Origin of the sequence: Olivibacter sp. XZL3 (genome assembly GCF_004368405.1) — a bacterium.
Lineage (GTDB): Bacteria > Bacteroidota > Bacteroidia > Sphingobacteriales > Sphingobacteriaceae > Olivibacter.
On sequence record NZ_SBJH01000008.1, the window covers coordinates 1 to 57,671 of the forward strand.

46 protein-coding genes (1 of these 46 running past the window's edge) are annotated in these 57,671 nt (G+C 44.1%); 22 read left to right on the forward strand and 24 right to left on the reverse strand.

Annotated features, from left to right (window positions below; all coding sequences use genetic code 11):
- Positions 1-186 precede the first annotated feature (186 nt).
- The 4 genes from EPX21_RS02420 (at position 187) to EPX21_RS02435 (ending at position 3,040) form a co-directional block, all read left to right on the forward strand.
- Positions 187-492, forward strand: coding sequence for a hypothetical protein (locus EPX21_RS02420; protein ID WP_134088094.1), 306 nt, complete (start codon positions 187-189; stop codon positions 490-492).
- Positions 493-634: 142 nt separating this feature from the next.
- Entirely contained in the window at positions 635-1,399 is a 765-nt protein-coding gene (locus EPX21_RS02425) for a rhomboid family intramembrane serine protease (protein WP_134088095.1), read from the forward strand.
- A gap of 284 nt (positions 1,400-1,683) precedes the next feature.
- Entirely contained in the window at positions 1,684-2,346 is a 663-nt protein-coding gene (locus EPX21_RS02430) for a phosphoribosyltransferase (protein WP_134088096.1), read from the forward strand.
- Positions 2,347-2,398: 52 nt separating this feature from the next.
- The gene (locus EPX21_RS02435) at positions 2,399-3,040 is read left to right on the forward strand and encodes a dienelactone hydrolase family protein (protein WP_206105985.1); all 642 of its coding nucleotides are present in this window, start codon (positions 2,399-2,401) and stop codon (positions 3,038-3,040) included.
- A 48-nt stretch (positions 3,041-3,088) separates the two neighbouring features.
- On the opposite strand, the gene EPX21_RS02440 is transcribed toward EPX21_RS02435, so the two are convergent.
- The 8 genes from EPX21_RS02440 to EPX21_RS02475 all read right to left on the reverse strand — a co-directional run bounded on the left by EPX21_RS02440 (position 3,089) and on the right by EPX21_RS02475 (position 11,869).
- On the reverse strand, positions 3,089-4,843 hold the full coding sequence (locus tag EPX21_RS02440; RefSeq protein WP_134088098.1) for a mechanosensitive ion channel family protein: 1,755 nt from the start codon (positions 4,841-4,843) through the stop codon (positions 3,089-3,091).
- Between the two features lie 47 nt (positions 4,844-4,890).
- The gene (locus tag EPX21_RS02445; protein WP_134088099.1) at positions 4,891-5,337 is read right to left on the reverse strand and encodes a hypothetical protein; all 447 of its coding nucleotides are present in this window, start codon (positions 5,335-5,337) and stop codon (positions 4,891-4,893) included.
- A gap of 198 nt (positions 5,338-5,535) precedes the next feature.
- Positions 5,536-6,015: a nucleoside deaminase gene (locus EPX21_RS02450; RefSeq protein WP_134088100.1), complete on the reverse strand. Its 480-nt coding sequence runs from the start codon at positions 6,013-6,015 to the stop codon at positions 5,536-5,538.
- 45 nt (positions 6,016-6,060) lie between these two features.
- A complete protein-coding gene (locus tag EPX21_RS02455; RefSeq protein WP_134088101.1) occupies positions 6,061-8,196 on the reverse strand; it encodes an amylo-alpha-1,6-glucosidase in 2,136 nt (711 codons plus the stop codon).
- Positions 8,197-8,206: 10 nt separating this feature from the next.
- Positions 8,207-9,295 carry a glycosyltransferase family 4 protein gene (locus tag EPX21_RS02460; protein WP_134088102.1) on the reverse strand — a complete coding sequence of 363 codons (1,089 nt, stop codon included), beginning with the start codon at positions 9,293-9,295 and terminating at the stop codon, positions 8,207-8,209.
- A 100-nt stretch (positions 9,296-9,395) separates the two neighbouring features.
- Entirely contained in the window at positions 9,396-9,845 is a 450-nt protein-coding gene (locus EPX21_RS02465; RefSeq protein ID WP_134088103.1) for an Hsp20/alpha crystallin family protein, read from the reverse strand.
- A 221-nt stretch (positions 9,846-10,066) separates the two neighbouring features.
- Positions 10,067-10,258: a hypothetical protein gene (locus EPX21_RS02470; protein WP_134088104.1), complete on the reverse strand. Its 192-nt coding sequence runs from the start codon at positions 10,256-10,258 to the stop codon at positions 10,067-10,069.
- Between the two features lie 408 nt (positions 10,259-10,666).
- Complete coding sequence (locus tag EPX21_RS02475) at positions 10,667-11,869, reverse strand: lipase family protein (RefSeq protein ID WP_166670666.1); 1,203 nt, start codon at positions 11,867-11,869, stop codon at positions 10,667-10,669.
- 158 nt (positions 11,870-12,027) lie between these two features.
- Between EPX21_RS02475 and bla the strand changes: the two genes are divergently transcribed.
- From bla to EPX21_RS02505, 6 genes are all read left to right on the forward strand, one after another.
- Complete coding sequence (gene bla / locus EPX21_RS02480) at positions 12,028-12,759, forward strand: subclass B1 metallo-beta-lactamase (RefSeq protein ID WP_134088106.1); 732 nt, start codon at positions 12,028-12,030, stop codon at positions 12,757-12,759.
- 428 nt (positions 12,760-13,187) lie between these two features.
- Positions 13,188-13,427, forward strand: a complete 240-nt coding sequence (locus EPX21_RS02485) for a hypothetical protein (RefSeq protein WP_134088107.1) — start codon at positions 13,188-13,190, stop codon at positions 13,425-13,427.
- Positions 13,428-13,450: 23 nt separating this feature from the next.
- Positions 13,451-13,675, forward strand: coding sequence for a dodecin family protein (locus EPX21_RS02490; protein ID WP_134088108.1), 225 nt, complete (start codon positions 13,451-13,453; stop codon positions 13,673-13,675).
- 588 nt (positions 13,676-14,263) lie between these two features.
- Positions 14,264-15,853 carry a BCCT family transporter gene (locus EPX21_RS02495; protein WP_134088109.1) on the forward strand — a complete coding sequence of 530 codons (1,590 nt, stop codon included), beginning with the start codon at positions 14,264-14,266 and terminating at the stop codon, positions 15,851-15,853.
- A 6-nt stretch (positions 15,854-15,859) separates the two neighbouring features.
- Positions 15,860-16,762, forward strand: coding sequence for a universal stress protein (locus EPX21_RS02500; protein WP_134088110.1), 903 nt, complete (start codon positions 15,860-15,862; stop codon positions 16,760-16,762).
- A 107-nt stretch (positions 16,763-16,869) separates the two neighbouring features.
- Positions 16,870-17,121 carry a hypothetical protein gene (locus tag EPX21_RS02505; protein ID WP_134088111.1) on the forward strand — a complete coding sequence of 84 codons (252 nt, stop codon included), beginning with the start codon at positions 16,870-16,872 and terminating at the stop codon, positions 17,119-17,121.
- An 18-nt stretch (positions 17,122-17,139) separates the two neighbouring features.
- Here the strand turns inward: EPX21_RS02505 and EPX21_RS02510 are convergent, their stop codons facing one another.
- Together EPX21_RS02510 and EPX21_RS02515 are read right to left on the reverse strand one after the other, a co-directional pair.
- Positions 17,140-18,408 (reverse strand): DUF819 domain-containing protein, encoded by a 1,269-nt coding sequence (locus tag EPX21_RS02510; protein WP_134088112.1) that lies wholly within the window; start codon positions 18,406-18,408, stop codon positions 17,140-17,142.
- Between the two features lie 23 nt (positions 18,409-18,431).
- Positions 18,432-19,451, reverse strand: coding sequence for a dipeptide epimerase (locus EPX21_RS02515; protein ID WP_240768489.1), 1,020 nt, complete (start codon positions 19,449-19,451; stop codon positions 18,432-18,434).
- A 420-nt stretch (positions 19,452-19,871) separates the two neighbouring features.
- Here EPX21_RS02515 and htpG point away from each other — a divergent pair, with 420 nt between their 5' ends.
- Entirely contained in the window at positions 19,872-21,758 is a 1,887-nt protein-coding gene (gene htpG, locus EPX21_RS02520; RefSeq protein ID WP_134088114.1) for a molecular chaperone HtpG, read from the forward strand.
- Between the two features lie 76 nt (positions 21,759-21,834).
- Here htpG and EPX21_RS02525 read toward each other — a convergent pair whose 3' ends face one another.
- Positions 21,835-22,695 (reverse strand): RNA polymerase sigma factor RpoD/SigA, encoded by an 861-nt coding sequence (locus EPX21_RS02525; protein WP_013666518.1) that lies wholly within the window; start codon positions 22,693-22,695, stop codon positions 21,835-21,837.
- 501 nt (positions 22,696-23,196) lie between these two features.
- Here EPX21_RS02525 and EPX21_RS02530 point away from each other — a divergent pair.
- On the forward strand, positions 23,197-24,387 hold the full coding sequence (locus EPX21_RS02530; protein WP_134088115.1) for an acyltransferase family protein: 1,191 nt from the start codon (positions 23,197-23,199) through the stop codon (positions 24,385-24,387).
- 112 nt (positions 24,388-24,499) lie between these two features.
- Here the strand turns inward: EPX21_RS02530 and EPX21_RS02535 are convergent, their stop codons facing one another.
- The 9 genes from EPX21_RS02535 to EPX21_RS02575 all read right to left on the reverse strand — a co-directional run bounded on the left by EPX21_RS02535 (position 24,500) and on the right by EPX21_RS02575 (position 42,372).
- Positions 24,500-25,975 carry a sodium:solute symporter gene (locus EPX21_RS02535; protein WP_134088116.1) on the reverse strand — a complete coding sequence of 492 codons (1,476 nt, stop codon included), beginning with the start codon at positions 25,973-25,975 and terminating at the stop codon, positions 24,500-24,502.
- Between the two features lie 59 nt (positions 25,976-26,034).
- Entirely contained in the window at positions 26,035-26,844 is an 810-nt protein-coding gene (murQ, locus tag EPX21_RS02540) for an N-acetylmuramic acid 6-phosphate etherase (protein WP_134088117.1), read from the reverse strand.
- 282 nt (positions 26,845-27,126) lie between these two features.
- Positions 27,127-28,929 carry a glycoside hydrolase family 9 protein gene (locus tag EPX21_RS02545; protein ID WP_134088118.1) on the reverse strand — a complete coding sequence of 601 codons (1,803 nt, stop codon included), beginning with the start codon at positions 28,927-28,929 and terminating at the stop codon, positions 27,127-27,129.
- Entirely contained in the window at positions 28,929-30,770 is a 1,842-nt protein-coding gene (locus tag EPX21_RS02550) for a PQQ-binding-like beta-propeller repeat protein (RefSeq protein ID WP_134088119.1), read from the reverse strand. The genes EPX21_RS02545 and EPX21_RS02550 overlap by 1 nt, the downstream gene beginning before the upstream one ends.
- A gap of 68 nt (positions 30,771-30,838) precedes the next feature.
- Complete coding sequence (locus tag EPX21_RS02555; protein WP_134088120.1) at positions 30,839-32,083, reverse strand: exo-beta-N-acetylmuramidase NamZ domain-containing protein; 1,245 nt, start codon at positions 32,081-32,083, stop codon at positions 30,839-30,841.
- A 101-nt stretch (positions 32,084-32,184) separates the two neighbouring features.
- Positions 32,185-33,891 carry a RagB/SusD family nutrient uptake outer membrane protein gene (locus tag EPX21_RS02560; protein ID WP_134088121.1) on the reverse strand — a complete coding sequence of 569 codons (1,707 nt, stop codon included), beginning with the start codon at positions 33,889-33,891 and terminating at the stop codon, positions 32,185-32,187.
- An 11-nt stretch (positions 33,892-33,902) separates the two neighbouring features.
- The gene (locus tag EPX21_RS02565; RefSeq protein WP_134088122.1) at positions 33,903-37,175 is read right to left on the reverse strand and encodes a TonB-dependent receptor; all 3,273 of its coding nucleotides are present in this window, start codon (positions 37,173-37,175) and stop codon (positions 33,903-33,905) included.
- Between the two features lie 477 nt (positions 37,176-37,652).
- On the reverse strand, positions 37,653-39,275 hold the full coding sequence (locus tag EPX21_RS02570) for a SusD/RagB family nutrient-binding outer membrane lipoprotein (RefSeq protein ID WP_134088123.1): 1,623 nt from the start codon (positions 39,273-39,275) through the stop codon (positions 37,653-37,655).
- A 16-nt stretch (positions 39,276-39,291) separates the two neighbouring features.
- On the reverse strand, positions 39,292-42,372 hold the full coding sequence (locus EPX21_RS02575; RefSeq protein ID WP_134088124.1) for a SusC/RagA family TonB-linked outer membrane protein: 3,081 nt from the start codon (positions 42,370-42,372) through the stop codon (positions 39,292-39,294).
- Between the two features lie 399 nt (positions 42,373-42,771).
- On the opposite strand from EPX21_RS02575, the gene EPX21_RS02580 reads away from it, so the two are divergent.
- The 3 genes from EPX21_RS02580 to EPX21_RS02590 all read left to right on the forward strand — a co-directional run bounded on the left by EPX21_RS02580 (position 42,772) and on the right by EPX21_RS02590 (position 45,749).
- Positions 42,772-43,515, forward strand: a complete 744-nt coding sequence (locus EPX21_RS02580) for a DeoR/GlpR family DNA-binding transcription regulator (protein ID WP_134088125.1) — start codon at positions 42,772-42,774, stop codon at positions 43,513-43,515.
- A 169-nt stretch (positions 43,516-43,684) separates the two neighbouring features.
- A complete protein-coding gene (locus EPX21_RS02585) occupies positions 43,685-43,960 on the forward strand; it encodes a hypothetical protein (protein ID WP_134088126.1) in 276 nt (91 codons plus the stop codon).
- Between the two features lie 148 nt (positions 43,961-44,108).
- A complete protein-coding gene (locus EPX21_RS02590; protein WP_134088127.1) occupies positions 44,109-45,749 on the forward strand; it encodes a S41 family peptidase in 1,641 nt (546 codons plus the stop codon).
- Between the two features lie 210 nt (positions 45,750-45,959).
- Here EPX21_RS02590 and EPX21_RS02595 read toward each other — a convergent pair whose 3' ends face one another.
- Both EPX21_RS02595 and smc read right to left on the reverse strand, forming a co-directional pair.
- A complete protein-coding gene (locus EPX21_RS02595) occupies positions 45,960-46,910 on the reverse strand; it encodes a M28 family peptidase (RefSeq protein WP_134088128.1) in 951 nt (316 codons plus the stop codon).
- 98 nt (positions 46,911-47,008) lie between these two features.
- The gene (smc, locus tag EPX21_RS02600; RefSeq protein WP_134088129.1) at positions 47,009-50,551 is read right to left on the reverse strand and encodes a chromosome segregation protein SMC; all 3,543 of its coding nucleotides are present in this window, start codon (positions 50,549-50,551) and stop codon (positions 47,009-47,011) included.
- A gap of 167 nt (positions 50,552-50,718) precedes the next feature.
- Here smc and EPX21_RS02605 point away from each other — a divergent pair, with 167 nt between their 5' ends.
- Positions 50,719-51,135 (forward strand): hypothetical protein, encoded by a 417-nt coding sequence (locus tag EPX21_RS02605; RefSeq protein ID WP_134088130.1) that lies wholly within the window; start codon positions 50,719-50,721, stop codon positions 51,133-51,135.
- Between the two features lie 56 nt (positions 51,136-51,191).
- Here EPX21_RS02605 and EPX21_RS02610 read toward each other — a convergent pair whose 3' ends face one another.
- Together EPX21_RS02610 and EPX21_RS02615 are read right to left on the reverse strand one after the other, a co-directional pair.
- Positions 51,192-51,974 (reverse strand): amidohydrolase, encoded by a 783-nt coding sequence (locus tag EPX21_RS02610; protein WP_134088131.1) that lies wholly within the window; start codon positions 51,972-51,974, stop codon positions 51,192-51,194.
- Positions 51,975-52,210: 236 nt separating this feature from the next.
- Positions 52,211-53,380, reverse strand: a complete 1,170-nt coding sequence (locus EPX21_RS02615; RefSeq protein WP_370450917.1) for a methionine aminotransferase — start codon at positions 53,378-53,380, stop codon at positions 52,211-52,213.
- 220 nt (positions 53,381-53,600) lie between these two features.
- On the opposite strand from EPX21_RS02615, the gene EPX21_RS02620 reads away from it, so the two are divergent.
- The 6 genes in view from EPX21_RS02620 to EPX21_RS02645 are tightly spaced (at most 49 nt apart) and all read left to right on the forward strand, a layout consistent with a single transcriptional unit that may run on beyond the window.
- A complete protein-coding gene (locus EPX21_RS02620) occupies positions 53,601-54,575 on the forward strand; it encodes an ABC transporter substrate-binding protein (protein WP_134088132.1) in 975 nt (324 codons plus the stop codon).
- A 12-nt stretch (positions 54,576-54,587) separates the two neighbouring features.
- Positions 54,588-55,457, forward strand: coding sequence for an ABC transporter permease (locus EPX21_RS02625; RefSeq protein WP_134088133.1), 870 nt, complete (start codon positions 54,588-54,590; stop codon positions 55,455-55,457).
- Positions 55,458-55,459: 2 nt separating this feature from the next.
- Positions 55,460-56,215, forward strand: coding sequence for an ABC transporter ATP-binding protein (locus EPX21_RS02630; protein ID WP_134088134.1), 756 nt, complete (start codon positions 55,460-55,462; stop codon positions 56,213-56,215).
- A 22-nt stretch (positions 56,216-56,237) separates the two neighbouring features.
- Positions 56,238-56,888, forward strand: a complete 651-nt coding sequence (locus EPX21_RS02635; RefSeq protein ID WP_134088135.1) for an ABC transporter ATP-binding protein — start codon at positions 56,238-56,240, stop codon at positions 56,886-56,888.
- Between the two features lie 45 nt (positions 56,889-56,933).
- Positions 56,934-57,413 carry a hypothetical protein gene (locus tag EPX21_RS02640; RefSeq protein WP_134088136.1) on the forward strand — a complete coding sequence of 160 codons (480 nt, stop codon included), beginning with the start codon at positions 56,934-56,936 and terminating at the stop codon, positions 57,411-57,413.
- 49 nt (positions 57,414-57,462) lie between these two features.
- Positions 57,463-57,671 carry the start of an HAD family hydrolase gene (locus EPX21_RS02645; protein ID WP_134088137.1) on the forward strand. It continues 412 nt past the right edge of the window, so only the first 209 of its 621 coding nucleotides appear in the window; its start codon is at positions 57,463-57,465; its stop codon lies beyond the right edge, outside the window.

Sequence of the window (57,671 nt, forward strand, 5' to 3'; positions counted from 1 at the left end):
CAAGAGAAATTAACAAAAATGTAAACGGCTCCGAAAAAATAGTGGCCTAGAAACTTGTAATTTATTAGAGTATATGAAAAGTATCACTCCTTATTTGTTGAAATTTGCGACAGTCGCACTTATTTTGACCCTCGTATTCAGGTTTTTCCTAAGCTATACGCTAGCAGCCGAACTTTTTACCCTTGTATGGGTCGTTGCCATGAGCTATGGCCTAGCCAGTTTGCTTCGGGTTGGTTTTTTGGGAGAAAAGATGCCAATTTCCTTCCATTGTACGATATCGGCTTCAGATTCCATTTAGCGACTTATGTCATATACCATGGGATTTCCTTGTTATGGTTTGCACTCGCTCTAAACGCAAAGCAGGAGACTATCGATTCCCTTTATAGATCCTTATTATTATGGGGCTTCTTTCTGGCCATTCATTTCATCTTTTATCTCCGCACCCGAAAAGACACGATCAAAAATCTAAGTAAAGATGATCTTTTTGAGTAATGAAAGGTCAATGGATACGGCAATTGGGAATGAGGTATAAGCGGAAAAGGCAAACAATTATAAAAAAAGCGGGTTCTTTCTTTAATTTGTGGGCATGCTTTAAAACTTATTTACGGGCTACTTATTTTAAAGAATCGAGAAAATGCTTCTTCCAATTGGGGATGATAATCGGGATCGGAAGACGATTCCTTTTGTGAACTACTTGCTCATTGCTATCAATATATTTGTATTTGTCTTTTGGCAGCATTTAGGAAACAACATTTACTTTACTTTTGCTTATGCAACAATTCCGGGCGAGATATTGACCGGTAGCGACATAATTACTGAAAGTCAGTTGATTACCGATCCCTATACCGGGGATGTGTTTGAATTGCCCGGCTTGCAACGTACCCCCATACCGGTTTTCTTGACGCTGATAACGTCTATGTTCATGCATGGTGGTTTGGCCCATCTTGGCGGAAATATGCTATATCTCGGTATATTCGGCGACAACCTGGAAGACAGGATGGGGCACCTCAAATACCTGTTTTTTTATTTGCTCACGGGAACATTGGCCGGTTTAAGCCATGTGTTAAGCACTTTTGTTCTCGGACAAGATCTTTTGATTCCCAGTCTGGGTGCATCCGGTGCTATTTCTGCGGTATTGGCTGGCTATATGGTCTTGTTTCCGCGAAGGAGCGTTTACATTTGGATACTGTTCGTCGTAATTTCAGTACCTGCCTTTTTAGTGTTGGGGCTTTGGTTTTTATTCCAAGTATCCAACGGACTCGGTGCCTTAGGAGGGCAACAGGCCGGTGGGGTTGCCTATGCGGCGCATATAGGCGGTTTTATTTTTGGATTGCTGCTGATAAAACGATTTGTAAAGCGCAAGCGGAATACCAGAATAAGACAACCCAGATCTTGGTAAGGTGCGCGGGTAGGCTAAGTCGAGACGGCTATAGCAAATGACAATAGAAATAAACAAACACGACAGTTTTTTAGGACAGCCGCAAAATCCTGCCAAGAATCTTTTCGGCGGCCCCGCCTTATGGCAGACAAATGAATGCTGTAAAAATGTTTTAAATAAATAAAAAAAGTCTTATCCGAAAAAAAAGGATTTGTATTTGCATTTGTTATGTTGAGGATCGGTTAAAACCGGGTAAATCTGTGAAATGGAGACATGCTCCTGAAGATTGATTAAGGTATAAAACGATGAAGTTTAAGAATGAGGCCTTTGTCTTTAAAGATCGTATAGACGCCGGCAAGGAACTGGCCAAGCTCCTTGATTCAAACTATAAAAAACTGAATCCCTTAATAATCGGCATCCCTAGGGGAGGAGTCGAAGTTGCTTACTATGTAGCGGAATCATTGCAGACGGACTTGGACGTGCTGGTGTCTAAAAAGCTTCCGTACCCGGGCAATAAGGAGTATGGCTTTGGCGCAGTAGCGGAAGATGGTTCGGTTTATATAGCAGAAGAACGCAGTGAAGGCCTTTCTTCTGAAACCGTCCGGACGATCATTGACAAGCAGCTGCAGGAAATTCAACTCCGTGTAGAAAAATACCGTCAAGGCAGGCCAGTTCCTGCGATGGAGGGCCGAACGGTTATTTTGGTGGATGATGGGATCGCTACCGGTGTAACGCTGGTACCTTTGATACAATTGTGCAAAAAAAAGAAGGCAACAAAGGTCGTGATAGCTGTACCGGTCGCAGGGCGTTCTTTTGACGCGCGACTGGAAGAAGCGGATGCTATTGAGGTTGTCGTTAAGCCGGAGCCTTTTTTTGCTGTTGGACAGGTATACGAGCGGTTCGGCGATTTTCCGGACGACCAGCTGCTTAAGCTATTAGACCGCGCGAACGGCCGAAGCGCACATTGAAAAGAGAAATAGAAATCGAGTTTATTTTAATGAAGGATCGAAGATGGTTAATATGAAAGAAGAGACCCAAATTCTGGTTGGAGACACCTTGCTCTCCGGAAGCTTGGTGATACCCGAGACGGCAAAAGGCATCATTGTATTTGCCCATGGTAGCGGTAGCAGCAGGCATAGTACCCGAAATAAAAAGGTGGCCTCCGCCCTGCAAGAGGCTGGCTTTGCCACCCTGCTTTTTGATCTGCTCACAGAAGGGGAAGATCAAGATTTCGATAATCGTTTTGATATTGATTTGTTAGCGGAGAGGCTAATAGGAGTTACCGATTGGCTGAAAACGGAAGAACAGACGGGCGATTTAGCGATCGGATATTTTGGCGCCAGCACAGGCGCCGCTGCGGCCTTGCGGGCAGCGGCAGAGTTGGGCGATATCGTCCGTGCGGTGGTTTCCAGGGGCGGCAGACCGGATTTAGCGGCTCCGATGTTATCTTCCGTTGTTAGTCCGACGATGTTAATTGTGGGAAGTCTCGATGCTGAGGTTCTCGAGCTGAACGAACAAGCTTTTGCAACGTTAAGAGCAGAAAGAGAAATTCGGATAGTGGAGGGGGCCGATCATCTGTTTGAAGAACCTGGAAAACTGGAAGAAGTTGCCAAGCTTGCCCTCGCTTGGTTCGATAAATATGTTATAAGCGCTACGCTATAGGCTTCAAGCCATAGGTTAAGTGCCACGTTTTAAGCTGTAAGCCCTAAGCTATCCTTTCTTATGGCTGCTTGAGCCCTCCGGTGGATACTGAATTGTGTGTTTTATCTTTTTGAGATAAGCCGGATCGAAATTGGGTATTTGCATATCGTTAGTTTCGCGCCAAGCGTCTACCGTGGCTTTTATGGCGTCGGCCGTTTCCGGCGATGGCGCTTGGTCTTTGCCCAAATAAAGGGTTTGCGAAGGGAGAGCCAAGGCGGTACCGCTTGCTTTTATCACATCGAGCATTCTTAGATAAATGTCTTCCTGGATTTCGAGAAAGCGGTCGAAATCAACAGCAATTATATAGGAAAACACTTCTAACTTCAGAGCGTCTGTGCCTATTTCAATGAACCGAATACGTGCGGGTTGTGGACTCACCTTTGGGTGTGCATAGAGAATAGCGCGTAACTCAACCAGCAGATACCGAATCTGATCGGGCGTGGCATCCAATCTGATCCGAAAAACAGGATGAAAGAAAAACCGGTCGCGGTGCGCGAAGTTCTCGATTTTTAGGGCCGCGAATTCGCCATTTGGAATCGTGACAACGGTACGATCGTTTGTGCGGATTTGCGTAGAGCGCATGCCGATTTGCTCCACGGTGCCTACGATATCGCCGACCTTACAAAAATCGCCAATACGCACCGGCTGGTCTGCAATTAAGGTAACACTACCGACAAAATTTTCGACGGTCTTCTGCGCACCCAAGGCCAGGGCGATACCGCCTATACCCAGAGCGGCTAAACCTGTGGTAACATTGAAGCCAAATGTATCGAGTGCCGCGATAACCGCAATAACAACCAGTGTGATTTTTAAGGCACGGCGAAGGAAAAGCACGGCCGATACACCCGCCTGATTTCCGCGAAGGGAAAAGCGTCGCTGAGTAAAGCCAGTCAGCGTATCGAGTAACTGCCATAAGAGCAGCATTAAGGCAATGAGGTAGAATACAACGCTTATGCCACTTAGGCGTTGCCGAACTATAATGGAAATGTCTGCTTGCTCGGTAGCATAAACGAAGTACCAAACAGAGAGATAGATTTGTACGGGAACTGAAAAAGCTTTAATAACACCAGAGGTGGGTTCTATTCTTGCTTTAGCCCATACTTTAGGTATTAAAAAGAGCATAAATTTGGTTATGCACCAAGCTAAAAAGTAAGCAGCTACTACCAAAATCACGCTTATCAGCCAATGGCCAATGGGCACCCCGCCCCATTTCTTTTCAAGCAGCACCTGTGGGATAATTTTACTTATCAGAGGTGCAACGGGCGCTTCTTCCAACTCATCGGGAATGCGCTCCAAGGTTTGGGTGGAGAAAAGCCATATGGGTCCGCCCTCTTTATCTTGGATGCTCTCCAGCATGATGTCAAAAGACTCGTTGTTGAACGTAACCGATCCGATCCGGTCGATATTTGGTCCAAGCTTATCGTCTTGTTGTCCGTCAGGCTGATTACTGATCAAGGCACTGGGGCTTACGCTACTATATTTGTCCAATAGCTGTTGAAGTGCCTGTGCCAGTTTTTCGCCGTTTCTTTTTCTTCTTAAACTTCGGTCCATATGCAGATACAGCGCGGCTCGTTGGTAATTTTCATCAGCAACTGCCCGTATAAAACCTTGCACAGTTCCCCGAGGAGAGCGGCGACCCAAAGAATCGTCCGCCCACTTGGGCGGGACAACCTCTGATCGAGCGGTATCATTCAAGGTAATCTGTCCAAAACCGGGAATACTGATGGTAAGAAGAAAAAGGGTTGCTATAAGACTAACTTTCATGTTCTGTAAGGCTACTTCAAAAAAGATGATTTCACTGGACGCGTTTATTAATCGGCCGTATTGTCTAACAATTTAATGGCTGATGCGGCGACTATACCGCCTAAGGTGTACCAAAGTACCGTGAGGAATTTGGTGCTCATGCTTTTATTAATGGGTTCGTCATCCAGCCCTAATGGTTTCGTGAGTCCGATTACGCCAAGCCCGGCGATTAAGCCATAGCCGGCACCTCGTAGCAGCAGCGTCTGTTTGTCGCCTTTTCCGATTGCGCTATAATAGATAGCGTTACTTACAAGATCGCCGGCCAAGGTGGCGGTATATAGCTTTTTTCCGGCAGGAGGGGGCATGCCCGCCGCTTTGCTGACTTTTGTGATGGCTTCTTCTCCGACCTTGTTGATTTCCGGAGCGCTTGGAATGGCTCTTTTGGCACCTTCGTGGATCGCGTTTAGAACGAGCGCGCCCGCTAGGCCTCCTAAGATGTTGATTGCTAATTTCATGGTCTTCTTTTTTTACCGACTCTGTTAAGTTGCCGATGGTACTACCGACTTTTTATTCTCCTTTGTTGCAAAGGCGAGATGATTGTTTAATGAACAAACGATCGGTAGTAATGTTGTAGGCGTTTTTAATTTCGTGGCGATATTGCCGATTTTGTACGGAAGTGTTGTACCGATAAGAGGTAACGGTTAGGGAGGTGTTTAGTACAGGTCTTTCTTTTCCCTTTGATTCCAGGCATGAAAGGGTGCGAGCGCTTCTTCAAGCGAGTGAAATTCGAACGGGATTTTCCTTTGACTGCCCGCTAGATTTATTTCCTCATAAATAAAGGCATCGTCAAAACCGGCATCCGCTGCTGCGAAGCGGCTAGCAGCATAGACCACCCGTTTGGGGCGGGCCCAATAGATGGCGCCCAAACACATTGGGCAGGGCTCGCAGGAAGAATATAAGGTACAGTCGTTTAATTGATAGTGGCCTAATCGCTTGCACGCATCCCTAATGGCAACGATTTCCGCGTGCGCTGTAGGGTCATTGGCAGATGTGACGGCATTGGAGCCACGGCCAATAATCTCGCCGCTTTTTACTATGACGCATCCGAAAGGACCGCCTTTATCTTGGGCAACGCCTTCGGACGCGAGTGCCAATGCTTGTTGAAGAAATAAAATATCTTCCTTTGTAATCATAAATACCCGATTATGCCAAGCAATTTATGAACTTTTTTCTGTTCATTAAAATGTGGCGATGACCATTTTCCAGTCTTTCGGTTGATTCCGCCAATTGACGCTGATATGTTCGCTGTCTTTATGTCTAAGGATTTCTAAATCGATACGCAGGTCCTGCGCCTGCAGTCCTTTTATTTTTACCCAGTCGAGGTAACTTGGGAGATAAGAGTTGCGGAAGTAGATCGTCTTCTGTTCAGGAAGAATCTCGATACCCAGCAACGACTGTAACAGCAAGAATACCGACGAAACAGACCAGGCTTGTGGGGAGCAGGCTACCGGGTAAGCCGTTGGCCCTTCACCTTGGCGCCTGTCAAAACCGCAGAAAAGCTCAGGGAGCCTTTGCAGCGGGATAAAAAGAGAGGCGTCAAACAAAGCCGTTGCCAGCTGAGCGGCTTCACGGACAAAGCCGTATTGCGCAAATCCGGCGGCAATGAGGGCAACGTCGTGAGGCCAGATCGATCCGTTGTGATACGACATCGGATTATATTGTACTTCATCGGCGGCCAATGTGCGGATACCCCATCCGGCGAACAGATTGGGATGTAGTAAGGTTTTAATGAGCTTTGGAACCAAGTGTTCATAGGCGATTCCAGTGAACAGTACATGTCCGGCGTTGGAGCTTTTGACTGCGCAAGGTTTTTTGTCGCCGTCTAAAGCCAGGGCAAAACACTGTTTTTCTTCGATCCAGAAACGCTCATTGAAATTTGTCCGCAGACTGCTTGCGCTAGCTTGTAGTTTTTTGGACAGCTCCATATAGCCCAGCTCCCGGGCAATGTTTGAGGCCGACAGCTTGGCTGCGTATACGTAGCCTTGGACTTCGCAAAGCGCAATCGGCCACTTCGCCAAGGTTCCGTCCACATGCGAAACGGCGTCGAAACTATCTTTCCAACCTTGGTTCGTTAGCCCTTTTTCTGCCTTATGTTCGTATTCTACGAAACCGTCGCCGTCAAGGTCTCCATATCTGTCCATCCACTCTATGGCCGCATTGATATGCGGCCAAAGGTCTTTGATGGTCTCGCGATCGTTCGTACGCTGAAAATAGGCTCCTGCCAGCATAATGAAGAGTGGAGTAGCGTCGATGGTGCCGTAGTAGTGTTTAAAAGGTAGCTCGTTTAATGCTACCATTTCGCCGTTTCTGATTTCATGCAAAATTTTGCCAGGTTCGGCGTCAGACGCATGATCTTCTTGTGTCGCCTGGTGGGCCGCCAGGAATAATAAAACGTCTTTAGCCAGCTGCGGTGCAAGCCACAAGGTTTGCCATGCGGTTATAATGCCGTCCCGCCCAAAGGCGGTGTTATACCAAGGAACGCCGGCATAGGGGTATTTGCCATAAGGTGTTTCGGCCATTAAAGATACTAAATCGGCCTGCGAACGGTTTAACCAATGGGTAAATTGTTCGTTGCTGGTTTCTACGACCGGAAAATAGGCATTCCTATTTTGCAATTGCGGCGCCAGCTCGTCTTTTGCTGCTATAAAAGCTGTTTTGGGCTGCGTAGCCCGACCGGTCTGTTCAAAATGAATGGCATATTCAAGTTGATACGCACCCTTCGCTGTCAGTTCGAGCGGGAAGCGAACCTCGTAATTTTTTAAGTCTACCTCAAAGGGCTGCGAAAAATAGATGATTGCTTTCCGTGTGATAAGGTCTAAACCTTCGTAGCAGATTACGAGCTGCCCGTCTTCTCCTTTTGTTAAAGGCAATAATTTTCCTCTTTGTTTGCGTTTTGCCCCACGAACTTCAAATATGTCTGCAAAATCGCCTTGGATAAGCAGCGACAGGTTCACCGCACAAGAAAAATTTAAATAACTGCGCAGATCCAATTTTTCGTGGAAAACCTCATCCTTTAAAAACTGACTGCGGTGGATGTGCAACGACGCCGCAGGAATTTCAGTGCCATTGGACGATTTAAGCACCGGATTGCTAAGGTCCGTAGAAAGGGCTTCGTTTTCTTCTGTTACGCTCGAACTCAGCAGATCTAGCGGTATACCGTTTAAGCGTAAGGCTAAGTTATTTATAAAGCGTGTATCGCGATTATATATTCCTTGTACCTGATTGCCGTTGGGGTCGATGTTACCCCAACGGTTCAGGATGGCAAAAGTGTCGCAGTGATTCAATACCCTAAACTTCTCTTCGTAACTTTCCATGACTATTGCATTAAGCTGTTAATTTATTGTTTAAGGATAAAAATTCGCTTGGCTGTTCGCCACTAGGTATCCGATTTCTGTTTTTTAACAATTCGTAGTTCTTTATATAGTTTTGAGCCATCGTATCGGCGCTGAAGCGCTCCTCGAACAAGCGTCTTATTGCTTGGGGATCTAAAGCTGCAGCATCTTCGATCGCCTTGGAGGCCGCCGCTGTTGAAGAGACGATGAATCCATTTTTCCCATGTTGGATAATTTCAGAAACCGATCCGTGTGCGTAAGCGATCACCGGGGTACCACAGGCCATTGCTTCGATCATTACCATGCCGAAGGGCTCAGGCCAGTCGATAGGGAATAGGAGTGCCCTAGCTTTTCCAAGAAACTCATTTTTTTCCTGTTCGCCGATTTCTCCTATGTATTCAACATGCGGCTTTTGGAATAAATGTTTAATATGCTTGTTAAAATATTGTGCGTCTGCTTTGTCAATCTTGGCCGCTATTTTGATTTTGCATCCGGCTTTTTCGGCTATTTCAATAGCTCTGTCGGGCCTTTTTTCCGGTGAGATTCTTCCTATAAAGGCTACGTAATCCTCTTTCTGCGCTGTTACCTTGTATAGATTTTTCGGCAAACCATGATAGACAGTGTCCAGCCATGCCGCATGCGGTAGGGGGCTGCGTTGGCTGTTTGAAATAGATATGACAGGCTGCGTATTGAATTTTTGATATAAGGGTTTAAGCTCCGGAATGTCCAACCGACCATGCAAGGTGGTTACACATGGCTTTTGTAGTAACTGCGATGCAGGAAAATGAAAGTAATCCGTATGGAAGTGTATGATATCAAACTCATGCGCGCGTTCTATTACCTCCTGTAGTTGTAAGGTATGAAAAGCTAAGGGATCTATTACCTGCGGATTTAAGCGTAGCGCTTCTGATGTGTGACTGATAAGCTTCGCCCGGGTAATGGAATCTCCCGATGCAAATAAAGTGACATCATGGCCTTGGTTCACCAGAGCCTCGGTAAGATAAGATACAACGCGTTCGGTACCTCCGTACAGTTTGGGAGGCACAGACTCGAATAATGGAGATACTTGTGCAATCTTCATAACTGTTAAACGTCGATAAATATTTATTTGGTTTTGTCTGCAGCGTAGAATACATAAAAAAGGCTGTCTGGTCGATTGACCTTAGACAGCCTTTGTATGCTTAAGATATTTCAATAAGGCGCGGCGCTTTTTTCTTCGCTTCTTCTTTTTTCGGAATCGTTAGACGCAATAAACCGTTCTCATACTGAGCGCCGATCTTGTCTTCGTCCACCACATCTTTTGGTAAGGTAAAGCTGCGTTGGAAAGACTGATAACTGAATTCCTTCCGGCTATAACCTTCATGTTTGTCTTCATGCTCATGTTGCTTGGTGGAAGAAATGGTTAGCGTGTTTCCGTCAAGCTCTACCTTAAAGTCGGACTTGTCCATGCCGGGAGCGGCCATTTCAACTTCGAAGTTATCGTGCGTTTCCCGAATGTTTACCGAAGGAATGGTGGTTTGTGTAGACGAAAAGTCGCTGGTACCCCAATCAAAGAGATTGCTGGCAAAAAGATCATCAAGAAAAGTTGGAACTGTGGGGAAATTACTTCCGTTTCTTTTAATTAGTGACATAAATAACCTCCTTTTCTAAAAATTTAATTATTTATCATCAAGAATATGAAAAGCTTTCGATAGCTTCTATAGCAAGTGCTATACCAAGCTGTTTTAAACGGAATTAAGAGACAATTTGGCAGTTTTTATGACTTTGATTGATGTACTTGTGACGATTTGACGTTAATTAAACTGGTTTATAGCGTTGACGTATTGCTTGCAGCTAGCGCTTAAAGCTATCGTCACGCACTTTGACGCTTAATTTTCAGGTTCATAATCAAGGAAAGAGAGAGGTTTGTCTCTTTTGCAATTTCGACATCTGAAAAACCGTCTTTCTTCATTCCTCTGGCGACTGCCATTAAGGCGTTGATGAAAGAAGCGCTGTGTTTTATACTGTTTTTTATTGGAACAGATCCTAATGTTGAATTTGTCATAACATAAAATCTATTGGTACCGATCAAAGGTAAGGTTTTCCAATGGTGCACTTAATAGGTTCGGACTTTTTGTGTTTTTTTTGCGCAAAACTGTGCATCTTTGTGTAGCACAATGCTTTATGTATGTTGCTTAACGCCTACAGCTCAAAGCATCTACCCTGAGCCATGGCCTCCACTTCGTTTCTCTGTAACTGATTTTCCTAAGCTTCGCTGGAGGATACCTGATGGAGCAGCCCGGCAGCCGATTGCTGCGTCCGCAAGCCTAGGCCGTTTTTGTTCTTCGGAGCGGCTGTACCATAGGGAGCCCTTGGCCTAACGCTTACTGCTTACTGCATATAGCGTACAGCACAAAACCTATTAACTATTCGCTATTAACCTACTCCCTAACTCACTATCTCTATAGTCTATTTACTGCAAGAGCATGGGGATAATGGCTTCCATGTATTTGTTTGCCCCGCCGGCGTGATTTACTTCGCCGAGCGAAATGAAGCGTACTGGAGCATTCAACGACTGCATGGTAGCCAGTGCTTTTTGCGAATTTAATACAGGAACGATGTCATCCATCTGACCATGGAACAGCGTAACGGGCGCATTGGGTTTCCAATCGTATACGTTGTTTTGCCGAAGCGCGTCCATAAAGGGAGCGTTTGTGCTGTCCTTAATACTTTCGCTGAAATTGGAACTAAAGATCTCGCTCGGTTTATTGCTTATTTGGGCCGCCATCAGATTTCCCGAGGCGATTGCTTTGTTTACTTCAGCGGCGGCGGCAGGTTGCAACATAGCCGTTAATGGCATGTTTATCCCGTAAAGTTCGTTATAGGTAAGAAGGCTCCACAGATAAAACGCGGTAGCTCCCGGTGGTAAATCGCGCGTTTGGCTTACAACCCATTGTGCGGTGCCAACCATATCGTAAGAGCCGGCGCCGGGATAACTCCTTTCCACCGTGAACTGATCGCTGGCCTGCTCTTCAATGCGTTGGTGTAAGGCCATCGTAGCGTATGCCCCTTCCGAATAACCTAATAAACGAATTTCTTTCCTGGTTTTGATCGCGTTACCGGCTGCAAATTCTTTAGCAGCTTTCAACATATCCAGACAAGCCTGTGCTAGGCTCGACTTGTGTTCATAAGGGTGCCGTATGTTGCTGCTCGCCCCGTAGCCGACATAATCAGGCATCACTACAATATATCCCTTTGCTAAAGATGCGCTCACTGTACCGCCTACATAGGCCTCCATATTGCCCACTGCCTTATATGCCGATGGCGCCTCGTCCTGATTCAGAATGGTACTATGTTGAAAGCTAAGCAAGGTGAGCTTTTCCTTTTTATTGGTCGGAATGAGCAGCAGGCCAGATGCTTGAATGGTATTGTTTTCAGGGAATTGCGTTCTATAGGTGATTTTATAAACAGACACATCAGTACTGACGATAGCCGATGCAACCCGGTATCGCTGCTTTATATCATCCGCTGTTACCTCAGCGATTTTTTCACTATTGATCAAATAGCTAGTGGGGGCGTTCTGTTGTGAGTTAACGTCATTATTGTTGTCTGAACAAGTATACAATCCGAGTATGATTAAAAAGTAATAGGATAGACAAGTTAAGGATTTTTTCATAAAGAAGTACATAATATCAGGAGAGTTGATACAAATAAAATACCATGACGGCAAAAAAGGCTAGCGCGTACTCTTTGAATAGCAAACAAGAGATAATAGACTATCTTTGCTAATAGCCCGGTCATCAGTACTGATTATCGGATAAAAGACTTTCCAATATGAATAGATATTTTTTTTACGGATTCGCTTTTCTTTTTTTTAGCTGTCAATCGGTAAGCAGTTCCAACAAACGTTATGCTTCAGACGACCTCACCATCAAAAAGGTAAAGGATAATGTATACGAGCATGTCAGCTATTTGGTAACACAGGACTTCGGGAAAGTACCGTGTAATGGTATGATTGTTTTTGATAACAACGAGGCTATTGTTTTTGATACGCCAGATAACGATTCAACCGCTGCGGTACTGATCGATTGGATCAACGACACCTTGAACTGTAAGGTTATTGCGGTCGTCCCGACGCATTTTCATGACGACTGCTTGGGTGGATTGAAAGCCTTTCATAGGCGTCAGATCCCTTCGTATGCTGCTAACCGCACTATAACATTGGCCAAGGCCAAAAATCTCGAAGTCCCTCAACGCGGGTTTGATGATAAGACTGAGCTAAAGGTGGGTAATAAAGAGGTTGTGGTTGAGTTTAATGGCGAAGGGCATACGAGAGACAATGTCATTGCTTATTTTCCAAGTCAGCAGGTTATGTTTGGCGGATGTCTGATTAAAGAGGTGGCCGCCAGCAAAGGGAACTTGGAAGACGCAAACGTCAACGAGTGGTCCAAAACCGTTATGAAGGTTAAACAAAAATATCCAAATGTAGACGTCGTCATACCCGGTCATGGAAAGTCGGGAGGCATCGAACTGCTAGACTATACGATTGACCTGTTTAAGAAATAAGGCCTTCATGCTAAAGAAGAAAAGTCCGGCTTTTGGGGATGCCGGACTTTTCATTTTTTTAATCAACCTAAACCTATTCTGTAATATACAAAGGCTATGCCAATAGTTTTATTTCGTCCGCTTATACCGTTCACCCCCTAAAAAAGCTATAGTCAGTAAGCGAGTTGCGCAGCGCCTCCGTTTTCATCTCCAAAAGTGCTTACAATACTGAACATTCGGTGTTTGTTTTAGGACACGTTCAACAGTTTGCCAGTCCCTTGCCCTTGCTTCGCATCGACAAAATAGAGCCCTTTATCAGCGGTAAACTGAGAATATAAGGGGGATAGGACGGAAGGGCAGTATTAGGAAACGAATTTGCATGAGTTAGCAAGTAATTGATGAAGGAAAGTACTCGCTTTTCAGGCGGTAACTTATGAAATATAATAATTATGAAACTGCACACTTTTGATAGACATGCTTTAAACGAATGGAAGGATACGGGTTATGATAACGTAAACCTGACGCCTTCCAAGAATATCGGGCTGACTGAAGGGGCGGAGGAGCCTTTTACCTTACTGGAGCCCTTTTTAGATAACGATAAAGCAAAGAAATATGGAAGTGTCGTATCCATTACATCGCCCGAGATAGAAAAGATTATTCAGGAAGGGTCGGGAAAATATTATAAATGAATGTTTAACTAAATAAATATATTATGGCTTTAGTAAAAGTAATCGAAGTGATCGCTTCATCAGAAGTGAGCTTTGATGACGCTATTAAGAACGCGGTAAAAGAGGTCACACAGACCATAAAAAACGTTGATTCAGTTTATGTAAAGGACTTTAAGGTACATGTAAAGGACGACCAGATTACGTCCTTCGGCGCAGTTTGTAAGGTTTCTTTTAGAATCGATGAAGAGAAGCGGAATCAACAACATTAGTCTTTAGCTGTCTAAAGCTGCTAGGTCGGCTTTGGACAGCTCCCGATTTCGGCTGAGGAAGTGCATGGCTGTACTGATTTTCCTCTTAGGAGTCTCGCCCATTCAAATTTATGGTTTCGTTCTTCGACTGCTCTCTCGGGCATAAGCAATATCTGGCTCGGTCTATTGGAGGTGCATGGGGCCTGTTCGCACATGTAAATCGAAATCCATGGCCGCTACATGAAGCATGAGCAGATTTACACCGGATGTTTTTACGCCATTTTCATAATGCCTTGGCAAGTGTATAAATGAAACTATCCGCTCGTGGATGACTCACAATAAGTAATACATATCTTAGGTTTTAATGATCAACATGCGAACCATGCTGATGGTTTGTACCGGTATAGCGAGAACTTAGCCGATATAGGATTGGCGGATGATGTTGCCATTCTGTTCAATTTTAAGTGCCCGGTACCTTGCCTATTATAAAAAAGAATAAACTGATGGGGTAGGCTTTTGTTATAAACGTAAATATATGATTATGAGTATGTATCAGCCGATTGAAAATTGTGCCATCATTGGTCATTTAAATACTACCTTGAGCAGATTATGATAAAAAGAAGAGCATTGAATTTCAAAATCAATCCGCCCGTTTTTTACTGTACGATTGGATTCGTTTTCTTGAGCATCCTATTGTGCTTGATTTTTAGGGAATCGGCGGATGAGTGGTTTACCAGAACGCAGTACCTGATCACCGATAATCTAGGTTGGTTTTTCATTATTGTGGTCAATGCTATTCTAGCGTTTTGTCTATATTTAGCTTTTGGCAAATTCGGGAATATTAGGTTGGGGGGAGATCAGGCAGAAACTGAATTTAGCACCGTTTCGTGGTTTGCTATGCTCTTTAGCGCCGGTATGGGCATCGGAATTATGTTTTTTAGTGTTGCTGAGCCAGTCTCTCACTTTGTAGATCCGCCCAGAGAAGTATTCGGCAATGCCAGGCGGGCTGTTCAAGCCATGGAGTTTACCAGTTTACACTGGGGCCTACATGCATGGGCGATTTATTCGGTGGTTGGCTTGGCTTTAGCCTTTTTCTCTTTTAATTACGGGCTGCCTTTGACCTTTCGGTCGCTGTTCTATCCTTTTCTTGGTAAAAAAATTCATGGGTGGTGGGGACATATAATCGACATCTTTTCCGCCATTGCCACGCTTTTCGGTCTTTCTACGTCTTTGGGCCTTGGTATTCAGCAAATGAATGCGGGGTTACATTTTTTATTTGATTGGGATATCTCTGTATCCACACAAGCTATACTCATTCTCGTAGTGACTTCAGTGGCTACACTGTCGGTTGTTGCCGGTTTAGACAAGGGAGTTAAGCTGCTGAGTAATGGAAATATGATCTTAGCTTTTTTATTGATGGTGCTTATTTTTTGTCTGGGGCCGAGTTTGTCTATTCTAAAAAGCTTTGTACAGAATACCGGAACTTACCTGGCAGACCTGATGGAAATAGGTACCTGGAACGACGCCTATCAGGAAAGTGGTTGGCAGAATAAGTGGACTGTCTTTTACTGGGCATGGTGGATTGCGTGGTCGCCTTTCGTAGGCAGTTTTATAGCACGTATATCAAGAGGGCGTACTATTAAGGAGTTTGTGCTGGGGGTGTTATTAATTCCGGCACTAGTGACGCTGTTGTGGATGACTGTCTTCGGCGGTACTGCGCTTCATATGATATTGCATGGCGATTTGTCAATGGTCAGTGCGGTGAAGGAAGACATCTCTACAGCCCTGTTCGTGTTTTTGCAGAAAATACCCTTAACAGCTGTTTTGTCGATTATCGCCATCTGTCTGGTAGCGTTTTTCTTTATTACCTCTTCCGATTCGGGCTCATTGGTTGTAGATAATATCACATCCGGAGGGGCGGAACAGACGCCGGCATTGCAGCGGATCTTCTGGGCGTTCTTGCAGGGTGGTATCGCGATCGTGCTTTTATGGGGCGGTGGCTTAAATGCCTTGCAGACGGCTGTTATAATCGCTGGGTTACCTTTCGCATTGGTCATCTCGGTGATGTGTTACAGTTTGATGACCGGACTGAACGAGGCCCATAGGAAGCGAGTGAAAAAGCAACGGTTGCGTGAAGAAAAAAGTTATAAAGAAATTGTACAGGGTTTATTGGATAGCGATCAATCGAATTTAAAATAGATAGTAATGATATCAGAAGCTGGTAACCATATATTGATAGCGATGGATATGTCGGAGATGGATGAGGTGTTGATAAGGTATCTGCCGAGTATTACCGAACTACTAAATGCAAAGAAAATAACCTTCCTGCATAATATCCGTCTTCGGGAATTGCCGACCGAGTTAAAAGAGCCGTCTACTTTATCGGAAATTCAAGCACGAGTGAAAGACAGGATAAAACGCCAAGTAGAGCAGGGGCAGCTCGCTTTAGTTCCTCACGAAGTAGGGGTAACCACCGAGGAGTTTAGCGAAAGTGCTTTTCAGGGCTTGGCGAAACGGGAAGGCGTCGATCTGGTCGTGCTGGGCAACAAGCAGCAATTGGAAGGAAGTGGAGAACTTCCACAAAAGCTGGCTCGTTTGCTGCCATGCGATTTCCTCTTAGTTCCGGAAATGGCACAGCCCCATCCAACGCGCTTTTTGACAGCTATTGATTTTTCGAAATACAGTAGTAAGGTCCACGCCATCGGAAGGTTTTTTAGTGAAAAGAGCATCGGCGGCGAACTGCATTGTGTTCACGTAGCAAAAGCGCCCGTTCATTTTTTTCTCGGTTTTAACCAATTTGAAATTAACAAGCTGCTTCGGGCGGAAACGGAGACAAGAAAAGCCAAATGGTTAAAGCAGCAGGATATTGCGGGTGATATTGAGGTGATACAAGCCGACGGCGCACATATTGCATCGGCTATTCTCGCTCACGCTCAAATGCGGCAGGCAGACATGGTACTTATGGGCGTAAAGGGAAGCTCCAGTCTCACAAACCTATTTATAGGCGGGGTGACGAACGAGATTTTTCACTATGAGTCAAATATCCCCATTCTGATTTTAAAAGCCGATGAAGTGAGAAAAGATGAAAGGCCTAAAAACTTAACATAAGTTAGTGGCTTTTGGACAAATTTTTGTGTAAATCAGATAGTTATTACCCGCAGTTAATCGGGTACAGAATAAAGATGTTTCTCGCTAAAAATTAATGGTTTTGTAACATGGAGCTTAAAGTATTTGATCATGAAGCATGGAGATCCTGGAAGGAAAAAGGATACTCAAATGTAAAACTTACAAATTCTGATAACATAGGGTTAGGTGACAAACTTCAACAGGATTTCGTGTTGGTCGAACCTTATCAGGACACAACGGAAGCTTATAAATACGGAGTATTGGCAATCAATTCGACTGAATTGGAGAACATTATCCAAGAGGGGCGTGGACGATATTATTCAGATAATAGTCCTGATTAGCATAGATCTGGAAGTAGATTAAGACAGCCAATTTGAAATCACTTGCATAATCAGTCCGCAAATATAGGCGCCATAGGTTCCTACGGCATAACCCAGAACAGCCATCAAGACCCCGACGGGAGTCAGGTAACGGCTAAAAGCGGCCGCCACAATGGGAGCCGATGCAGCGCCGCCAATATTGGCCTGGCTGCCTACTGCGACAAAGAAGAACGGCGCACGCGTCAGTCTGGCAACCAATAGCATAATGCTAATATGGCTGAGTATCCAGATCAGGCCAACCAAAAAGAACTTTGGGTTATCAAGGAGTGCCTTTAAATCCATGCTCATCCCAATGGTGGCCACTAATATGTAAAGAAACAGAGAAGCCATATCGGAAGCACCGTTATATTCCAGTTTGCGGGCTTTTGTAAAAGATAAAGCCATCCCTAAGGTGGTAGCGATAATTACGAGCCAAAAAAAACCGCTGGTGAGCGAGTACTGGGCGGTCTGTGGATAATGTATTTCGAACCAAGGGGCGATATCATCAGCCAGTAAATGCGAAATGCCGGTTGCACCGAATGCGACACCCAATACGATCATCCATTGGGATGTCCCTGTAGAGCTACGTTTTTGGTCGGTATGTATTTGCTCCATTTTCTGTTCCAAATCACGAATGGCAGCGTTGTCGGCGCGTAACCACCGGTCAATTTTATCTCTATGCTGTGCACCGTATAACAACAGTCCCATCCAAATATTGGCAACCAACACATCTACAGCAATCATTTGCGCAAACAATGTTTTACTGGCTCCGAAAACTTCCAGCATAGCGGCTTGGTTGGCTCCTCCTCCGATCCAGCTTCCGGCGATGGTTGCCAAGCCCCGCCAGGTTTCTTCATCGCCAAACCGCAAGATGTCAGGAAAAATCGAGCCGACAAGGGCGAAGGCGAACGGACCGCCCAACATCACGCCCAACGTGCCGGCAAAAAACATCACCACCGCTTTAGAGCCGAGGCGTTTTAGGCCCTTGATGTCTATGCCGATGGTGAACAAAACCAAACTGGCAGGCAACAGGTAGCGGGACGCAACACCATATAAAGCTGAACTTTCTCCGGAGATTAAATTAAAGGTATTGAACAGAGCAGGGATAAAATAGCACAAAAGAACAGTGGGTATAATCCCATAGAAGCGTTTCCAAAATGGCGTTTGCAGCCTAGATGTGTAGAACACTAAAGCCAATACGGCCATTAATAAACCAAAAACAACGGCATCGTTTGTAATGAAGGGACTTGCGGATTGCGTAGCTTCCATGAAATAATTTCAGTGTTAAAGTGCTATTTATTGTTCGTTTCTATATGCGGTTCTATTTGGTCCCATGCCGGGTTTTTTAGTCCTAAACCCGGGCTGTCGTCCACATGAATAGCCCCATTGATGCACGGGAAGGCGTGGTAGGGATCATTCACGACGCCCAGATTGCCGTCGAGATCAATGAATTCAGCTAAACTTCCTAATTGAGCGCCTGCCGCCGTTGCACAGGAGGTTTCAGACATACAGCCTATCATGGTGCGGAGTCCGCGGTTTTTGGCTGCCATTAACATAGCATAAGCTTCTTGGATGCCGGTTGATTTCATGAGCTTCACGTTCACCCCATGATAAAAATTTCCGGCGGTATCCATATCCTTTAAGCGCTGTATGCCTTCATCGCCGATGAGAGGCAATGCACTGCGACTTTTGAGCCATACCATTCCTTCGAAGTCGCCCTTAGGCATCGGCTGTTCTACAAAAACGCAACCTTGTGTGCTGAGCCAATCGATTAATTTCGCGGCTTCTTCTCTATCTGTCCATCCTTGATTGGCATCAATGTACAAGGGTTTGTCGGTCACTTTTCGGATCGATCGAATAATTGTCCGGTCATCGTCGGTTCCTAATTTAATTTTTAGATAATGAAAATCCTTCGCCTCGGTAACCCGTGCTGCCATGATATCAGGCTGTTCGATACTAATCGTTTTGGCCGTGTATAAGTTATGAGCCGGCAAAGCATAAAGCTCGTGGACCGACTTTTGTGCGATTTTGCCCCAGAGGTCATGCAGTGCGATGTCTAACGCTGCCTTGACCGCCGGATTGCCAGTTTGGACACCGTCGATATACGATAATATCGGTGCAATGGGTAGGGGTGAATCGAACTGACTCAAATCCACCTGATTTAAAAAAGCCGTTGCCGTATCCAGATCCTCTCCGTACCGTGGAGGCATAGACGCCTCGCCAAAGCCGTCCATGCCGTTGTATGAGATTTTTATTAACATGACAGGCGTTCCCGTTCGGACATTGTCTGCAATGCGAAAGGGATAGGTCATTTTTAAAAAATAAGGTTTGTAGGCTAGATGCAGCATTTATACGATCGAATTATAAGAATTAATAAACATGTTGCCGGTTTTTTCTGCGTAGAATCCCTTTTGAATACTGTTTTTTGTTATGGCTGTTGGCAAATATCGAATTTTTTCCGAGAAAAGAAGGATGGTTTCGCGTGAATTCGGCCGTTTTTTATGATGCTGCCTGAAAATCGTCTTTTTCGTATTAGAATACACCGATACCTCTGGATACCAGCCAGGTGGCTCACTGCGTTTCGCCGACATGAAGAAAAAAGCTACGCCGCATTGGTGAGGAATTCGCTCTTTTGTCAGTTTAAACCTGTCATACTGACCGTATACATTAATTGGAACATTGCTTGTTGAGAGCATTGCTTTAAGGCGCAATTATTAACAAAACATTATATTATGCAAGAAAAAGGAAACATCTCAATTCATACCGAAAATATATTTCCGGTAATTAAGAAGTTTTTGTACTCCGATAACGAAATTTTTTTACGGGAGCTGGTGTCAAATGCAGTTGACGCCACACAGAAATTGAAAAGGTTAGCTTCCCTAGGGCAATATGCGGGAGAAGTAGGCGATACGACGATTGAAGTATCGTTCGATGAAACGGCAAAAACCATAACGATCTCTGACAAGGGGATCGGGATGACGGCTGAGGAGGTGAAGAAGTATATCAATCAAATCGCTTTCTCGGGTGCGACCGAGTTTATGGAGAAGTTTAAAGAAGCGAAGGACGCTAATGAAATTATTGGTCGTTTCGGATTAGGATTTTACTCAGCGTTTATGGTAGCCGATAAAGTTGAAATTCAGACCTTATCGTACCAAGACGGGGCACAAGCTGCTAAATGGGTATGTGACGGCAGTACCTCCTACGAAATCAGCGACGGTGAAAAGCCAAGTCGGGGCACGGACGTAATCTTGTATATTAATAAGGAGTCTGAGGAATTTCTGAACAAAGCGAAATTAGAGGAAATATTAAACAAGTATTGCAGGTTCTTACCGGTACCGATTAAATTTGGTACCAAAACGAATTCTGAACCGGATGGTGAAGACGAGGAAGGTAAGCCTAAGTATAAATCTGTTGAAGTTGATAATATCATCAATAACACCAACCCGGCTTGGACGAAATCTCCATCTGAACTGAAAGATGAAGATTATCTGAACTTTTATAGGGAGTTGTACCCTTTTTCTGACGAGCCCTTGTTTTGGATTCACCTCAATGTAGATTATCCCTTTAATTTAACCGGCGTTTTATATTTTCCGAAGATCAAAAACGATTTTGACTTACAACGTAACAAAATCAAATTGTTTTCGAGACAAGTCTTCATAACCGATGAGGTGAAAGATATTGTTCCGGAATTCTTGATGCTTTTGCACGGTGTTATCGACTCGCCTGATATTCCTTTGAACGTATCACGCAGCTTCTTGCAGGCAGACAGCAACGTAAAACGTATAAGCAATTACATCACTAAAAAGGTTGCCGATAAGTTGAGCGAGCTGTTTAAAACCGATCGCAAAGGCTTTGAAGAGAAATGGAAAGACATTGGTCTTTTTGTAAAGTACGGCATGGTAAGCGAAGATAAATTTGCGGAGAAAGCGAACGACTTTGCCTTGGTGCAAAATGTTGACAAGGAATTCTATACCTTAAAAGAGTATGCGGAAAAGGTAAAAGACCTTCAAAAAGATAAAAACGATCAAGTAATTTATCTTTATACAAATGATGCGTCCAAGCAAGACAGCTTTATTGCGGGGGCGAAATCAAAGGGATACGATGTGTTACTCTTCGATTCTCCGATCGATGGGCACTTTGTAAGTTACCTGGAACAGAAAGCTGAAAAAACGCAGTTAAAACGGGTTGACTCCGATGTGGTGGACAAATTGATTCAGAAGGACGAAGCGGTAGAATTGACTTTAACCGAGGATGAAAGTACCGCGGTGAAAGGGCTTTTCGAAAAAGCGATCCAAAAGGATAATATGAAGGTGGAGATTGCGGCGCTGGGCGCGGATGAAATGCCCGTGACTATCACCATGGACGAGTTTATGCGTAGGATGAAAGATATGGCGCAAAACGGTGGTGGAATGGGCTTCTACGGAAATCTGCCGGATAATTATAAGGTTTCCGTAAACGGTAACCACCCCTTAATCAAACGTATTTTAGCATCTGGCAACGAAGAGGAGAAAGAGAACTTGGCGAAGCAGGCTTTTGATTTGGCATTATTGTCAAATGGTTTGCTGACCGGACCCGAGCTGACAAATTTCGTAAAGCGGAGTGTGAGCTTAATCGACTAATTGCGAGGGAGCGTTGAACAAAAAAAGCAGTCTGAAAAACAGACTGCTTTTTTTGTTTATGAAAAATTGAAATTTTCTATCCTAGATAGGATTTCAATATTTTACTCCGTGAAGTGTGGCGTAAACGTTGCAAGGCTTTATCCTTGATTTGTCTAACGCGCTCCCTGGTAAGATTAAAAGTTTCTCCTATCTCTTCAAGGGAGAGTGGGTGGTTAGATCCCAGACCGAAGAACAACACGATGATTTCGCGCTCACGCTCAGTAAGCGTAGCCAGCGAACGTTTGATTTCTTCTGAGAGTGACTCGTCAATCAAATTGCTATCGGTATTCGGATCATGATTTTCCAATACATCCAGCAATGTGTTTTCTTCTCCCTGAACAAAAGGCGCATCCATAGAAACATGGCGTCCTGAATTACTTAGTGTGTCAGAGATCTTGTCTACCGTAGTTTCCAGAATATCAGCTAATTCTTCAGGAGAGGGCTCACGTTCGTATTCTTGTTCAAGGCGCGAAAAAGCCTTGCTGATTTTGCTTAGTGAACCTACCTGATTTAACGGTAAGCGAACAATACGTGATTGTTCAGCGATTGCTTGCAAGATAGATTGACGGATCCACCAAACAGCGTAAGAAATAAATTTGAAACCCTTGGTTTCGTCAAAGCGCTTCGCTGCTTTAATCAATCCTAAGTTTCCTTCGTTGATAAGATCTCCAAGTGTTAGTCCCTGATTTTGGTATTGCTTCGCTACCGAAACCACGAAACGTAAATTGGTTTTTGTTAAACGCTCCAAAGCAGCTTGATCGCCTTCCCTGATTTTCTGGGCAAGTATTACTTCTTCTTCTGCTGTAATAAGGTCAACCTTACCAATTTCATGCAAATATTTATCTAACGATTGCGATTCACGGTTAGTAATCGACTGGGTTATTTTGAGCTGTCTCATTAATTATTTATATGCCCCTTTCTTTAATAAAGTGTGCAAAAGTACAAAAATTATTTTTCTTATTAACGCTTGAAAAGCAAAAAAGTTGTCTGATTTTTAAGGTTTTACACAGTTTTTTTTGCAGTATTTCTACTGCAAAAAACGAGCCAAATACCGTTAGCGATGGGTTATGTCAGTTCGCCTGCCGCCATGGCGAATATATTATGAAGTAGTCGTGACAAAACTAGCCCAATTAACTAAGTCGTTACAATTATAGTGTCAGATGGATAAATAAAGGTAATATAATTTATAGCACGGGGAGCAGCGAAGTGAGCAAGGTGTAGAAGGCACCTGCGCGCTCGAAAGGTACTAGCAGGAGAAAAATTTCAGGGCACCTCAAGAGCCTAAAGCGTAGGGCTTACCGCCCACAAACTGCAGTTTGCATATTTTATTATTAATCCGTAGTTTTATAAGGAAACGCTTTTCTGGAAGACGTTTAACAAAAAATGAACCGTTACAATAATGAATCAACGCTATTATTCGCTGGATGTTTTCAGAGGAGCGACTGTTGCTCTTATGATTCTCGTCAACAATCCGGGCAGCTGGAGCTATGCCTTTTCCCCATTAAAGCATGCGCCGTGGCACGGTTGCACGCCGACTGACCTTGTATTTCCTTTTTTTCTGTTTGCCGTAGGCAATGCAATGGCTTTCGTGATGCCAAAGTTGCAGGTGCAGGGGCCAAATCTATTCTGGAAGAAAGTGTTGAAACGAACCGCCCTTATTTTTCTGATTGGCCTCTTGCTCAATTGGTATCCTTTTGTACAGTGGAGCAATGAAGCACTTTCGCTTAAATATTGGGTAAACCCAACGAATCCAGCCAGCGGTATCCGAATCTTGGGTGTTTTGCAACGAATTGCGCTCTGTTACCTTTTTGCTTCCATCTTAGTTTACTTTTTCAAGACAAAGACGATAATCTATTTAAGCGCTTCCGTATTAGTTCTTTATTGGCTCGCATGCGTCATTTTCGGTAGTCACGATCCCTATAGTCTGCAAGGTTGGTTCGGTACGAAGGTCGATATGGCGGTATTGCACACACCGCACATGTACAAAGGCGAGGGCGTGCCATTTGATCCCGAAGGCCTCGCTAGTACCTTTACAGCCGTTATACAGGTGGTTGTAGGTTTTCTAGTGGGAAAATACATCCGGCAAGGAGGGGAGACGGGGGAGGATCAACGTCCAGTATACAGAACGATTAGTGCCTTGATGGTTGTAGCGGCGATATTGACGCTCGCAGGTTTGACCTGGGGACTGGCTTTTCCTATCAATAAAAAGATCTGGACGAGTTCCTTTGTTCTTTATACCAGCGGATTGGCTATCACCACGCTCAGCGTGCTGATTTGGTTTTTAGAGGTCAAAGGGGTAAAGAATAGTGTCACTAAGTTCTTTGATGTTTTTGGTAAAAATCCCTTATTCATATTCGTGATGAGTGCCTTGATACCCAAAACGCTATCGCTTATCAGAATTGAACATGGATTCGATGAAGCTGGGAAACCGTCCTATACTTCACCATTGGGCTGGTTTTATTCAGCGATCTGCGCTAAATTTCCGGGCCCGCCGGAGGTGGGCTCGTTCATATACGCCATCTGTTTTCTGTCGTTACTCTGGATTATTTGTTATGTGATGGATCGTAAAAAGATCTATGTGAAGGTGTAAGCTGTAGATGGCGAGCTTTAAGGTGTGGGCCATCTGCTATAGGCTATATGAGCTAGTGGGCATCCCGATACTTAGCTGCCGTAGACAGGTCTGGCAACTGGCAACCGAGAACTTATACCTTATAAATCACAGCCTTCTTGCTGGAAACCAACAACATGAGTGCGGTTAAGGATCCATTCAGTAAAATTAGTTCAAATCCTACGACATAACCGACGGACGCTTTGAGCCAAGCATCAATAAAATAAGCGAGTACAGGGGATATCAGACAGATATAAGGAACCAGTTTGTCTTGTACAGACCGTTTCGAAAGCATGCCGAACGCAAAAAGCCCTAAAAGTGGCCCATAGGTATAGCCGGCCGCCACGAAAATGGCAATAACGACGGAATCATCATTGATGAGTCGAAAGACGAGAATAACAAGGAGCATGAGAAAAGAGAATACGAAGTGTACCGTGTTTCTCGTTTTGACGAGCCTGTTGTCGTTCGGATTTTCCTTTTTGTTGAAGTTTAAGAAGTCAACACAAAAGGATGTCGTCAGCGCAGTCAGTGCCGAATCGGTTGTCGCAAAGGTGGCGGCTGTTAGGCCTAACATAAAGATAATGCCTGGCACGATAGCCAAGTGATTGAGTGCTATCTCGGGATATAGATGGTCGGGTGTTCTCAGCTGCGTAATATCGATGTTGTTTTTTGCCGCGTAGACATACAAAAGGGCGCCGACGGAGAGGAAGAACAGATTGATGAAAATGAAAATACTGGTAAAGGTGAGCATGTTTTTCTGTGCTTCGCCGATTGTTTTCATGCTCAGGTTCTTTTGCATCAAATCTTGGTCTAAGCCCGTCATAGCGATAGTCACGAAGATTCCTCCCAGAAACTGCTTCCAAAAGTTGGCTTTGCTGCCCATAAAATCCTCCCAAAAGAACATCTTCGAATAGCTGCTGTTTTTGACCGTTTCAATCGTTTCAAAGAAGTTAAGATCCAAACTTTGCGCGATAAAGTAAATAGATAGGACGACTGAAAGCAAGAGGAAAAAGGTTTGTAGCAAATCGGTAATAATGATGGTCTTCAAGCCGCCCTTATGTGTATACAGCCAAATGAGCGTTAGGCATATAACGATGGTGAGGGCAAAAGGTACATGCCAGGCATCAAAAATGAACCGTTGTAAGACAATGGCTACCAAGTAAAGTCTAAAGGCGGAGCTGATGGTTCTTGAAATCAAAAAAATCATTGCGCCTGTTTTATAACTGTAAAACCCCAGGCGATGTTCCAGATAGGAATAGATGGATACGAGGCGCATCCGATAATATAGCGGTAGCAGCACCAAAGCGATAATGACGAATCCGACCGCGTTGCCCAGTACGAATTGAAAATACCCGAAGCTACCGTTGCCAACGGCCCCGGGAACGGATATGAAGGTGACACCGGATAAGGCAGTGCCTATCATCCCAAAGGCTACGACATACCATTTAGAGCTTTTATTTGCAATAAAAAAGGTAGCGTTATCTGCTGATTTACGCGAGGTCAAATAGGCTATTAAAACCAAAACCACAAAATAAATCAAGAGAAAACTAAGCAAAATGATGGGTGACATGACTTGAGAGACGATTTACAATTCGATGATATAATATTTAAATAGGACGTATTGCGGAATTAGGCGTGCTGTATATATTCGATGGCCTTTCTGACACTGCCGTATTTTTCAAGTAACTCATTCGCCTTTTCCTGACTAACACCGGTTTCTTCCATAATGATACGGGTCCCTCTGTTAAATAGTTTTGTGTTGGTCAATTGCATATCCACCATTTTGTTCCCTTTAACTCTGCCGAGTTTGACCATAACGGAGGTGCTTAACATGTTCAGTACCAATTTTTGGGCAGTGCCGGCTTTCATGCGCGTTGATCCGGTGACAAACTCAGGGCCGGTGATTACCTCAATAGGATATTGAGCGATCTCTGCCATTGGCGTATTCGCGTTACAAACGAGGCAGCCGGTGGCAATTCCCGCTTCGTTCGCTGCTTTGAGGCCACCGATTACATATGGGGTGGAACCTGAAGCTGCAATGCCGAGCACCACGTCTTTGTTATTGATACTATGTTCCTTCAGATCTTTCCAAGCTTGCTGTTTATCGTCTTCAGCAAATTCTACGGCTTTTCGAATGGCGGTATCTCCTCCGGCGATTAAGCCTACAATCCAATCAAACGGTACCCCGAAGGTAGGCGGGCATTCCGATGCATCTAATATGCCCAAGCGCCCACTGGTGCCGGCTCCAATGTAGAAAAGGCGACCGCCTTCTTCCATTTTTTCAACTGTGATTTTTACCAAGGCTTCAATCTGCGGAATTGATTTTTTTACTGCTTCCGGTACGCTTTGGTCTTCTTTATTGATGTTGGTCAGCAATTCATTCACCGACATCTTTTCGAGGTCATTGTAGTAAGATTCTTTTTCAGTCGTATTCTCCATTGTTATATTAACTATACAGTCAAATTAGCCTTCTAAGATATGCATTTTTGTGCGTTTTTATGGTGTAATGCTTAAAAACACGCATACTTTTGTTCAACGACGGGTCGTTATCTTTGAATCGGGATCCTTTGTCTGGTAAAAATTTATTAAACTATGTAATCTATTATTAACATGTTGTCTTGTCAATCATTTTTCCTTTTCCGGACTTCGTCTGATCAGCTTGATCAATTGTTCTCGCTGTAAAGTTAATTAATTGTCGTCCATGATTGTAGTTCATTCCCCTTATTTCTTTGTTGTGCTTGTTTGTTCAGATTCTTTGGCTGCTAATAGATAAATCAGTGATGCGCTTCCATCCATAGTCGGCTCGTTGGTACTGTAATCTCCATAGTCATCATGGTAAACAGCCAGATCGGATTGGAAGGCGGTGTATTCATCCGGGTTTACCAGTTCAATACCGATAAGACTATTGAAAATGCTGCTGTAAACCGGGCCGTCAACCAAAGCCCCGTCGACAGGGAAGTTTTTCAAGTGCGTAAAGGCAGAGTGAGGGTCAGTCGGCGTATCGCCTTTACTTGGCAAGCCATATACCATACTCGTTCCCCAGGGGTTGCAGCCGAAAAGCCAGTCGACATTCGCCTGCTCCAGTTCTTTATAAGAGCGATCAGCCGTCAATTTCTGGTACCATAGGCATTGGATGGCAAAGGAGACGGTCAGGTTATTGCTACACCAAATGAACGGAACCCCTCTAAAAAAGGCATTTTGCTTCGCCCTGGCCCATACTTTTTCGATTCCCTCACGGTAATAAGAAATAATTTCACGTCGATGTTGCCCGTCTAACTGCTTTGCGAGTTCAAAATGACCTAGATTGATGAAGGGGTACCACTGATAGTGGGCTGCGGTATCGGTTTCTAGCCAAGGTGTTATTTTCTCTTCCCTTGCATATCGCAGTGCTTCTTCCTTAAACCTTGATTCACCTGATACTAAAAAGTTGCTTGCGGCGGCTAGCTCCATATCGTCCACCCAATTGTCCTCGGCATAGATATATGGCGATTTCACAGAAACAGTTTGCGTAACTCCCGGTTTTATTTTAGCGAAATCGTATGCGCTCTGCGCTTTAGCCCGTACGGTCTCTATGTAGGAGCTGTCAATAGATGGGAAAACTATACTTGCCAGATTGAAGGCGCTGCTAAATTTAGCGGCGGTTGAGCTAGTACCAGTTGTATTGTTCAGCAATTTGCCTCTTTGCTGCACTTGGCCATCAATAAAATATACAGGTCGTTCATAGCCTCTTCCGTAAAAAGCGTCTTCGGCGGGCATGCGCATGCGGGCATGGTCGCGGTCGTCAGCTATCTGGTTGAACATCAGGTTTGGTGCCGGGTGCATCTTCAGTAGCCAATCCAAGCCCCACTTAGCTTCGTCCAGTACATCGGGAAGGCCATTGCTACCGTCGAGCCCGTTGGCTTGCTTCTGATCGCAAAACACGCTTGGGAAATCCCGATATGCCGCGAGTAAGTGATAGGTTGCATTTGCCGAGGTGGTTGCGTATTGCAGGTAGTCGGAAGCGTCATGCCATCCTCCGCCCACGTTTATTTTGGTGCTATCCGGTAAACCCGCTTTTGACGCATATAAGGTAAAACCGTCGTGTGTATGGCAACTGTCGTTCAAAAATGGGTTGAACAAACTGCGTTGTTGGCGCATATAGCGAAGCACAAAGTCGGCAGTTCCTTTGTACACATCTTCCGCAATGCGAAATATGGGCGATTGTGCATGGCCTGCTACGAGGTAAAAACTGCCTGTATCGATAAAGCCCGTGAAGTCTAAGCGATAACTTTGCTGAAAAGGGCCGTATGCGCCATAGGACCGTCCTGCTTCTTTGGTAAAAACTTTTCGGTTGCTGCGGGCATCTACGAGACTAAAGGAGCTGATCTCTTTTGGACTTAACGCGCCCCAAACCGCCACCTTTATACCCGCCGGATCATAACCGAGCTGATTAATACGAATCACCGCGTTTTGCCCTTGTGGAATCTTCTTAGACGCGCACGCACAGCATATGCTTAAGCCGAGGTAAAAAAGAATACGTTTCATTATTTGCGAAATTTCAATTGAACGATTTTACCGTCCATGGTGCTAACGGCCAATTTCTTTTTGTCTAGCGGCAAGATTGGATTTACTAAACAGTTGGATATTTTGTATTGCCAGACTACCTGTCCGTTGCTCCGTTCGATGGCCGACAGTAGTCCGGAATTACTTGGTACGAAGATGAGGTTATTTGACTCTACGATGGCGGTAGGTGCTAGCTCATAAGGCAGTTGAAGAGCCGATTTCCATATGACCTCCATGTCATCTGCCACGGTAGAGATGCCGATCAGCTGTCCGTCCATCGTTTTGGCATATACGAGCGATTGATCGGCCGAGAGCCCGATGCTTTCCCGAACGCGATAGTTATCCATTTTTTTTCGCCAGATCACCTTTCCATTGTCGGCATCCAAAGCAGTCATATAACGGTCTGGAGCTACAATAAAAACGCGGTTGTTGGCACCGACTGGATAACAGGCGGCTGGAGAAAACATTCTATTGGAGGCTCCGTTGGCCCAATGCCAAACCTTTCTTCCTGTATTGACATCCAGTGCATAGAACTCATTTCCCCAAGTGCCGAAATAGACCTTATTTTTATAGATAAGCGGTTTAGTAGATACATAGCCTTTCAATTCCCCGAACGACCACTTGATTTTTCCGGTATGGATGTCAATAGCCCGAAAAATACCGTCTGAACCGCCAATATAAGCGACGCCTCTGTGTATGGCGGGCGATCCGAGTACAGCCTTGTGAGTTTTGATTTTCCATTTTTGATGGCCGTCTTTCAGATCAATGCCATAGATATAGCTGTCGGAAGAGGCCGCCACCACCGTGTTTTTCCAGACGGCCGGTGTAGAATAGATTTTTCCTTGCGTTTGATAAGACCAAGTTTTATTTCCGGTTGCAATGTCGAGCGCATAGAGTTCGCCCGCAGTATTCGCTGCTACCAACTTGTTTTTAGCAACAGCCAAGCCCGCGCCTATGTCGCTCCGATCTTGGAAGTTCCATCGCTTTCTAACTTGTTTAAATTTTTCGTTTACAGCATAGGACGGCCTGGGATACACGTTGTTTTCATTTTCAAAGTGGTGATTTTTTAAGACGATAGTTAACCAGGGCGATTGCGTAAGGCTATCTGGATTTCTCTCCTGATAGACCGCTTGATCCGGGGAAATCAGCACGATATTATAACCACCGGTATTTTTTTTGGCTCGTAAGTTTGATCGTCCCATGACGCCAGAAATGCCCTCGAAATCATAGCTCCTATTTACGTGACCATGTCCGCAAAGAAAAAGTCGCACGTCGTGTTTTTTTATTCGGTCAATTGCCTCATACCAGTTGTTTAACGACGAATCTTGGGGATAATGGTTAACGTAGATTAGCGGTAGATTGTCGTCGAGCCTTAGGATTGAATCCAACCAAACCAAGTTTTCCCTTGGTATTTGTCCGGGGCTCATGCGCATATTAGGGCCCGAATTGGTGCCGGCAAAACGATAACCACCGTAGGTGAAATAAAAGGTTTCCGATCCAAAAACCTGCCGGAAGCTATTTCCGCCACTTTCCGACCAGTTTGCGTCATGGTTGCCGGGAACAGCGTAGTATGGAATTTGCAGGCTGTCGAGTATTTGCTTGGCCAGCTTTAGTTCATCGTCTGCACCGAATTCGGTTATATCACCCGAAACGATTACAAACTTCAGCTCTTTGTTTCTATTGATATCTGCCACGGTTCTTCGCAGGTCTTCTGCGCCTGTCTCGCTTCCCACATGCGTATCGGTCACGTGTGCAAACTGGAAACGCTGTGCATTGGCTTTTCCAAGAAAAAGAATAAGAAAAAGGACGACTAGTTTCTTCATCTATGATGATCAGTTTATGTGGCTCAAACAAGGTTTATGCCTGTTTTTTATTGCTAATGTTGATTAAACTATTCAAAATCAGGGTATAGGAGGTAGTTCTTTCTCATTTTTTTATAAGCTTCCAACTCCGGTTTCCAACTGTTTTTAATTTGCTCTTCAGTCATGCCTGCTTTAATCTGCTCGATCAGTTGGTTGTTGCCCGCCAGTTTGTTAAAGAAATCAGGACGGGCGAAAAACTTATCGGCTATACCGGCTTTTTTGAACAATTGATAGAAATCCAGCAAGTATTTAAGCGTAAAAGTAGCGCTTTCGGGGTCTTCATCACGTAGATCAAGCCCATAACAAGTTTTGCCTTGTTGTTCAACATGGGCACTCATTCCTGGTTTTGTGCCGGGTGTGAAGGAGAATTTTCCAAAAGAAGGATTCGGATAGCCCAATACCTGAAAAGGCCAGTCGGTGCCCCTTCCTACACTGACATCGGTAGCTTCGAAGAGACAAAGCGACATGTAGAGGCGGACGGAAATGTAATTTGGAAGGCTTGGGGAAGGGACGATCGGTAATTGATAGGCGGTTTGGTGATCCCAGTTTTTTACAGGTATAACGGTAAGGTCGCACTTCTTGCCTTTATCTAGCCATTCCTCGCCATTTATCATGTGGGCCAATTCGCCGACTGTCAGGCCGTGTATCATGGCGATTTTGTGATAGCTGATGTTAGATTTAAATTGATCGTCTTTTCTGACGGGCCCGTCTACTTGATCGCCATTTGGATTAGGACGGTCTAATACGATTATTTTTTTTCCATGGTTGGCACAAAGTTGCATAACCCGGTGCATAGACGTAATATACGTGTAAAAGCGAGCGCCTACGTCCTGTAAGTCAAACAGCATGACGTCGACCGTGTTGACAATGGAATCGGCTTTTTCATTCTTTCCATAAAGACTGTATAAGGGTAGGCCTGTTTTTTCGTCTACATCATTGGCCACTTTTTCGCCCCGCTCGATACTACCTCGGAAGCCGTGCTCAGGTGCAAAGGCAAATTGGAGATCGATATCGTTTGCTAACAGCACATCTACTAAGTGTTTATTGTCGGGGCCTACGACAGATGTCTGGTTACCCATAAGTCCGACCTTCTTGCCTTTTAACAGCGGGAGGTAAGCTTCTAGTTGATCCGCACCGGTTAGGATTTGATTCACCATTGCGCTGGGATTTTCTTTTTGTTCGGTGTTCTGCTTCCTTGAAGAGCCCTGCGAGCAAGACACCTGAAAAAAAGCCAGGACGGACATCAAAATAGAGAGAACTTCTAAGCGTTTCATATATTATATATCTAGTAAGGGTACTTCATTGAAACTCATTTCGGCAAAAGATAGGAATATTCTATGTTTTACCGAAATGGGTTTATTAGAGAAAGCGCGAGCTACCAACCTGGGTTTTGTTTTAATTCGAAGCCTTGATCGGCATAGAGTTTAATCTGATCCAGCGGAATAGGATCAAGATAAACGCGGTCGTTATTAAAGGCGCGGTACGCCTGCCGGGCTGCAGGTACGATATAGCCTTCTTCAGCTTCATTTTCGATGATTACATTCGACAAACTCGCGTAGTCCGCTCTACGGATCCAAGCACCTCTGTTAATGTCGGGCCGGTTGAAGTTATCGGTGTATTCCAGTTTTTTCCAGCGTTTTAAGTCGTTTAACCTAAAGCCTTCTAAGGCCAACTCGACGCGTCGTTCCCTTCTAATTTCCCATAAGATCCCGGGAATTTCTGCGTCTCTTTTGGGGTCATCATAAACTCTTCCGTTTACGGCGGCTGAACTCCCTACAAGTTGTAGCTGAGGTAGATTAACGCCCGGCCGATCCCGCAGAACGTTAATTGAGAGGTCTAAATCGGCTTGTGTGAGGGTGCCCAATTCTGCAGCGGCTTCTGCGTAATTCATCAAGACTTCTCCATAACGGATTACCGGTGCATCGGTAATATTTAAGTTAGATAATCCTTCATTCGCATCCTTGAGCGATTCATTTAAAAATTTGTGAACCACATAGCCGGAAGTGGAGTAATTTGCATATTGTAAAGCGGGGTCACCATTTAGTCGGATCTGAGTCGCAAAGGTTTCATTTATCCGCGGATCGCGGTCGGCCATCACATTTTGAATGGTTTTGTCGCCTCTATAATTCGGAGATTCGGTGATAGGAAGTCCGTCATTCATCAGGTAGCTTTCTATTAGATCTTTAGATACGCCGGTTTGAGCCTCTCTGTTTACATAGCTCATCAAGCTGTGCGTTATCTGCGCGCGGTCATATTGCCGATATAGGATAACCTCTGGGTTTCCCGCTAAACTAACCGAGCTAAACAGTCCGCGATAATCCGTATTAACGGAATATCTACCGCTTAAAATCAACTCATTAGCGGCCCATTTAGCGGCTTCCAAGTAGGCGGTAGCTTTCGCCTGATCGATATTGTGGTACTTTAAAAAGGTTCCTTCAAATAGAAATACGCGTGACATATAGGCAAGAACGACATCCTTATTGACTACCAATCCTTGTTGGCCGGTGTTAGCGTCTTCCAGTCGAACATGCTCGGCCGCAAATCTGAAGTCTTCCAGTACATGATCCATTACTACCGTACGCGCATCCCGCGGTTTGTAGAGTTCAGATGAATTTTCATCCAGAAGTCCATCGTACCAGGGTACATCGCCGAAAGCCTTTACTAAATTGGCATATTCGAGTCCGCGGAAAAACCTTCCAATGCCGGTCCAATGGTTGATCGCTTCCTCATCCATCGGCACTTGTTGGACGCGGTTTATCATGAGATTTGCTTTCCTTACGTTTTCAAAATCCCATCCTCCGTCGTTGGGGGGCACCACCGTGGTAAAGGTAGTGGGATTGGACGGCGCAAAGTCGTCGTTTAAAGACTGGCCGGAAAAGTAACCGCCCCAGCTCAAATCAAAGCCACTGGCATATCCTTTAAAGTAGAGGGGATAAAAATCCCAGGTATACAATCGGACATTACTTTCGCTTGTCCAAAACGTTTCATCTGTAGGTGTATCCAGCGGTAGCTTCTCTAAGAAGTCCTTTTTACAAGCTCCCAGGCCGAGGATAAATAGAAAGAGATATAATTGCTTTTTCATGTTTCTTTTCATTATAAACTAACTTGTAAACCAAATGAGATCGTCCTGCGATAAGGGTATACGCGGCCGAAGGATGTTTGGTCGCTCTGCTCGTCCGTGTAATCAACTTCCGGGTCGATAGGCATACCTACGTTAGCAAACTCAAATAGGTTTTCTCCGCTAAAGTACACTCTCACGTTTTGCAATTTAGCTTTTTGAACCAGGCTTGTGGGGAGGGTGTATCCGAAGGTTATATTCTTCATCCGTAGGTAAGAGAGATCCAATAAATATTTTGATTGTGTACGAAAGTTGAAAGCGTTGTTACTTTGTTGAGTGTTGACAATGCGTGGGTAAAAAGCATCGGTGTTTTCAGGCGTCCAATAGTCTGTTTGATGGCCGTAAAACGCCTCTGTGCGGTAACCTGGTATAAAGATTGGACCGGAGGCCCAGAAATCGCGTTTACCTACACCTTGGAAGAAGGCGTCAAAATCAAATCCCTTCCAATTAGCCCCTAATCTAAAGCCGTATTGATAACGTGGGGTAGTGTTTCCGATAACTTTCAAATCTCCATGATCATCAAGCGTCGATGATCCGTAGTCGATTTTGCCGTCGCCGTTGAGGTCTTTGTACTTAATATCTCCAGGACCATACTGAAACCAAGAGCTGGCGTTGTCTTCAATGGTATTTAATGGTCCCTGCACCGGAATACCATCTTTTAGAATCCATCGGCCATTTTCATCTTGGCCATTGAAGTCATCTTCGGTGAAGAAGCGGTCAGTCTCTAATCCCCAGATTTCGCCGATAATCTGTCCTTGATAATTGTTATCGATAATCCGATTGGTTGTATTTGCAAACTTGGTGATTTTTTCCTTAAAGTCGGACAAGTTACCGCTCAAATTCAGTTGAAAGCCGTTATCGAAAGTATGGCTCCAATCGATTGCCAGCTCCCATCCATTGGTTTGCAGTTCGCCATAGTTCCGTCGTGGGGCACTAGTTCCCAACGTGTTGGGTACGGTAAGTCCGGCGCTGAGCATATCGTTGGTTGTTCTTCTGTACCAATCAAAAGAGAAGCCCAAGCTGCTCTCGAAGAAGCGTGCATCCATACCGAAATCCAAGGTCGTTACTGTTTCCCATGTTAAAGACTGCGATACGAGCGGCGGCGTATTTACCGTCAGCATGTTTTGATCGCCCATCCACCAGTTGGAAGTCGACGGTGTCATTAAGGGTAAGAAGGGGTAAAAAGAACTAGGGTCGCTACTTCGTACAACGGCTTGGTTACCGATTGAACCGTAAGACCCGCGCACTTTCAAAAATGAAAAATACGGTTGTAGTGGTTTAAAAAATTCTTCTTCCGATACGACGTAACCCGCCGAAAAGGAAGGAAAGAAACCGTATTGATCACTTAATGGAAAACGCGAAGAACCGTCATATCTTCCATTTACTTCTACAAGATATTTGTTTTTGTATGCGTAATTGATCCGCCCGAATACACCGAGGGTCGACCAATGGCGATTAGCACCGTCCACAAATTGGTCGCCGGTTGCATAACCCAGTTCCGGCAGATTAGGATCTACAATGCCCATTCTTTTTGACATCTGTTCCTGCTCTTTAAAGGATTCAAGATCACCACCTACGATGAATTTCAGGTTATGATCGCCTATTTGTTTATTGTAAGTGGCAAAAAGCTTTCCCGTATTCATGTTTTTCCAATTCGAGTTATATTGGACATAATCGTAAGACGGGGACTGATAGTTCTCTAAATAATTGAGCGTTCCGGACCAGAAGTCGATGGCTGATGTAGTTCCTCCAATGTACTTAAGGTGTTGGTTGGTGGCAGAGTAGGTATAGTCGAAGTCGATAGTGAATCCTTCGAAAGGACGCAGCGTTACACCGGCTGACACCCGAGCAAATTGTTCTTTGTCCTGATTCATACTGCCCTGTTGAGTTTCCGTCAGGGCACTTCTGAAGGGCTGTCCTTCATAGGTGCCATAAGGATATGTGGCAGGCCACCGGTATAAATAATACCAAGGGCCGTAGGTCGCTGCAGAGAAGCTGAAAGGCGTTTCTATATCAGTGGTGGTAAACAAAACTTTTCCTCTGGCATCGATCCAGTCGTTAATTTTAGAATTGACGCCTAGCGACAAGTTGTAACGATCAAATTTATCTGGCTTTACTTTTAAAACACCATCTTGATTTTGGTAGCCTAGATTCAGGTTGTAACTCGTATTTTCACCCCCTCCGGTGAATCCCAGGTTATGTCGTTGTTGTGGCGTCCAAGTTTTCATGTAGCGTTCGTTTACGTCCCACGGCCGGTAGAAGAAAAGCTTATTGTCACGTATTTCAAAATCTCTTCCCATGACCATTTCGTCTCCCAAGCCCTTTCCATCGCCATAAGTGTTTATCCAGTCGCGCGTTTTTTGTATACCAATTTCGTCGTATGACATTCCCAATACGGTAAATTGATCAATATCCGGGTTGTTAGCTTGCCTGCGCATGGCCTCCAGCACCATTTCGGCACCTTCAACGGCACCGGCGATTTCAGGCGTTTGCGTAGGCGTTTGCCAACCGAAATTATTGGTGTAGGTAATACGGTTTGGCGTGTTCTTTTTTCCAGACTTGGTGGTAATTAAAATGACGCCCCACGCGCCCCGGGCACCGTAAATAGATGCAGAGGCGGCATCTTTTAGTACCGATATGTTTTCTATATCTTCTGGATTGACCATTTGGAGATTTTGGACTTCCACATTATCCACCAAGATTAAAGGCTGTGCGCCTTCTCCATTTAGGGAGCCTGAAAGGCCTCTTAGCCTGATTGTCGGGTTACGGCCAAGATCACCACTGGCGGTACTTACCGTTAGTCCGGGGGCAGCCCCTTGGAGAGCGCGGCCCACATCCGGCACGGGGCGTTGTCCGATGGTTTTTTCTACGTCGATCGTTGATACCGCCCCCGTGAGATTCGCTCTTTTTTGTGTGCCATATCCCACGACAACGACCTCATCCAGCGAAGTTTCTCCGGATTGGAAGCTTACGTCGATGGTATTTCCATCGCCGACGGTAATTTCTTGGGTATTGAAGCCGATGTATGAAAACACTAAAGTCTGGCCTTTTGAAACGACAATGGAGTAGGTTCCATTTTCATTTGTCTTGGTTCCCTGATTGGTCTCCTTTACAAGAACAGATACCCCGGGCAATGTCGACTGGTCTGTTGCCGAAGTTACCCTTCCTGTAACCGTTTTTTCCTGCGCCAAGACGGAGGTCGACGCAAAGAGCAATCCTATGAAAAATAGGAGCAATTCTTTCTTCATTTCTGGTTGATTTTTAGGGTTAATAAATGATACTCGTTTAATTGCATATTATGTTGATACAGTGTTTGCGTCTTATAATCCAGTAAGGCGCCCAAGTGCCTTACTATTAGTCCCGCATCTGCTTAAATAGGTAGTTATACTGCAATTGTGCAGTTTGTAATTGGTTCTTATGACAATAATACATAAACGTCTATTAACATGCAAGTTTATGCATATTTATTTTGTCTTGTATGCACAAATATGTATTAATTAGCTTTTAATATGCAATAGTATGCGTTATTTGTATCGTTTATGTTAAGTGTCTGCTATTATATTATGAATATGTTGGCGGCTGCATAGCGACGCTGTTCAGCGATCAAAGGGAAGAGAGAGAAGGAGAAATTTGCAAAAGGTAATTAGCGTTCTGAATATCTGTTTTGGATGAAAATAAAAAGAGCATGTATGAATCATACACGCTCTTTTTGGTCGGTGTTCGTGCTATGGCTGATCCCACCAAACCGGTTCATTCAGGTAAGTGGGGGCTGCCGCATTGGGATTGGCCGTCAAGACCTGTTCAATATTATAGTTGATCTCATAGCTCGGCACGGCGAACCTTCTGGGCCAGTCGTTTGGACTAGGGTATGCTTCGACGTAAGTATGAGCGGGTCTTTTAAAGCCTTTATAAATGCCTACGGTTTCATTATAGGAGCCTGATGCATCGGTGCAATAGTTCATCCTTCTTAAGTCGCACCACACCTCAGGAGAATAGGACAAGGCAATGTACTTTTGAATCATGACATGGCTCATTGTTAAATCGCCCGGGTTCTGTATGACAGAGGAGCTATTTAAGAACTGCTCAATTAAAGCGCCTTCGATACCGATAATCGACATGTGCGATCTTATGCCGGCTTTATAAGCTGCTAAAGCTTCTGCGGATTGACCGAGGCGGAGTTCAACCTCTGCTTCAATAAACCGCATTTCTGCGTTGGTTAATAACAGTCCTTTTCCACCTCGCTGGGTATACCAGGAACCGGTAGACAAAATACGGCCACCTTCTTCAGCGGCGCGCATTTGCACATATACAGAGTCTTTGCTCGAAAAGCTGTTTGATGCAGGACGGTAGCTATAGGATGCCGGACCCGTAAGCGGTAATGTCGATGCCATGTCGACGAATTGCGTCTGGACCAATTCTCCGGATGCGTTTTCCATATGAGGTATAAGCAGGTTTATACGCGGATCGGCCATGTTGCCTGTACCGCTGGGGGCTCCTGTATAGTCATTGCTCAAGTAATCATAATAAAGCTTTGTAACCCGGCCGGTCAAGCCAATGTTAACATACTGAAGGGCCGCTTTACTGTTGTCCGCAACTCCTTCTTCATCGACATATTGGATGATAGCACTTTGATCATCCGTTTGCGGAGCAGCAGCTAGTGCATCGAGAACGGCTTGTGGATTGTATTCTGGCCTTTTTACTAGATGGTTCAGGAAGCGGGCTTTTAATCCATTTGCCAAACGAATCCAATTGTCGACGTTCCCTTGGTTTAAAATATCGCCTTGTGCCAGGCTAGGCGCCGTAACTTCTTGTGTTTTCTGCAAATCCGCAATAGCTTCGTCTAATAGTGCTAACACCTTTTCCTGTACATAAGCGCCGTCATCAAATTTGGGCGTTAAGTTTCCAGCTACGTCAAACTCATCATAAGGCAGCATACCATAAAAATCGGCTAAATAGCCGAAGCCCCAGGCTTTAATGATCTTGGCAACACCGATATAGTGATAGGCGCCTACTTTCTCGGATGCCTCTATGAGCGGTTGCAGGTTCACCGCGGTATTTACATACCATGACTGCCACGGCCAGTTTGCGCTCGATGAATTGGAGTACCAGCGAGTAAGATTCCAGTTGTTACTGTTAGCATAAGTAACCGCAAGCTGTTGTGCTAAAAAGGCCACGCGCGTCCCTGCACTTTCATAACCATCGGCAAATTGGGCGATAATAGGCGGTAAGCGTTGTTCTGGAGCCGGAACAGAAGAGTTCGGGCTACTTGGATTATCGTTGATATCCAGCCATTTTTTACACGAAGTAAAAGCAACCGATAACAGGAGTAGATATATTGTCTTTTTCATTGTCTTCGTTTTGGAGTTAAAATCTAACATTTAAACCGAGTGCAAACCCGGCAGTAGCAGGTACACCTGCATAATCGATACCGACGGAACCGGAGCCCACAACGCCTGCGCCGGCAGCGCTCGTTTCCGGATCCATGCCTGAATAGTTGGTGAATAACAGCAGATTGGTTCCGGTTGCCGTGATCGTCGCGCCCTTTATCCATGGCGCCCTTTTAAAAACTTGATCAGGCAGCGAATATGCAAGTGAAACGGAACGCAGTCGCAACCAGTTTACGTTTTCAACAAAAAACGGCACGTTGTTAGCGTAAATATCTCTATAGTAACGCTCATCAGCAACTACTTCCCGGGTGACGGCTTCGTAGCTTTGCGTTTCGGGATTTAGTGACATACCGCTAAAGCTTACTGTGGTTCCTCTATTTTCGGTTAGTTTACTTATACCGTTAACGGTCATTAGGTATTCAGTGGCGTTGTAGATATCGCCACCTTTACGAAAATCGAGCAAAAAGGAGAGATTCCAATTTTTATAGGTAAAGCTGTTGTTAAATCCGCCAATAAAATCAGGCTCGCGATTGCCAATATACGTAGTAGTTAACGTACTCGTCAAAGGATAACCGGTGTTCCAATCCAATAAAAGGTTTCCGTTGTCGTCAGTTTGCCATTTTGAACCGCTGATGCCCATAAAATCACCATTTCCAAACGATGCTGCTTTGCCATTACCTACCTGTACGTCCGTAACGTATAAAATCGGTAAAGAACCGGGCAGCTCTTTTACTATTCCATTGTTATGTGAGAAATTGAGGGTAGCATCCCATTGGAAATTGTCGCGTTTTATAGGCGTGGCGTTCAGGGTTATTTCGATACCTTTATTTTCGAGAACACCGGTATTGACCGAGCTCAAAATATAACCCGTTGCATTACTAACACGTGGCGTCAAAATTTGGTCGACACTTTTGTTGTGGTAATATGTAAAATCTAAGCCCAGTCGTCCTCCTAAAAATCTGAGGTCTGTTCCGAACTCATAGGAGCTTGTGGTCTCTGGTTTTAGTAAGTCATTCCCGCGCGACCAATAGTTTCGGTAACCGCCACCGATTGTTAGTTCAGGCCCGAAGAGGTAGGTGTCGGTTTGATAGGCAGCGGCGTCTTTTCCTACCTGGGCATAAGAGGCCCTTAATTTTCCGAAGGACAGGATGTCGCTTTTGGGAAGAAGCTCGGTGAACACAAAGCTTCCGCTTACAGCAGGATAGAAAAACGACTGGTTTTGTTCTGGAAGGGTAGAAGACCAGTCATTTCGGCCCGTAAATCCTAAATAAACGATGTTTTTGTAGGACAATCTAAAGTCGCCGTAAACGCCGACTAGTCGCTTCCGATTGATTGTTTGCGTATAGTATTGATTGTCATTGGAAGCGTTATTAATGTCCACGACAGACGGGATTTCAAACTGTTCCGCTCTGCGTGAATTGGAAGTCAATTTAGTATCTTCAGTAGTCGTTCCCAAGACGAGGCTGGCATCCCAGTCGTTAAAGGTTTTGTGGAAATTTAACATCAAATTTGAGTTGATGTAGTTATAAGCTCGATCTGTTTGTGAGAGCATACCTCTTTGCCAAGCGAGTTTGACACTGGAACCAGGCGAAATCAAACTGCTGAAATTCGTTGTATAGTTGTCGATTCCGAGGCGGTAAGTTGCATCAAACCAATCCGTAATTTTAACGTTTGTATAGGCAGTGGCAATGAGCCTGTTGTTGCGATCGTTCTGTGGGTTTTTGTTAATAATCCAATAAGGGTTGTCGGTGTTGTCTTCTAAGGCCACATCGGGGAGTAATAGCTTGTTGCTGCCATCTGGGTTTAACCAATCTTTCATGTTGTTATTCCGTGGCCACGACAAGATACTTTCCATGTATCCGCTACCGCTAGATCCCCATAAGCCGGTGCCCGTCAATGTTTTTTGTGACTTGCTTACCGCATACGAGGCATTAATGCCGAAGGTGAAAATGCCCATTTTCTGTTCGCCGTTGAAGCGTACGGTAGACCGTTCAAAATTTGTTGTAGGGACTACACCCGATTGGTTTAAATTGGAGCCGGATAAATAAAAGTTTCCGTTCGCACTACCGCCCGAAACGCTGAAGCTATTATCGTAGGCATGAGCAGTTTCGAAAAAATCACCCATATTGTCGTAAATAGCTTCACCGGCCTCGAATCTATCTCCCCATGAAAGTGAGGTTTGATCCGTAAATTCTGTGCCATAGTAAGAGCCTTGCTTATAAAGACCTTGTTGTTCCGGTAAGCGATTGACCCAGTTGGTCATGAACCGCGAGGTAATAGAAGCTGTGGTAGTCCCTTCTTTCCCTTTTTTTGTGGTAATGATGATGGCACCGGCGGCAGCCCGTAATCCGTACAAGGCAGCAGCAGCAGGCCCCTTTAACACTGAAATCGATTCGATATCTTCCGGGTTAATATCCATTGCCCGGTTGCTATTGGTAGTCGATATATTGACAGAGCCATCGAAAGCACTGTTGTCTCCCTGTCCCGTAGAATTATCCATGGGCATTCCATCAATAACAAAGAGAGGCTGGTTGTCCCGTTCCAATGATGTGCCGCCGCGCAGTACGATTGAAGCTGAAGCTCCGGGTGCGCCGCCGGAGTTCGTGACATTGACGCCAGCTATCTTGCCATTTAGGGAATTGACGAGATTAGCGTCTTTGTTTTTTAAAAGCTCGTCAGACTTTATGTCTTGCGCGGCATAGCCTAGACTTCGGGTTTCGCGCCTAATACCCATGGCAGTTACTACTACTTCGTTGAGGTCGGCACTTGCCGATTGAAGCGACACGTTGATTACATTGTTCGTGCCAACCGTGACTTCTTGTGTTTCTGAGCCGATATAGCTAAAGGATAAGACCTGTCCGGTGTCAGCCTGGATGCTGTATGAACCTTCGCTGTTGGTTTGCGTTCTTGTACTCGAACCTTTCACCGAAACGGTCACTCCGGGAAGGGGCTGTCCTGCTGGATCACTTACCTTTCCGGTAATTGCTTTTTGCTGCGCCAGTACCTGGGCAAAAACAAAGAACAGTCCTAGCATAGAGAGGAGTAGTTTTCTTTTCATGTTTTTGATTTTAGTGGTTGATATGTATGGATTAATTAAAATAAACTAACAGCAAATAGCACCTAAAGAGCAAGTCCCATCTTACACTTTATATTTATCCCTGACAGTTTACCGGTTTTATAATTTTAAGCAGGGTCAAAGCCCTGTTTCTATTACAAGAATATCGAGATTTTTTATTTATTGCAAATTTGTGCGGTATTTTTTTACTTACATATACGAAAATGCAGTTTTTAGCAAAGAAAGATGCGTCTATTTACCGTATTGATCGGTTTGTTGGCCTGTTTTTTTCACGTTTAAAAGTTGCAGGTAGCATACTTCTGCTTTATATTGACCAACCTTCGGTTTATTATCTTCCCAAAACTTTTATATTTACACTTCTTAAGTGTTAAATTGACCAACATGCTAAAAGAAGAAAGACAAGCCTTTATAATGCACGAAGTAAACCTACACAACAAGGTTTTATCATCTGACTTGAGTATACAACTTAATGTATCGGAGGACACGATAAGAAGGGATCTGAACGAATTGGCAGAAAGTGGAAAAGTACTAAAAGTGTACGGTGGAGCTTTATCCAAATCGTTTCAATACCCTTTCCAGGACAACGAAGTTTATGCGCGGGAGTCAAAAAAGACAATCGCACAAAAGGCGATTACGCTTATTCAAGATGGGATGGCTGTATTGCTGGGTGGCGGTACTACCATGTTGGAACTAGCGAGAACCTTGCCGGAAAAGATGCAGTGTACTTTCTTTACGATCAGTCCACTTGTTGCATTGGAACTGGCAGAGCGCTCCAGCGATGACGTGATATTGATAGGAGGGAAGCTGGCCAGGAACACCAACGTCACTATCGGTTCGCAGGTTATCAATCAGCTTTCGGAAATTCGGGTTGATCTTTGTTTGTTGGGCACCAACAGTTTGTCGGTGGAAGACGGCGTAACCGATTCCGATTGGGAGGTGGTGCAAATAAAGAAAGCGATGTTGCGTTGTTCACAGAAAACCGGCATCTTAAGCATAGCAGAAAAGTTAAATTCCGTACAAAAGATGAAAGTCTGTAATGTAAATGCGATCGATTACCTTGTTACGGATTTAGATGCAAAGCACGATAGTTTAAGTAGGTTTTCTCAGGTTGTTAAGGTGATTTAACAGGCGTTGTTTCGGCATAACTGGCTTGGCCCTCATGCTGCCGAAGCTCATTTAATGGCTTTTTTGTAACAAAAGTCAATGTAACGTCTTTATTTCGCGGTTTTTTTGAAGTTGTGCAGTCAAATAAGTAATATTGTTTAACTGAACCAAACTAAAACGACGAATTACTATGAATACCGTTATCGCAGAGCTAATCAATAAAGAAGATATCCGCAATTACAAAGTAATTGATGCACCAGAAAGTCATGTAAGTGAATTGCGCTATAAGTTGCAAAGTGCAGTGCGGCTGGGCAACGAGTTCAAATCGAAGTCGGTCATCACTTTTAATACGACTAGCGGGCCGAAGCGGGTGGAGACGACCGTTTGGATGCTTACCGACAACTATTTGCAACTAAAAAACGGGATTATGCTGCCATTGAGCAGCTTACTGGACCTAGATTATTAAAGGCGCTTTTTTATATAAAGTCGATCCTTTAACCTTCTGTATCACGCTATTTCCCGGCGGGATTGTCAATTAGTGTTAAAATTTTCTTCTTCTCAGAAAATGAGCTAGACTTGTTGTATATTGCAACAAAAATATCGGTGGTAAGAAGATGAACACACAAGTATTTAGCAAGTTTTTAAGGTTCTTTATTGTCTTGTCCTTATTTATAAGTGCGTGTAAGAAAGATAATCCGGGTATAGATAATGGTGGTAATCCAGACGACGGCAGTAACACAAAACAGACGCCGACGACGGATAGAATGGCACTTACGAATGATTCTATCTTTTTATATGCCAAACAAATTTATTACTGGAATGAGGAGTTGCCTTCATACGATGTTTTTGAACCTCGTCAATACACTTCCAATAGTGATAAATTGAGAAATTATGAGACTAATTTGTTGGCGATTGCACAATATTCAACCGCTAGATACGACATCATTACTCATGAGGGAGTTGATTACACGAAGTTCTCTTATATAGAAGATGTGTCCGGGACCGGCGGCTTTACCGCCGGTGTTAGAAATTTAACGAATAGTGTCAATTTAATAGGTGAAGGCAATGATATAGGGATCTACGACATAGCGGCGTACGGAAGTGATACGGACTATAAGGTTTTTATTAAAGCAGTTTATCCGGGATCACCGGCTGCTGAAAATGGCTTAACGAGGGGTGCGACTATTACGAAGATCGACGGTGAAACGATAGGGGATAACTGGGATAGTGATTATAGTTATATCTCAAAATTATTAGAGGATCCATTTACTATTCGACTCGAAGGAAGGAAGGCTAACGGTACTGCTTATGCGGTTTCTTTAAGTAAGCAGCGTTATAATAGCAGTCCGATTTATAAAGACACGGTGCTTTCAGCGAACAATAAAAATATCGGTTACCTTGCCTATGCCCGCTTCTCAGATGAAGATAATTCCTTTGCGGCGCTTTCGGATGTTTTCTCGAAGTTTGCCGCGCAAAATGTGGAAGATTTGATCATTGACTTGCGATATAATGGAGGAGGTTACGTTACCACTGCAGAACGGATGGCCAATCTGATCGCTCCTAACGGTACTACAGAAACGATGTTTGTAGAGTATTACAATCAGTTGATGCAAGACGGTAAAGCGACTATTCTTAAAAATCAGCCGGTACGTGACGCCAATGGAAATATAGTGGGTACCGGTACCTATGCTGATCACAGTTACAAACCCGAGGCAAGCGGAAATACGGTCAATTTCAAAAAGGAAGGTAACCTCGGTGGTGTAAAGAACATCGTTTTTCTTGTGACAAATAATACAGCTTCCGCAAGCGAGCTCGTAATCAACTCCTTACGTGGGCTAAACACGGTGAATATAAAGCTGGTGGGTACAACGACGTACGGAAAACCCGTTGGCTTCTTTCCGGTACGTTTAGAAGGCATCTACGATCTGTATTTACCTAGCTTTTCTTCAAAAAATGCAAAGGGCGAAGGCGATTATTATGACGGGTTCAGGCCTGGAACTGATATACCGGGAAAAGAGATGGTAGATAATTTAGGGCAAGATTTGGACGCTTTCAGTGAATATGATTTCGGCGATCCGCGTGAGCTATATTTAGCAGAAGCTCTTAGTCAGTTAGGTGTTACAATAAGTACAACAAGCAGTGGGCCGCTTATGAACGTGCGAAGGAGACAATCGACACAGCCTTCCCAAAATATGCTGAAGAACAGGCGGGTCAATAAAGAGTTTAAGGGCATGATTGAAACGCGCGTGAGATAGTTCTTCGGAACGGCTGTACTTCAAGGAAAGCAAAAGCTCATTGCTATTGCTTTCCACTTAGCTTAGTGCTGACGTCTTAAACGCTATACACGCTACGGCTGCTTGCTATGGTTTATCACCTAAAGCCTGGGGTTTATGCACTTTTACAGCTTAAACCTTATAGCCCGCTGCTTAAAAGCCCATACTGTAGTGTATAGCTAAAACTTACAACTACATAATTTTGTTCTTGTCGATTTGGATGTGGCTAGACAGTTTATTGTCTATATTTAATAGTACGTTCAGAATAGCATCTACTGCGCCTACATAAAACGTGGGATTGGTATTCTCGTATGTATCACTCGGCTGATGATAATCCCGGTGATCTTCCACCCCGAAATATAAAAATGGAATGCCTTTGGCATGAAATGCGCCTTGATCACTTTGATTGGTCCAATCGTCATGCCCGGCTTTGGGATCGTCGTGACCTAAAAGCAGCTTGATTTTGGTGCTATCCGCTTTTTGCTCGATATAGTTTTTCATTTGCGGATAAAGGTTGGCTCCGCAAACATACAGTTCGTTCTTGTCATTGTGAGCAATCATATCCATATTGATATTAAGCTTTATGCGCTCCAGAGGAACGGGAGGATTTGCGACAAAAGCCTTGGCTCCTTGGAGCCCCATTTCTTCTGCGTCAAAAGCGGCAAATATCAAGGTGAAGTTCGGTTTGTTTTTGCTAAAATAAGCTGCGAAGTGTAACAAAGCAGCCACACCTGATGCGTTGTCGTCCGCTCCGTTATAAATTGAGTCCTTGATTCTGCCTAAGTGATCATAGTGCGCCGATATAACCAAGGTTTCTTTTAGTTTACCGGGAATGTAGCCCAACACGTTTATTCCTTCGCGGACAGCCTCCTTTTTGTCGTTAAACTGAAAGGATTGTAGGTAACCGGATTGGTCGGGTAGAGTCTGTATACCCAAACTTTTAAACCGTTCTGTGATAAAGGCCCGTGCCCTTTCTGCCCCCGTAGTTCCGGTTTTTCTGCCCTCAAAGTCGTCTGATGATAGGGTTTGCAGATCTTTTAATATCGTTGCATCTTCCTGCTCTGCCCGTTCTTTTACACTGGCACAACAGCTGAAGCAGAAAAATAGCGCAAGGACTGAAAAACGATAAACTACAGTAAGCATATTTCAACGGTTTAAGTTACAAACATACGAAATAGTTAACAAGACAGCACAAGTAGAACGTGAAAAGCACGTATATTCAATCTTTTAAACCTTATGGGTTAAACCTCCCGCATATCAACCGCTACCACACGCGATACACCTTGCTCAACCATGGTTACACCATAAATGATATCGGTACTGGCAATTGTCCGCTTATTATGAGAGACGACGATAAATTGCGATTGGGAAGAGAATTTCCGAATAATATTATTGAATTTGTCAATATTGGTGTCGTCTAAAGGCGCGTCGACTTCATCAAAAATACAGAAAGGAGCAGGTTTTAGCAGATATAAAGAAAATAAAAGCGCGGTCGACGTTAAGGTCTTCTCTCCGCCGGAAAGCTGGTTAATGGATAGCGGACGTTTTCCTTTCGGTCGGGCCATAATTTCAATATCCGATTCGAGCGGTAGATCGGGATTACTGAGTACTAAGTCACAAGAATCTTCTTCGTTGAACAGCGACCGGAAAACGGTGATAAAATGCGCACGTACCTGCATAAAAGATTCCATGAACTTATCCTTGGCGGTATCGTCAATTTCCTTGATCGTATCTAAGAGCGAGGTTTTAGCGTCAAACAGGTCTTTACGTTCTTTTTGGATGAATGTATATCGTTCATTCATTTCCTGATAAGCTTCCATGGCCATAGAATTAATCGCTCCAAACTCTTCCAACTGCCGTTTGAGCTTTTCTGTACGGATTTTTAGTTCCTCTTCGCTTTCAATTGTTTCTGGCTGCTCTAAGTCCAACAAATCGTTTATATCAATTTCGAATTCTACCGCTAGGCGTTCTTTGAGCGCATTCAGCTCGAGCTTAAGACCGGTTTTCTTGTCTTTTATTTCGCTCGTTAAGACGTCTATCTGATCCTTTCGCTTGCGGAAAGCAGCTATTTCCTCCTCCTTTTTATTAATATTGCTACGCATCGAGTAATATTGCTGCTCAGCTTCCTGTAGGCCTTTTTCCAAGGATTCCTTTTGCGAATACATGGCTATGAGATCCTCGTCTGAATGATCTACATGTTGTAACGTGTCTTTGATCGCTTCTTTAACGGCTTCGTATTCAGCGCTATATTGTGCAATGCGCTTTTCCAGATTTTCGTGTTGGCTTTCTCGGTATTCTAAGTCTTTGTTAATTCCCGCTACTTTATTCTGTTGCTGATGGAACCGTATGTTTTCTTGATTATAGGCGGAAGACACCGTGGTAAGTCGTTCTGAAATTTCGTTGAAATTCTCTTGAAATGCGATCAATTCATTTGCCTTGTTCGCTTTGTCGGCCATCAGCAAGGCAAGCTTAGGTTCCGCTTGTGTCAGTTCCGCTTGGATCGCTTTGATTTTTTCTTCAATATCCTGTTTTCTATTCTGGCTATTTTGAATAAAGGACAAATACTGTTCTTGCTTCGTTTTTACTGAGATCAACTCATTGTTCAGTCGATTCAATTGCAATCTTACTTCTTCTAGCTGGTTTTTTTTGGTGTTAATCTTTAAATCGTTCAATAAGGCCGTCTCGTTAACGATCTCGGATTGTATTTTTTCGAGATGTGCGGTTAGTTGTTTAATTTCCTTGCTTAAATTTTCGAGATTCTTAGCCCTGCCAATGCGTTTCCCTTCAAACAAGCCGACGGATCCGCCGCTTATTCCAGAATTAAACTTGGCGAACTTGCCCGTTTTATGTAAAATAATCTGTTGTGTACGGGGCAAAGGGGTTTCTAAGTCGCGCTCGTCATCGGCCTTCAAAATATAGACATTTTGCAGCAACAACTGTATTAAGGGAAGGTAACGCGGTTCCGTATCGACGACCGACAAGGCCGGGATAAGGGCGTCTCCGGTAGGCATATCCTTGTCGTTGCTCGCTGATGGGTCGACCGCTTCCAATACAAAAAAGCCTGCGCGTCCACGTGAAGCACTTCCCAAGAGATTGATTGCCTTAATCGCTTCTTCGCGTTTATTAACCACATAATGATTCATGACCGGCTCCAGAAAGTTCTCAATGGCCACTCTATATTCTTCCTTACAAAAGAGCACATCGGAAAGTAGCGGATAGGGCTTCGTCCATCCGGCATTCTTTCGTAAGAATCGAATTGACTCTGGAAAGCCTTCCAGATTATCCACCAAGGATTTGGTGAGGTTGTATTCATTTTGCTTCGCGTCTAAAATCCGATTGTCCTTTATCACCGCCTCTTTATACGATTGGATAAGTGCGTCTTTATTTGCGATCTGCTGCTGTAGCTCTTCCTCGTAGGCTAGGGTGTTATCGTGTTCCTCCTGTAGCGAGTCGACCCGGTCTTCCAGCGCCGTAACCACCTTAGAAAACTCGTTGAGTTCAATTTCCTTGGCTTCGGTATCAACAATATTCCGTTCGCTTTCCTGCCCGAGCGCATCTTTCTGAATATGAAGGACGGCTATTTCTTTTTCAAGCTTATAGATGCTTCCCTGAAGTTGGTTGTTTTCGTGTACGAAAGCATCTAGCTTGGCTTTGGCCGTCTGCTGCTGTCCTCTCAGTTCATCAACTTCCTGCTTCTGTTCGTCCAAGGAGATTTTTATTTCATCGAGCTTTTGCTGTTCCAGTAGTTGCTCTTCGTTTAGGCGCTTAATATTATAAAGCACATGGTTGATCTGCTGCTTGTCGCTGCTCAGTTCTTTACTTAAACGCTGTTCTTTATCGTTTAGGTTTCTTAACTGCTCATTTTTGACCTTCTTTTCGCTCTCATAAGCCCTGATTTTGGACGTGTATTCATTGGCCGCTTTTTGCTGGATCGACAGATTTTTCTCTTCTACTAAACTTTCCTGTTTAAGCTTTTGTAATTCGGCCTCTAAGGTGTCCAATTGCGTAATGATCAGGTTCCGTTCGTCATCTTGGGCCAATTGCTGCGTATCCAAGCGCTCTAAAGCACCGCGAAAATTACTGATCCGAAATGAGGCGAGGGAAATGCTGAGTTCCTTATATTGCGCTTTCAACTTATAATAACGCTCTGCTTTTTTTGCCTGATTTTCCAGCGTTTTTAAGTTTTTCTCAATTTCAAAAAGCAGGTCTTCCACGCGGCTTAGATCCGCTTCTGTGTCTTTCAGTTTGCCGAGTGTTTGTTTTTTTCTGATTTTATATTTAGATATACCCGAAGCCTCTTCAAAGAGTGCTCTTCTTGAATGCTCTTTATTATTAATGATTTCATCAATCATTTTCAATTCAATGATCGAGTAAGAGTCATTACCGATTCCGGTATCCAGAAAGAGGTCGGTAATATCTTTCAATCGACATTGAACGTCATTTAAACGATATTCACTTTCGCCGCTTCGGTATAGTTTACGGGTAATGGTTACCTGCGAAAATTCGGTAGGCAGAATATTTCTCGTGTTGTCAAAAGATAATGAAACTTCCGCGAGATTAGCTGCCTTCCGTGTTTTTGTACCGTTAAAGATAATGTTTTCCATTTTCTCAGAACGAAGGTTCTTGGTTCGCTGTTCGCCAAGTACCCATCGAATAGCATCTACCACATTCGATTTTCCGCAGCCATTGGGGCCAACGATAGCTGTCACCCCCTCATTGAAATTGATGGTAATTTTATCGCCAAAGCTTTTAAATCCTTTAATCTCTAAGCGCGTAAGTTGCATGTATCCTAAACAAATTTTGAGGGGGCGAATTTAATGAATTGCGCGAATTAATCGGTCTTTTTGGTGTTTTTTCTAATATGGGGCAACCAGGTACCGAAGCGTTGGTACATTGTTAAATTCATAGCGGGATTTGATTACTTTTTCGGATAATTCCCTATCTTTAGTTTATGGAAACTATTTTACCGTTTATTATTGCAGCATTTGTATTCGGGTATCAGATCTATGCTAACTTCAAAAAAGAGCAGGAGAAGGCGAGAAAACGCAATCCTTCGCAAGGAAGTAAGCAGGGCAGGCCCGACTCCAAACCTTTGAAGCGTGAAGTGCTTCAAAAAAGGCCCCTTCAAAAATCGGAGCCGGTTTACCAGCTGCCAAAGCGACCAGCACTTCACGAGGAATATGCGGGTGTTCAGGAGGTAGATGAGTTGAGAAGGGCGAAAGAGATGCGCAAGCAGCGTCCAAACGCTGTTAACCGTTTGGAACCTCAAACGTCTGCACCCGATCATCGTGAAAGTCATCCATACGCCGATTTTGACTTGCGTGATGCTGTCATCAAGTCAGCGATTTTAAACAGACCGTCCTATTAGTGCGGATGCTTTCCCGTTCTGCGTTTTTTTCGGTTGCTCCTTTTGGCAGTTTAACGTTAGCGGTCAACAATCATAAATTGATCTGCATCTTGCAGGAATGGCAGCTTTTCGCGTATTCTTTTAAGGTCATCTGGATAGAGGGTGAAGGTATATAGGTCCTCGTCTTCTGGTTTATAATACACAACCCCACCGTCTGGAGCGACGCAAGTCGAAGCGCCTGAATGATAGACCTGATTACCATCATAGCCCACGCGGTTCACGCCAATCACATAACTTTGGTTTTCAATGGCACGTGCTGGAATAAGGGCTCTCCAATGCGCGATTCGCATGTCGGGCCAGCTAGCGATATAAAGTAAGATGTCGTAAACATTGTTGAGGTTCCTGCTAAAGGCAGGAAAACGCAAGTCGTAACAGGTTTGTAAACAAACACGCCAACCGTTGATTTCGACAATGACTCTTTTTTTGCCGGGCGTAAATATCTTTTCTTCTCCTGCCATCGAAAATAAATGCCTTTTATCATATTTATGAAAGGAACCGTCTGGTTTCATCCAGATGAAACGGTTGTAATATTTACCGTCGTCTTCGATGATGAGGCTGCCTGCTACAACACAATTGTATTTTTTAGCCTGTTCCAGCATCCAATAAATGGTTTGTCCATCCATTTTTTCAGCACATTTCTCTACATTCATGGTAAAACCGGTATTGAACATTTCCGGTAAAATAATTAAATCGGTTTTTTCCTTCAATGAGGAAAGTCGTAATGCGAGGTTCGATAGATTTTTTTCTGTATTCTCCCAAAAAAGATAGGCTTGAAATATCGTTATTTTTAATGGTTTCATTGAAAGCGTTTAATCGTTTACGTTAACGGTAGTCTTTTTTATTAAAAGGTCGGGATGAAGCAATTTTGGATATAGAGCCGGCAGCAATAAAACGATGGTTCCTTACGGCGTTCTATAACATCGCCCCAAAACACTAAATTAACGAAAGTTTATAAATTTGTTAATTTTCACTTAACCTTTTTGTGTTTTCTAATAAAATTCTAGTTTATGAGGCGCTAAAAAGCAGCTTAGCAATCTCAAACCTGTTTAATATGTACTAATTTTTCAACGGCTTTTTCCAGCGTTTCGTGTTTTTTTGCAAAACAAAATCGAATGTAGTGCTTGTCTAACCGCGTTTTGTAAAACACCGAAAGCGGAATGGTCGCGACACCATGTCTGATCGTCAGTTCTTTAGTGAAATCGAGATCGCTTTTTTCACTTATTTTTTCATAATTGGCCAATAAGAAATAAGATCCGGATGCAGGAAGTACTTCGAACGGCGTTGTACGCAATGCATTCGAAAAGAAATCCCGTTTTTCCTGAAAGAATTTATTCAACGAGAGGTATTCGTCTTCATCGGCTAAAAAGTCTGCCAAGGCGTACTGTACAGGCGTATTGACGCTAAAAACTAAATACTGATGCACCTTTCTGAATTCCGCCGTCAGTTTTTCTGGCGCCAGGCAATACCCTACTTTCCAACCCGTTATGTGGAACATTTTGCCAAAAGAGGAAATGACAAAACTCCGCTCTCTGAGATCAGGATAGCTGGCCACGCTGATGTGCTTTTTTCCGTCGAATACCACTTTATCATACACTTCGTCGCTAATAATAAATATATCCGTTCCCTGTGTCAGCTTAATTAGCTGATTCATATCAAAATCGGTCAAGGTAGCGGAAGTTGGATTATGTGGCGTGTTGACGATAATGAGTTTCGTTTTGTGAGAAAACAGCTTTTTTACATCATCCCAGTTAATGCTAAAGTCGTTTGGCAAAAGGGAAACCGTTTTCACCATTCCTCCACATAAATCAATTGCGGGTGCATAGCTATCATAACAGGGATCAAAACAGATGACCTCATCGTCTGGGCGGATGATGCTGGCAATAGCCGTAAAAATGGCTTGCGTGGCGCCGGCCGTTATGGTGATCTCCCGCTCTGGATGATAAACTGCACCTTGTTGCTTTTCGACCATCTCCACTATCTTTTCGCGGAGTTGCAATACCCCCGGCATCGGAGCGTATTGGTTATGCCCCTTCTTCATGTGGAATTGCGCCAAATCAATAAGCCTAGGCGAACAGTCAAAATCAGGAAAACCTTGTGAGAGATTGACGGCACCACATTCGTTTGCTAAAGCAGTCATGGTGCTGAAGATCGAGTTGCTTAAGTTTGGAAGTTTGGATAGGACGTTGATCATAAGGATGGATTTCAAGGGTGTTTGTTTTGCTTAACTTTTTCTTAAATTCGTTGTTACTGGTTAAAGACGACTTTGTTTTACGATATAAGCGACGCGCGCTCTTTTTATCGGTAAACACATCAAGTGTACAGTATATTCTTGTAAATTGCAACCTCCTACGTATTGTTGTGTAATCTTATAAAGGCCGTTGAGATATAAGATAGGGCATGATGCGATAGAATAAATATAAATGCTAATGAAATATAACAGATTTTTGATCTTATTATTGTTTACCATTGGACTCATTTCTTGTAATAATGCCAAAAGGCAGCATAATGTTCCTCGGGTGGGATTCATAGAAGCTTTTGAAGACGCTACGATAGCAGAAGCGCGTAAAGGTTTTGTAGAGGCCCTGGCGGCAAATGGCTACAGCGAACAGGATAAAACGGTGAAAATTATTTCAAAGAATGCACAGAGCGATATGGGAGCGATGAGTCAAATTGTGAGTTATATGCAAGCTGAAGACGTCGACTGCATCGGCACAAGCACGACGATGTCAACCTTGGCAACGGTACAGCGAATCAAGGATATTCCCATATTCATGTGCGTTACGGCCATGCCCCATTTGTTAGGCTTAGCGGATAAAGATAAAAAAGGGCCGCAAAATTTATTTGGTGTGGGCGAAGAGCTCAACTATATCGATACTTCCTTTGCAATTATTCAACAGGTTGTGAAGCCCAAGAAAAAAAATCAATTGCGCATCGGGATGATTTATAACCAGGCCGAGCAGCAGTCGGTCGACGCTTTCAACCGACTCGACAAATTGGCGAAGGAAAAGCAAGTCGAACTGATCGCCTTGCCGCTTAATACCTCGGCGGACGCGCAACTCGTGGCGCGGGCGCTGTTGAGAAGAAAGATTGATGCTTTTTTCGCGAATCCCGACAATACGGTGTTTGCCGCTTTTGAGACTATTCTCAATAGTTGCGATGAAAATAACATTCCGGTTTTCACCAGCGAAGTGGGTTTGGTAAAAAGGGGAGCTGTAGCAGCATATGGAGCAGATATTTACCAATGGGGATACCAAGCAGGGGAAGAAGCCGCTAAGTTTTTGAAGTCGAAGACGACCGATGGCCTTCGTGTAGAAAAAGTCAAGGTGAGGAGGAGGGTGTTCAATGAGGCTGCTGCCGCTAAGTTTAGACTTACTTTTCCCGGAAACTTCGAAAAGCTATAAATCCTTCATAGCATGGACTTTTACTTCGCCGCTATATTACAAGGTTTGTGTTTCGCACCTATGGGTTTAGGTATTTACCTAACCATGAAAATTTTCAATTTCCCTGATATCACAACGGATGGGAGTTACACATTAGGAGCGGTAATTTGCGCACTGGGCTTAAGCCATCAGTTACCTTTTATCGTCTTATTGCCGTTGGTGCTACTCGGAGGCGCTGTAGCAGGGAGTTGTACAGCTTTTATTCATACCAAGCTGAAAATTAATGCGTTACTGGCTGGAATCTTAGTGATGACGGCACTTTATTCTGTAAACCTCACCCTACTGGGGCGTTCCAACATTCCGCTTTTAGGCTACACGAACCTTTTTTCTTTTGTACGAAATCCGGCCGTTAATATGTTTTTGATTGTTGCTGCGATCGTTATGCTGTTAATATTTACGCTCCATTATTTGTTGCGCACCGATTTTGGTATAGCCATGCGAGCTACGGGTAACAATGAGATTATGGTAAGATCTATGGGAGTAAATACCACTAAAATAAAGTGGATCGGTTTGGCCATCACGAATGCCTTGGTGGCTTTTAGTGGTTGTTTAATAGCACAGTTTCAGGGTTTTACGGATATTAATATGGGGATAGGTATTGTTATTAGTGGCTTAGGTTCGGTAATGATTGCAGAGGCCATTATCAAGCTGTTGCAAACGGATAAAGTATGGATGAACCTTCTTATGGTAGTTGTAGGCGTAACTGTCTTTCAACTGGTATTGGCCGTTACCTTGAGTATAGGCATAGACTCCTCTCTCCTAAAGTTGTTCACCGCTTGTTTTGTTTTACTAATTGTCGCTTTCGCCCAACGGGATTTCCTTGGAAGTGCAATAAAACGTTAAAGATGCTTGTTTTCAACGATGTAAGTAAGAGCTTTTTTTCTAATAAACCGAACGAAGTAAAGGCTTTGGATCGGCTTTCGTTAACCGTATCATCAGGCGAATTTGTCTCTGTAGTCGGCGCTAATGGCTCGGGTAAAAGCACCCTGCAGAACTTGGTGGCCGGTACCATTATGGCCGATAGAGGTAATATCCGACTGAATGGTGAATTGATTACTGGTATGGCTGATTACAAGCGAAGCCGTTGGATTGCCCGTGTGTTTCAGGATCCCTTGCAAGGTACAGCTCCCGAATTGAGTATCTTAGACAATTTTAGGTTAGCGGCCCTTCGGGGAAAAGCAAAGAAACTGAAAATTGGCATAGACAAGGCCTTTAAAGAAAGGGTTAAACAGCAAGTACAGTTATTGAACATGGGGCTGGAAGATAAGATCCACCAACCTATGGGTTTGTTAAGCGGCGGGCAACGACAGGCACTGACCTTGTTGATGACGGTGATGAATGACGTCAAATTACTTTTATTGGATGAACCGACGGCTGCGCTAGATCCGCGCTCTGCTTCTCGCGTTATGGAACTGGCTAACCGCTTGGTGGCAGATTACCAGCTTACGGTGCTCTTTATTACGCACAATATGAAAGAGGCGCTTCGCTATGGTGACCGATTGATTCAGTTATCGCATGGCCGGATAAAGAGGGACGTAGGGGCCGAAGATAAAGGCATGCTAAAACCGCAAGATTTATATGAATGGTTTAATGAGGATTGAATAAAACTTGTATATTCGCCCTATGTTGAGCGCTCGAGGCATAAAGAAATCGTATGGCAATCTCCAAATTTTAAAAGGTGTTGATTTGGAGATAAAGAAAGGTGAAATTGTTAGCATCGTCGGGGCTTCCGGAGCAGGAAAAAGTACGCTTCTTCATATTTTGGGTTCTTTGGATACACCTGATAAAGGACAGGTCGTTCTAAACGATACGGAATTGTCAAAATTATCTCCCAATAAATTGAGTGCCTTTAGAAACAAGCACATTGGGTTTATTTTCCAATTTCATCATCTGCTTCCGGAATTTACAGCACTGGAGAATATTTGCATCCCGGCTTTTATTGCCGGAAAAGGGAAGGTCGAAAGTGAAGAGCGGGCGCGTCAATTATTGGATAGGCTGCAAGTAGGCGATCGTGCCGACCATAAACCCAATGCGCTATCGGGTGGTGAGCAGCAGCGCGTGTCGGTTGCGAGAGCGCTGATGAACAATCCGTCCATTATTCTAGCAGATGAGCCCTCGGGCAATTTGGATTCGGAAAATGCGGAAGCCTTGCATCATCTCTTTGTGCAACTGAGAAGTGAATTACAGCAAACCTTTGTTATTGTGACACATAATGAGCATTTGGCAGATATATCGGACCGGACGGTTCATATGAAGGACGGCTTGATTGTTTAATGAAACCGTCTGGATTCAAAGGCTCCTAGATTAATTAGCACTTTAATGAATATATTAATTACCGCGGGCATGAGTACACTGTCGCAGAGACTTATGCGTATTTTTTCTAAAGAAGATCAGGTGTTACTCGGCGACAATGTGGCCATTCCTGATTTGCTAATCCGAAGCGGAAAATATATGATAACGCCGTCAACCAAGAACGCCGCATTCAATCACGAAATGTTGAAAATTGGCATCAGTCGCGAATTGGACCTCATCGTACCTTTGCGAATGGCTGAAATCGTTCAATTGACTGAATGCAAGGAGCTGTTTGTGGAATATGGGATACAGCTGGCGGTGCCGTCCCAACAGATTTTAGACGCCGTCGAATTTATTATTAATCCTGGTAAGGAACTCCATCCGGACATTTTGCTCAATGGTGAAACGTTTAGAGGCGGAATTAAAATTGAGGGATTGGAGAAGGAATCCGGCGTATGTGTGGTTTCAGACAGCGGAGAAGAAGCATTTTTTTGCTGTCTGGAATAGATCTAAGACGATTGCTGATCGCGGAAGGCTTCGTTACAGCAGAAGAGACATGATTACATATAAAGATTTAGTTAAGAACAAGAAAGCTTTCGTTTTTGAAGTTGATGATGTATTGTATCCGGAGAAGGATTATCTGTTACAGGTGTATTATCTGTTCGCGCATCTACTCGAATACACCGAAACCGTGCCACCTGCGGCCGATTTAACTGCCTTCTTAAAAAAAGCATACGAACATCACGGCAGCGAGAGCATCTTTGA

What these genes read in the sequence shown, in the direction of transcription:
- EPX21_RS02605 (WP_134088130.1), top strand. Translation starts at nt 50,719, where the DNA reads ATGGAAACTATTTTACCGTTTATTATTGCAGCATTTGTATTCGGGTAT.
- EPX21_RS02535 (WP_134088116.1), bottom strand. Translation starts at nt 25,975, where the DNA reads ATGTCACCCATCATTTTGCTTAGTTTTCTCTTGATTTATTTTGTGGTT.
- EPX21_RS02570 (WP_134088123.1), bottom strand. Translation starts at nt 39,275, where the DNA reads ATGAAAAAGACAATATATCTACTCCTGTTATCGGTTGCTTTTACTTCG.
- htpG (WP_134088114.1), top strand. Translation starts at nt 19,872, where the DNA reads ATGCAAGAAAAAGGAAACATCTCAATTCATACCGAAAATATATTTCCG.
- EPX21_RS02475 (WP_166670666.1), bottom strand. Translation starts at nt 11,869, where the DNA reads ATGAAAAAATCCTTAACTTGTCTATCCTATTACTTTTTAATCATACTC.
- EPX21_RS02490 (WP_134088108.1), top strand. Translation starts at nt 13,451, where the DNA reads ATGGCTTTAGTAAAAGTAATCGAAGTGATCGCTTCATCAGAAGTGAGC.
- EPX21_RS02530 (WP_134088115.1), top strand. Translation starts at nt 23,197, where the DNA reads ATGAATCAACGCTATTATTCGCTGGATGTTTTCAGAGGAGCGACTGTT.
- EPX21_RS02435 (WP_206105985.1), top strand. Translation starts at nt 2,399, where the DNA reads ATGAAAGAAGAGACCCAAATTCTGGTTGGAGACACCTTGCTCTCCGGA.
- EPX21_RS02485 (WP_134088107.1), top strand. Translation starts at nt 13,188, where the DNA reads ATGAAACTGCACACTTTTGATAGACATGCTTTAAACGAATGGAAGGAT.
- EPX21_RS02425 (WP_134088095.1), top strand. Translation starts at nt 635, where the DNA reads ATGCTTCTTCCAATTGGGGATGATAATCGGGATCGGAAGACGATTCCT.
- EPX21_RS02575 (WP_134088124.1), bottom strand. Translation starts at nt 42,372, where the DNA reads ATGAAAAGAAAACTACTCCTCTCTATGCTAGGACTGTTCTTTGTTTTT.
- EPX21_RS02500 (WP_134088110.1), top strand. Translation starts at nt 15,860, where the DNA reads ATGATATCAGAAGCTGGTAACCATATATTGATAGCGATGGATATGTCG.
- smc (WP_134088129.1), bottom strand. Translation starts at nt 50,551, where the DNA reads ATGCAACTTACGCGCTTAGAGATTAAAGGATTTAAAAGCTTTGGCGAT.
- EPX21_RS02505 (WP_134088111.1), top strand. Translation starts at nt 16,870, where the DNA reads ATGGAGCTTAAAGTATTTGATCATGAAGCATGGAGATCCTGGAAGGAA.
- EPX21_RS02430 (WP_134088096.1), top strand. Translation starts at nt 1,684, where the DNA reads ATGAAGTTTAAGAATGAGGCCTTTGTCTTTAAAGATCGTATAGACGCC.
- EPX21_RS02550 (WP_134088119.1), bottom strand. Translation starts at nt 30,770, where the DNA reads ATGAAGAAACTAGTCGTCCTTTTTCTTATTCTTTTTCTTGGAAAAGCC.
- EPX21_RS02635 (WP_134088135.1), top strand. Translation starts at nt 56,238, where the DNA reads ATGTTGAGCGCTCGAGGCATAAAGAAATCGTATGGCAATCTCCAAATT.
- EPX21_RS02515 (WP_240768489.1), bottom strand. Translation starts at nt 19,451, where the DNA reads ATGACCTATCCCTTTCGCATTGCAGACAATGTCCGAACGGGAACGCCT.
- EPX21_RS02620 (WP_134088132.1), top strand. Translation starts at nt 53,601, where the DNA reads ATGAAATATAACAGATTTTTGATCTTATTATTGTTTACCATTGGACTC.
- EPX21_RS02470 (WP_134088104.1), bottom strand. Translation starts at nt 10,258, where the DNA reads ATGACAAATTCAACATTAGGATCTGTTCCAATAAAAAACAGTATAAAA.
- EPX21_RS02465 (WP_134088103.1), bottom strand. Translation starts at nt 9,845, where the DNA reads ATGTCACTAATTAAAAGAAACGGAAGTAATTTCCCCACAGTTCCAACT.
- EPX21_RS02585 (WP_134088126.1), top strand. Translation starts at nt 43,685, where the DNA reads ATGAATACCGTTATCGCAGAGCTAATCAATAAAGAAGATATCCGCAAT.
- EPX21_RS02595 (WP_134088128.1), bottom strand. Translation starts at nt 46,910, where the DNA reads ATGCTTACTGTAGTTTATCGTTTTTCAGTCCTTGCGCTATTTTTCTGC.
- EPX21_RS02610 (WP_134088131.1), bottom strand. Translation starts at nt 51,974, where the DNA reads ATGAAACCATTAAAAATAACGATATTTCAAGCCTATCTTTTTTGGGAG.
- EPX21_RS02565 (WP_134088122.1), bottom strand. Translation starts at nt 37,175, where the DNA reads ATGAAGAAAGAATTGCTCCTATTTTTCATAGGATTGCTCTTTGCGTCG.
- EPX21_RS02455 (WP_134088101.1), bottom strand. Translation starts at nt 8,196, where the DNA reads ATGGAAAGTTACGAAGAGAAGTTTAGGGTATTGAATCACTGCGACACT.
- EPX21_RS02460 (WP_134088102.1), bottom strand. Translation starts at nt 9,295, where the DNA reads ATGAAGATTGCACAAGTATCTCCATTATTCGAGTCTGTGCCTCCCAAA.
- EPX21_RS02525 (WP_013666518.1), bottom strand. Translation starts at nt 22,695, where the DNA reads ATGAGACAGCTCAAAATAACCCAGTCGATTACTAACCGTGAATCGCAA.
- EPX21_RS02450 (WP_134088100.1), bottom strand. Translation starts at nt 6,015, where the DNA reads ATGATTACAAAGGAAGATATTTTATTTCTTCAACAAGCATTGGCACTC.
- EPX21_RS02510 (WP_134088112.1), bottom strand. Translation starts at nt 18,408, where the DNA reads ATGGAAGCTACGCAATCCGCAAGTCCCTTCATTACAAACGATGCCGTT.
- EPX21_RS02590 (WP_134088127.1), top strand. Translation starts at nt 44,109, where the DNA reads ATGAACACACAAGTATTTAGCAAGTTTTTAAGGTTCTTTATTGTCTTG.
- EPX21_RS02580 (WP_134088125.1), top strand. Translation starts at nt 42,772, where the DNA reads ATGCTAAAAGAAGAAAGACAAGCCTTTATAATGCACGAAGTAAACCTA.
- EPX21_RS02555 (WP_134088120.1), bottom strand. Translation starts at nt 32,083, where the DNA reads ATGAAACGCTTAGAAGTTCTCTCTATTTTGATGTCCGTCCTGGCTTTT.
- EPX21_RS02545 (WP_134088118.1), bottom strand. Translation starts at nt 28,929, where the DNA reads ATGAAACGTATTCTTTTTTACCTCGGCTTAAGCATATGCTGTGCGTGC.
- murQ (WP_134088117.1), bottom strand. Translation starts at nt 26,844, where the DNA reads ATGGAGAATACGACTGAAAAAGAATCTTACTACAATGACCTCGAAAAG.
- EPX21_RS02420 (WP_134088094.1), top strand. Translation starts at nt 187, where the DNA reads ATGGGTCGTTGCCATGAGCTATGGCCTAGCCAGTTTGCTTCGGGTTGG.
- EPX21_RS02640 (WP_134088136.1), top strand. Translation starts at nt 56,934, where the DNA reads ATGAATATATTAATTACCGCGGGCATGAGTACACTGTCGCAGAGACTT.
- EPX21_RS02445 (WP_134088099.1), bottom strand. Translation starts at nt 5,337, where the DNA reads ATGAAATTAGCAATCAACATCTTAGGAGGCCTAGCGGGCGCGCTCGTT.
- EPX21_RS02440 (WP_134088098.1), bottom strand. Translation starts at nt 4,843, where the DNA reads ATGAAAGTTAGTCTTATAGCAACCCTTTTTCTTCTTACCATCAGTATT.
- EPX21_RS02495 (WP_134088109.1), top strand. Translation starts at nt 14,264, where the DNA reads ATGATAAAAAGAAGAGCATTGAATTTCAAAATCAATCCGCCCGTTTTT.
- EPX21_RS02625 (WP_134088133.1), top strand. Translation starts at nt 54,588, where the DNA reads ATGGACTTTTACTTCGCCGCTATATTACAAGGTTTGTGTTTCGCACCT.
- bla (WP_134088106.1), top strand. Translation starts at nt 12,028, where the DNA reads ATGAATAGATATTTTTTTTACGGATTCGCTTTTCTTTTTTTTAGCTGT.
- EPX21_RS02560 (WP_134088121.1), bottom strand. Translation starts at nt 33,891, where the DNA reads ATGAAAAAGCAATTATATCTCTTTCTATTTATCCTCGGCCTGGGAGCT.
- EPX21_RS02630 (WP_134088134.1), top strand. Translation starts at nt 55,460, where the DNA reads ATGCTTGTTTTCAACGATGTAAGTAAGAGCTTTTTTTCTAATAAACCG.